Origin of the sequence: Rhodococcus sp. MSC1_016 (assembly GCF_023667485.2) — a bacterium.
Taxonomy (GTDB): Bacteria; Actinomycetota; Actinomycetes; order Mycobacteriales; family Mycobacteriaceae; genus Rhodococcus_F; species Rhodococcus_F oxybenzonivorans.
This window is the reverse complement of the sequence record NZ_JAMOZI020000001.1, coordinates 1,027,939-1,085,609: the sequence shown is the minus strand read 5'-3', so window position 1 is coordinate 1,085,609 and position 57,671 is coordinate 1,027,939. Positions and strand designations below refer to the sequence as shown.

The window sequence follows — 57,671 nt, the reverse complement described above, 5'->3', positions numbered from 1 at the left end:
GCGCGTAGATGGCCGAGCGTAATTGCTCGACCGCGCGACGAGTGAGATCCTTGGCCAGGTCGAGTCTTTCGCGACGTTCGTCGTCGGGCACTCCGCTCCTGCAGACCTCGATCTGCATTCCGGCCGACAGTACCGCCTGCGTGACACTGTCGTGGAGCTCACGGGCGATGCGGTGACGTTCCTCGTCGAGTACCTGATGCCGGTGCGCGGCCCCGAGCTGACGTTGGGTGGACTCGAGTTCGGCGTTGCGGACCGCAAGATCCGACGCGGTCCGCCGCGCCTCCGCGTATGCGTGCTCGGCGTGTTCGAGGAGCCGCTGCCCGCGCTGGTAGAGCGCCGAATTCTGCAGGGCAACCGCGGTCTGGCTCGCCAAGATACTCAGTACCGCACCATCGGTGGTGTCGAGTGTGCGTTGCGGCGCTGTCCACGCGGCAAAGGCTCCCACCACTCCGCCCTCGAGCACGATCGGCACGAAAGCATGGTGCGCGTCGATGACGGGCGCCCTGCCGGTGCGGGCGGACCTGATGTCGCCGAGACACGTGACCACCTCGTCCGGCAGCGGAGGTCCCTCGACGTTGTCGACCAGAAACGGGGTGGCGTCCGGTCCGAGAACCAGCCGGCGGGGACCGGCATCGGGCAGCATGCCGTCCGCCAGGGCGAATGCGACCCAGCGCGCGTCGAGGTGTGCACGCGCCGCCTCGGCCACAGCGCAGATCAACGTCTCGGGCCCCTCGACCGTTCGCACCAGCGCGCGGGAGATGAGCTCGAGCGCATGGACGACGCGCTCGAGACGTTCGGCGGCGCCGCGGTACTGCGGGTAGAACGTCGGTTTGCCCGACCGGAGTCCGGTGAGTGTCGAGAGGTCTGGGGCGTTCATCGGCTCACATCGCAGTCCGGAAAAGTGCCACCATCTGCTGGTGTGTGGCCGTCCGCGGATTGGTGGACATGCAGGCGTCCCGCAGGGCGAACTCCGCGAGCCGCGGAAGGTCGGTTTCACGCACACCCAACTGCCCCAGTCCTCGCGGCACACCGACCTCGCGAGCCAGACGCTCCACTCGGTCCGCGACCGCGAGGGCCGCTTCCTCGGGTGTTCCGCGATGTTCCTCCAGTCCGAGTGCCGCCGCGATCGCCACGAACGGGGCAGCGTCGCTGGCCGCATTGAACCGAATCACGTGTGGAAGCAGGACACCGTTGATCACGCCGTGCGGCAGGTCGAGCAGTCCACCGACCTGATGGCTCATCGCATGCGCCGCACCGAGAATGGCGTTGGTGAAGGCCAGGCCCGCTTCGAGGCTCGCCTGGGCCATGACGGCCCTCGGCTCCATCTCCAGAGGGTCTTCGATGGTGTGGACCAGGGTGTCGGTGACCAGCCCGATCGCGCGAAGCGCGTGATGGTCCGTGAGCGGGTTGTGCGCCAGCGAGACGAACGCCTCGATGCCGTGTGTGAGCGCGTCGAGCCCGGTGGCCGCATTGAGCCACTCCGGCATGGTCGTGAGCAGGCGGGGATCGATCACGGTGACGTCGGGAACCAGCGCGCGGCCGATGATCGTGATCTTGGTACCGCGGGCCGTGTCCGTCACGATGCAGAATTGCGACACGTCGGCACCGGTGCCGGACGTGGACGGGACCATGACCAGCGGAGGTATCGGACTGGTCGCCTGATCCACCCCCTCGTAGTCGAGAATGTTGCCCCCGTTCGCGGCGAGCACCGCGATTCCTTTGGTGGCATCGATCACCGAACCGCCTCCGAGTGCGATCAAGACATCGCATCCACCTTCCTGGTAGGCCTCGTGACCGGCCGCGACCTCGTGATCCTTCGGATTGGGCGTCAACGCACTCCACACGACGGGCGTCAGTCCCTGTTCCCGAAGCTGGTCCTGCAGTTCGGCCGCCCAGCCGGCGTCGATCAACCCGGGGTCGGTGACGAGCATCGGCCGCGAGCCGCCGAGGCGGAGGACGGCGTGCGCGGCCTCGACCATCGACCCGATACCGAAGACGATTTCGGGTGCATGGAATTTGACCAGCCGGTCGGTAGCGGTGGTGCGGGTGACCGGATACGACACAGACAAGACGACACTCCTCCCACGCCCCCGTGATGTGATCCAGGTTACAAGCGCTGAACCTCGACTCTACGGGCAGGGACGGACGCGCACACTGACCGAAGGGCAGGTCCGGCACCTACCCGATCGGGTAGGTGGGCAGCAGCCGTGATCAGGTCCGACCCTGCTCCACGACCCAGGCCGCGATCTGAGTCCGAGAGGCGAAGCCGAGCTTGGCGAGAAGGTGTTCGACGTGCCCCTGCGCGGTGCGAGGTGATATCACGAGCCGGGCAGCGATCTGCTTGTTGGTCAAGCCCTCGGCCACCAGGTCGGCAACCTCTCGCTCTCGTTTCGTCAGGTCGGCGCCGGCGCGCGAAGAGGAAGGACGCTTGGGAGACTGCTCGCCCAGAGCGAACGCCACAGCGTCGTCGACGGCCAGCGCCCTGCCCTCGTCCCGCGCCGACTCGTATTCCTTTCTTCCCAGGGCAGTGCGCGCATGCTGTTCGCACTCCTCGTGAAAGACGTGCAAATGGGGGAACAGCACCGTGGAACTTCTCGTAGATTTTGCGGCCGACTCCGCCGCTCCCATCAGAATCGCGGCGCGTCGTGGATCGCGGTCGCTCGCGAACCACGCCAACGTTTCCAGGCAGGTTGCCAGGGTGACCGCGCTGTCGACCCGCCTGGCCAATGCCAGCCCGTCCTCGACATATCGGGATGCCCGCCGGACATCACCCTGACGCCACACTGCGACGCCCATCGCCCACATCGTGTGCGATCGGTACATCGACTCGCCGGTCGATTCCGTGATCTCGAGGACCCGCTCGTAATATTCGATGGCCCGAGCGGAGTCTCCGAGCAGTGTCCTCACGGTGCCGAGCGAGTCCAGGACCTCGATGTGCAGGGCCGGCCGGCCACAGTCCCCGGACACTTCGAGGGCGGATTCCAAACACTCGAGCGCGCCGGGCAGATCACCCGTGAACAACTTCAGCACACCCTCGGCATGAGAGATGTGCGCGCGGATCACGACGTTGTCGGTCTGTGCCGCGAGCGCCTTCCCTTCCGCGACCAGCGACGCCCCGGCAGCAAGGTCGTTCTGGGTCTCGGCCAGCACACTGTTTCCGTACAGCGCCGCGACCCGTTCCTCGCTGACCTCGACCGGCGAGGTCTCCAGGAAACGGTCGAGCCAGTGGCGGCCCTCGCTGAACATGCCTCGGGAGAGCCAGAACAGAAACAAGGCGGTCGCGAATCGCAACCCGGACACCGAATTCGGCTCTGTCAGACAGAACTTCATCGCCTCCCGCAGGTTCGGCTGCTCGCGAGCCAGGCGGCGCATCCACGTCACCTGCTCGCGGCTGACCCACTCCGCCTTCGCAGTTTCGGCCAACTGCAGGTACCAGTCCCGGTGCCGCCGCCTCAGACGGTCGGCTTCGCCGGCTTCCGTCAACTTTTCGCTGCCGTAGTCACGCAGTGTCTCGAGCATGCGGAACCGAACCACCGAGGCCGATTCCTCGCGGATGAGGATCGACTTGTCCACCAGCGAGGTGACCGTGTCGAGCAAGTCTTCGGTATGGGGAGGGCCTGCGCACACGCCTTCGGCCGCGTCGAGTTCGAAGCTACCGGCGAACACCGACAGCTGCGCCCACAACTGCTGTTCCCGCTGGCTGCAGAGCTCATAACTCCAATCGATCGACAGACGCAGAGTCTGCTGCCGCGTGGGCGCGCCCCTGCTGCCGAGGGTCAGCAGAGCGTAACGGTCCGTCAGGCGACGCAGGATCTGCTCGGCCGACATGGCTCGCAGCCGCGCTGCCGCCAGTTCGATCGGGAGTGGCAAACCGTCCAGTCGCTGACAGATCAGCGCCACCGTGTCCGTGTTCTCCTCGGTGAGCTCGAAGCCCGGCACCGCGGCGGCGGCGCGGTCGGCGAACAACGTGACTGCGTCGTACCGGGGCATTGCCTGAAGGGACGGGGGGCGGGCCGAGTCGGGGACGGTCAGCGGGGGAACCCGAAGCACGACTTCTCCGCCGATCCCGAGGGGTTCCCTGCTCGTCGCCAGGATCCGCAGATCCGGACAGCTACGAAGCAAGGTCTCGGACAGTCTCGCGACCGCGCCGACCACCTGTTCACAGTTGTCGAATACGAGCAGGATCCGGCGCGCGGCCAGAAAGTCCACGAGGGTGTCTTTCAACAAACTCGCCGGCCCGTCCCGCAGGCCCAGTGCCGCCGCGACGACGTCGACCAGAAGGGATTCGTCGTGCAATTCACCGAGTTCCACCAACCACGCGCCGTCGGCGAATCCACGTCGGACGTCGGCGGCCACACGGAGCGCGAGACGCGTCTTCCCGACACCGCCGATGCCCGTCAGGGTCACCAGGCGCGCATCGGACAGCTTCGCCTTCGCTTCCGTCAGCTCGCGTCGCCGACCGATGAAGCTGGTCAGTTCGAGTGGCAGGTTACCGTCGGCACCGATCAGCGAATGTGCCGTGGGCTGCGCTGGTAGACGGGACCTCACTTGCGATCGGCCGGGCGCATCCTGCGGGGCGGCCATGTCATCGACGGGGAGTCCATTGTCTGCTTGCATCTGCCGCAGCGCGTCACCGAGTTCCGCAGCGGTCGCGGGTCGATCAGCGGGGTCGGCCGCCATCGCGCGCGCGACCACCGCGCTCACGTCCTCGGGAATGCCTTTCTCCCGCAGATCCGGGACGGGTTGCGAGGTGATCCGGAGGAACTGTGCGATGACCTGCTCCCCGCTCCGGCGTTCGAACGCCGCGTGACCGGTGACCGCACAGAACAGCGTGGCGCCGAGGCCATAGATGTCCGAGGCCGGGCTCGGCGGATCGCCCCGCAGAACTTCGGGTGCCGTGAACGCCGGCGATCCCGTCACCGTTCCGGTCGCCGTTTCGAATCCTCCGGAGATGTGCGCGATCCCGAAGTCGGTCAACGCGGGTTCGCCGTAGTCGGTGAGGAGGATGTTGGCGGGTTTGACGTCGCGATGGAGGATGCCGAGGCGGTGCCCCGTCTCCAGAGCCCCCGCGATCTTCACACCGAGCCGAAGGACCTCGCCCAGTGGAAGCGGACCGCTCTTCCGGATCCGGGCGTCGAGTGAATCCTGCGGGTGGTAGGGCATCACGATGTAGGGACGACCGCTTCCGGTGACACCGACCTGGAGGACATTGACGATGTTGGGGTGTCCGGTCAGCCTGCCCATGGCCCGCTGCTCACGGAAGAACCGCGCCGTGTTCTCCTCGTCGAGTTCGGCGGTGAGGACCTTGACCGCCACCGTGCGGTCGAGCTCCGGCTGAACACACCGGTAGACGACCCCGAAGCCGCCGTGCCCGATCTCGTGCGCCTCCTCGAATCCAGCCGCTGTCAACTCCGTCGCGACGTTCGACGCCACATCGCGCTGGGTCTCGAGGGGATCTTCAGCCGTCGGCACCATGCACTCACCTCTCGATGACGTGCCCTCAGGATATCCCCGGCCACGGTATCGGAGGCACACTCGGCGGGGGCCGTTCATCGCAACGCGTGACCCAGTTCGGCGGCGCGGGCCAACAGTTGGACCGCGTCTCGCGCAACTACCACTCGGTCGCAGACTTCGGCGTACCGAGGCATCGCGCACGACGCCTGATCCCAGTACCGCTCGGGCTCCGGCGTAATCCACGCGAGGCGGTGCACTTTTCTCCGCAGAGCGGCGAACTCGTCGAGGCCCGGTGGCAATCCGTTGCCCCTTCCGTCACCCACGACGAGCACCGAGGTGCGCGAGTGAACCTCGTTGCCGAACGCGGTGAGGACCTCGGAGAACACCCGGCCGTAGTCGCTGCTCGCCTCGAGATCGATGCGGGGATCGGCGAGCACGGCAGCGAGTGCGTCGTCGTCTCCACCCGCGAGGAGTGTGTCCGTGACATCGACGGGCCTGTCCACGAATGCCAGGACTCGGCATCGACTCGCGCGGCGGTGCATCGCCTGCGCCAACCTCAGGGTGAAGGCCGTGACCGGTCGAACGGACAGCGAGACGTCGGCGAGAACGAGCACACGTACGCGGTCAGGACGCGGCGCCTTCACCATCAAGCGGAAGGGCACGCCCTCGGTCCGCAGGCTCGCACGGACCGTGCGCCGCATGTCCAGCCGTCCCGCGGTCAGCTCCCTCGGACGGGGACGCGCGGGGCCACGCATCCGCCGAAGGATCTCGTGGCATGCCTGATTGACCTCGGCGCGTGAGACCGCCGAACCCTGGCCGTCCGCCGTCGGGACATCCGCAGCGGCCTGCCCGGCGGCGTCCCGGGCGTCGGCCAGCGCTCCGACGAACGCCTCGACTGCGTCTGCCAGACGATTCAACTGGGCAGCAGTCAGCGGCTCGTCGACACCGGAGTCCGAGTACACCGCGCTGGGGTCGTAGGCGTCGAGCCACGCCAGAATCGACGCCGGATCGTCCCAGGACAGCGACCCCACGACGGCGCCGCTCGTCGACGTCGCCAGGTCACCGACGGCAGTACTCGCCGCCCGCGAGACGTCGACGGTGTAGGTGACGCCGCGTCGGCCCGAATCGGCCTCGGAGTCGACGGACAGTTCGGCATCGCTCGACGTCATGCTGACGTCGTCGTCATCCTTGTGAGGATTGAAACCCCTCTCGGCCTCCGGGGTATCGAAGTGGTCGCCGACTTCCGCGGCCCGCTCGTTGTATTCGGCATAGCGGGCCGTGTCGACGTTGTCGGCAACCTCGAGGGCAGTGGGAAGCCCCTCCGCGAACTCGGTTCGGGACGGTGCGCGGAAATCGGGGGCGGCCGTGGGGACAGCACCGAAGAACACGTCGAAGGCCCGGTCGAATCCTGACTGCTCGTAGCGGTACTTGGCGCAGACCGCGCGCAGCGCGGCCCGCGTCGTGTCCGGCTGCCGTGCGCCGACGAGCCCCAGCACACGCCGGACGTCGATCACCTCCGCCGCAGACGCTGCCACACCGTACCGGCGCAGCAGTGCGCCGAACGACGCCGCCAGCACATCGAGGAGCTGCGACTCGGGCGCCGGCGCGCCTCGGACCGCGGACATCGTCATCGCCTCGCAGGACGGCCGTTGCCGACGCCGATGCCACCGCGGTCGCGGCCGCCGTGTCCGCGGAACACCGCTGTGGTCGTGTTGGCCGGACGCGATGCGACGGTGACGCGCTCTCTACCGTCAGCCTCCGGCGCCGGCGCCGGGGCCGGGTTCGCCACGCCGTCGAGTCGGCCGCGAGCAAGATCGACATCGCTGGTGTACTTGAGCAGCGCAGCGAGGAGGATGTCGCGGATCGCCGACTGCGATGTGATCGCCACACCGGTCGCCTTCAGCACCACCGCGGCGCGGGCGGCGTCGATGACCTCAGCGATGGACGGGCTCTTGCGTAACGGTAGTGCGCGCAGAGTCCGCGCAAGTTCGACGACATCCGCCGCGACGGCCGATTCCACCTCGGGCGCACGGGCGGTCACGATGTCCCGCTCACGTTCGGGGGTCGGGTAGTCGAGGTGGTAGTGGAGGCAGCGCCGTTTCAAGGCGGGCGAGAGCTCGCGAGTGTCGTTGGAGGTCAGGATGACCCACGGCGCAGAACGGGCGGTGAACGTGCCGATCTCGGGAATGGTGACCTGTCCCTCGGCGAGAACTTCGAGCAGCAGCGCTTCCATCGATTCCTCGGTGCGGTCCACCTCGTCGACGAGCAGCACCACAGGTTCCGGCGACAAGATCGCCTCGAGTAGCGGCCGTACCGACAGGAATGCTTCCGAGTACAGACCGAAATCCTGCGCCGCCAGAAACCTCGACGCGTCGGCGACGTCGTCGAACGCGGCTACCTGATCACTGAGCCGATCGCGCAGCATCTGCACGTGCAGCAGTTGTTTGGCGTAATCCCACTCGTACAGTGCACGGTTGTCGTCGAGACCTTCGTAGCACTGCAATCGGACGAGCCTGCGGCCCGCGGCCTCCGCCAGGGACTTCGCCAACTCCGTCTTCCCGACACCGGCGGGGCCCTCGAGGAGGAGCGGCCGGTCGAGCGCAGTCGCCAGGTGTACGACGACCGAGAACTCGTCGTCGGCAATGTAGTCGACTTCGCGCAGGGCTGCTTTCAGTTCGATTCCATCGGCGAAGCGGACATCCGCCAGGGATGGAGCGGTGTGCGGTGCGGTCATGGTGCGGCTTCCGTCCTTCGTCAGCAGTGTCGGTCGTGGGAACGCGTCCGGGGCGGGGCCAGGCCGAGACACGGGGCACAGGCTGGGACACGCCCGCCCCGGACGCGAGTTCGGTGGAGCTAGTACGAGCTGTTGATCGCGTGGTCGACGACGGGCAGCATCGACTCGACCGTCACCTCACGGGGATTTCCGGGCGTGCACCAGTCACCCTGGATGTGCTCGGAGATGGCGCGGATGGTCTTCTCGTCGCCCCGGATGGTGTCGCCGCGGCCCTCGTACTTCTTCGTGTTCATCTGGTTCTTCTCGTACGAGTCGGTGCGGACCTGCCCGAAGTTGTCGGGGATACCGACGTCCTTGGCCAGCCGGATCGCGGCCTCGACGGCGGCGTCCGCGGCCTGCACCGTGGTGAGGTTTCGGGTGTCGACACCCAACGCCCCTGCCAACTGCGCGTAGCGCTCGTACCGCGAGGGAAGGTTGTACTCCCACACGCGTGGAAGGGCGATCGCGTTGTTCAAACCGTGGTGGCTGTCGAAGAACGCACTGACCGCGTGCGAGATGGAGTGCACGATGCCGAGACCACCGGAGTTGAATGCCTGCCCGGCGATGTACTGCGCGTTCATCATTCCCTCACGGGCCTTCAGGTTGCGCGGCTCGAACACCGCCCCCCGCAGGTTCTTCGCCACCAGCTCGACGGAGTAGAGCGCGTTGCCCAGAGACGGTGCGAAATCGAGGCGGGACACGTAAGGCTCACTGCCGTGGGCGAGTACGTCGAATCCGCAGTAGGCCGTGAAGTGCTGAGGGCAGGTGTAGTACAGCAGCGGGTCGTCGATCGCCAGCGTCACGATGGTCGCCTCGTCGAAGCCGACCCACTTGTGCGGGTTGTTCATGTCGGACGTGTCGGTGATGACGTACGCCCACGAGGTTTCCGAACCGGTGCCGGCAGTGGTGGAGACGGCGATGTGCGGCGGGTTCTCCTTGTTGGTCGACTTCGCGAATCCCTCGAACTCGTTGATGTTGCGACCGTCGTGCGCGACCACCACGCGAGCACCCTTGGCCGCATCGTGGCTGGAGCCACCTCCGACCGAGATGATCGAGTCGCACTTCTCCTTCTGATAGAGGGCCGCGGCCTCCATCACGTTGTAGTCCTTGGGATTCGACTCCACCTTGTCGTACAGCACCACCTCGACGCCCTGGTACTCGATCTTGCCGACCAGTTCCTCGATGATTCCCGAACCGCGCAGACCGGTGGTCATGAGCAGCGTCCTCTTGAACCCGAGCTTCTTCGCCTCCACTCCGATGATGTCGTGCGCGCCCACTCCCATCAGTGCCCGCGGGAAGGGGTGGAACTCCTTGATGGGGAAGTCCCAGATCTGGTTGAGCTCGATGGCCATGGCCGTCTCCTCGAAGTTGTCGGTGTCGAAACTGAGCTGCCGGTGGAAGGAAAACCGTCTGCCGGTGTGATCGGCGTCTCAGCTGAGATTCACTGTGACTCACTTCGGGCACTCGTCACAGACCTGCGGGCCCGAACCGTCCGACTGCGGCGCACGAACTCTCCGATCGGCCAGGTGGGCACGGGCCGAACCGGTCAGGGCGGGGCTCGTTACGCTGGAGCGACCCGCTAGGCAAAAACTAGAACCTGTTCTATATTTGAGGCAGATGCAGGAGCGTTTCGACGCTGCGAATCATGGAGAGGACTACACACGCGATGACGACTGTCGAGGTGCCGCACAGCTCACGATCAGCGGTGCTCACGGTGTCCGAAGTGGTCGAGGAAACGTCCGACTCCCGGTCGCTGGTCTTCGACGTCCCCGCCGACCTCGCCGCGAAGTTCGCCTACAAACCCGGTCAGTTCCTCACCCTGCGCATACCCAGTGACCGCACCGGCTCGGTCGCGCGGTGCTACTCGCTGGCCAGCTCACCGTTCAGCGACGACGCACCCAAGGTGACGGTCAAGCGCACCTCCGACGGATACGGGTCCAACTGGCTCTGCGACCACGTCGCCGTCGGTGACACCCTCGAGGTGCTGCCGCCGTCGGGTGTGTTCACCCCGAAGTCCCTCGACCACGACTTCCTGCTGTTTGCCGCAGGCAGTGGCATCACGCCGGTGATCTCGATACTCAAGGCCGCCCTCACGGAAGGGTCCGGCAAAGTCGTACTCTTCTACGCCAACCGGGACGAGAAGTCGGTCATCTTCGCCGAAGAGTTGCGGGAACTCGCCGGCCGGTACCCGAGCCGCCTCGTGTCGATCCACTGGCTCGAGACCGTCCAAGGCCTCCCCTGCGTCGATCAGCTCGCCTCCGCTGTCGCACCCTACGTCGGGCACGAGGCGTTCATGTGCGGACCGACTCCGTTCATGGACACCATCCACAAGGCGCTCGCCGACGCCGGGATGCCGCGCACCCAGGTGCACGCCGAGGTGTTCAACTCACTCGCCGGTGACCCCTTCCGCGACGCCGATGTCGTCGAGGTCACCGACGACGAAGCGGCCGACGCCGCCACGGTGGAGGTCGAACTCGACGGGGAGGTCCACAATCTCAGCTGGCCCCGCAAGCAGACGCTGGTGGAGATCATGCTCGCCAAAGGTATCGACGTGCCCTATTCCTGCCAGGAGGGCGAGTGCGGATCGTGCGCCTGCACGGTACTCGAAGGTGAGGTCGAGATGGAGAACAGCGAGATCCTCGACCCGGAAGACATCGAGAGCGGCTACATCCTCGGCTGCCAGGCCCGGCCCGTCACGGACCATCTGAAGATCGAATTCTGAGACCCGTCGGCCGCGACCCTCACTCCAGCCGGCCGAATCCGACCACTGCGGAGTCGCTCGACCAGTCGACGGTGTGCACGCGCACCCGGCCGAACTCGTTGCCTCCCACCGTCGTTGCGGTGTCACCGTCCACCGCGACGACGAAGTTGGTGTGCTGACCGACCCAACTGGTGTTGTCGTAGAGCACCACGTCGCCGACCGAGGGCCGGTATCCGCTACCGACCTCCTCGAACCGGGACTGCGATTCGTAGTACTCCTGCAGCGTGTACACCCCAGGAATGCGCCAATGTCCCGAATTGGGGTTCGACAGGGGCCGACCGGACTCTCGCATGATCCAGCTGACGAAGTCGGCACACCAGGGTTCCTCCACTCCCTCGGAGTAGAAGGTGCCCGGTCGCTGCCGGCTGTGCGCGGTTTCGAGCAGGTCGATGATCGCCGTCTGCTGGGGCGACAACGCGGACCTGTCCACGGCAGGAAAGTCTGCGGTGTCCCAGGGCAGGTAGCGCGTCGGCGCCCACCACCACACCCCGACTGCCAGCACGGCGACGAGGGCAAGGACGCCGACGAGGACCGACCCCGTGCGGCGGCGGCGGCGAGGGGGATCGGCGAGGGTCATGCCACCGAATGTAGCGGTATCTCGTGCGGCACGGTCAGCGCTGCGCACGGTAGGCGGCTCGCTCCTCGGCCGTCAGGTGCTCACAGGCATAGCTGAGCGCGGTCCGGCCCATCACGGCGGCGTTGCGGTCGAGGAAATCGGTGAGCAGAGCGCGGTCGACCCGCTTCCCCACCTCCCGCAGCATCCACCCCGTCGCCTTCTGGGTCAGATCCCGTCGGTCACCGAGCACCCGCTGCGCCACCTCCAGCGTGGTCGACGCGTCCCCTCGCCGGATGAACGCAAACGTGCTGAGTAGAGCCACGCGTCGGCGCCACAGGTCGTCATCCGCGGCCAGTCGGAATATCAGGTCCCGTGGTTTCTCGACAAGCCAGGTGCCGAGGATGTGATCGGCGGAGGAATCGACGAGGTCCCAATTGTTGACGCGTCCGCGTAACACGAGGTCGAGGTAGAAGCGGGCCACCTTCTCGACCACGGCGTCCTCGCCGGCGCTGGCTGCAGCCGTGCACTGGGACACCAGAATCAGCAGGCCGGCCAGACGGTGCTCGTGCACGGGGCTGTCGAGCAGGGTCTCGACCTCGGGCGGTTCGAGATCGCGGTGCCGGCGCACCACCCCCCGGGTAGCCGGAACCCGCACACCGATGAATACGTCGCCCTCCCCGTATTCACCCGGTCCGGTCTTGAAAAAGCGCGCGGATCCCACAGCGACTTTCTCGTCTGCCAGTTCAGCGAGTGCCTGGATCACGTCGCGCGCAGTGGAGGTCACCAGCGCACTGTCCCACACGCCACCGACATCCTCGAGAATGGTTACGAAATGGCTTTGACCAGCGGCTGACGTTACTGGACTGCAACGACGCAAATATTGATCGGGCGGTCAATCAGGCGTGTACTCGAGGTGGACACAATCCGTTCCGAGGAGGCTGGACATGAAGTCGTGGAGTCGCATGCAAGATATAGCGGCCATCGTGATCGGAGTCTTCGCGGCGCTCTCGCCGCTGTGGCTCGACACGAATAATGCCGCCCGGTGGTCCCTGATCGTGCTGGGCGCTCTCATAGCGCTGTCCGGTCTGGTCCACATGTTCCGTCCGGATTTCACGATGGCCGAATACGCCATGGGCATCTTCGGTGTTCTGCTGTTCCTCTCCCCCTGGGTGATGAACTTCGACGGACTCCGGGGAGCGTCGTGGACCGCGTGGGTGGTCGGCGTGCTCGCGGTGGTCGTGGCCGTCACGGCAATGCCGGTGATGAGTTCCCGGATGCACGGACACGGAGGGCTTGCCACCCATCACTGATCCGTGCCGCATACCGAGAACACCGATTCGAGCGGGGCGAAGGAACGTGGATCCGGCGAAGTCATCGCCGCCCCGGCCTTCGCCCCGCCGTTCACGTCCGGAAAAGGCTCATGCACGCACCTCATCTCGGAATACCCGGCGTTCCCCCACCCCGCAAAGGACGGCGACGGCGTAGCGCGAAGATCGATGGCGATGCCCGGGAGCTGATCCTCGACGCCGCCGAATCCCTTATTGCGACACACGGATTCGACGCCACATCCACCGCCTCCATCGCCTCGGCCGCCCACGTCCCGAAAGGCTTGGTGTTCTACTATTTCCCCGCAAAGACCGACATCCTCCTGGCGTTGCTGTCCGAGCGGCTGCCCACCGAACCGTTTCGTGACGTCAGTCCCCTCGTGAGTCCAGGCGATCCGGCGGCGAGCCTGGTGAACCTCGATGCCGCGTTGAATCTGCGCGACCACCACTCGTCGGTGATGCGGTTGATCATCTGGCGCGAGGCCGAGACCCACCCGGATGTTCGCGCTCATCTGCGGCGGTTCCGCGATTACCTCAGAGATATCACCGAACGGCTCCTGCAGGCGAGTTCGCCGTATCCGGTGCAACCGGGCACGTTGCGCGCGTGCGCAACGGCCTGGGTGGCTGCCATGTTCTCGATGGCGGGCAATGACCGTCTCCACGACCTCGACGACCTGCCACGCAGGTACGGCGACGAATTGGACAATGTGGCGCGCGTGGTGGCCGCCGGGATGGTTCAGCTGGGTTGAGACGCGCCCGCTGTGAGCAGTCGGCCGACCGGAAACGCACGCGCGCTCTCGGGGAGGCTGCCGGGTCGACCACTCAGGTAGACCTCGACGGAGCCGGTACGAGCGTGGTGTGCCCCTTCACCGTCACCCGCCTCACCGAGTGCATCGATGCGGCGAATGGTCTGCGCCGCTACCGCTTCCGCGCTGTCGAACAGTTGCACTCCCGCGGGGAGACTTGCCGCGATCTCGTCCGCCACCAGTGGGTAGTGCGTGCATCCCAGCACCACTGCCCCCACATCGTCGGGGGTGCGTGCTGCGGCCGAAGCGATGGCTGCTGTGGCCGCCTCGCGCTCGCCCCGGTCGATGGCCTCGGCCAGCCCGTGACAGGCAATGCTCACCACGGAACTTCCGTTGCCGAAACGCTCGATCAGATCGGCCTGGTACCGGCTCGCCGTGGTGGCCGCTGTCGCCCAGATCGCAACCGAGTCACAGGCAGCGGCCGCGGGCTTGATCGCCGGCACCGTACCGATCACCGGGACACCCGGTCCGACCAACTCCCGCACGTGCTCGAGTGCGGTGACACTCGCCGTGTTGCACGGCAGCACGATCACCTGTGCACCGCGGTCGAGGCAGCGCTGCGCGGTCTCGAGGACTCGATCGATCACCCACTGTTCCGGTTTGGGGCCCCACGGCGCTCCATCCGGATCGAGGGCGAGCATCAGGTTCAGCTCCGGCCGCTTCGTGCGTAGCCACAACGCAGTGGGCAGCATCCCCAGGCCCGAGTCGATGAGCGCAACAATCACCGGTCGAATCTATCGCGTCCTCGCGAACCGCCCTACGCCGACGCGGCCTCGAGAACCTCACCGATCGGTGTGCCGGCGGCGATCTTGGCGCGCATTTTCATCACCGCTCCTGCCATCCCGGCGCCGACGACTCCCGACAGGATGCCGTCGCGCTCGTAATACGCGAGGAACTTACGTCCGTCGTCCTTGACCACGTGCACCACGTCGGTGCCCGCCACGGCGCCCAACGCCTGGATCTTGAGGTCGTACTGGTCGCTCCAGAAGTACGGCACGTGCGCCGCCGGACTTCCACTCCCCGTCCCGGTCAGCGCACCGGCGAGAAGCTTGGCCTGCTCGCCGGCGTTACTCCAGTGCTCGACGCGTTTGCGGCCGCCCACCTGCAGCTGCCACGCGGCCACATCGCCGACGGCCCACACGTGCGGAACCGCTGTCCGGCCGACATCGTCGCAGACCACGCCGTTGTCCAGTTCGACGCCCGACCCCTCGAGCCAACCGGTGACCGGCACCGAGCCGACCCCGATCGCGACGACGTCGGCGGTCACCTCGCTGCCGTCACCGAGCACAGCCCCGGTGACCCGATCTGTCCCGGTCAACGACTGCAGGCCGACCCCGGCCCGGAGATCGACGCCCTCGTCCACGTGCAGTCGCGCCACCAGGCCACCGATCTTCTCGCCCAGGATCGACGCGAGCGGTGTCGGTTGCGGCTCGACGAGCACCACATCCAGCCCGCCGGCCCGCATGCTGGCCGCGAGTTCGCAACCGATGAAACCGGCGCCCACGATCAGCGCACGCCGGGCATCGGCCATGTCCGATCGCAGCGCGAGGCACTCGTCGATGGAACGGAGAACGTGGATGCCGGCCAGTTCCGGTAGACCGGGGATGCGGCGTGGCACGAGGCCGGTGGCGATCACAAGTTCGTCGTAGGCCACCTCGGAGCCGTCCGCGAGTCTCAGGATGCGGGATTCCGGATCGAGAGAGGCCGCTTCGACACCGAGCCGCAGTTCGATGTTCTTCTCGTCGAAGAATTCCCGCGGCTTGAGGGTGGTGTCGCTCTTCTCGCCACGCACCACCTCCTTCGACAGCGGCGGCCGGTCGTAGGGCAGGTGTGGCTCACCGCCCAGAAGTACCAGGTCACCCGCGTACCCCGCCCGCCGGAGTTCCTCAGCTGTGCGCAGGCCTGCCAGACCCGCTCCTACGATGACGATCTTCTGCACTGTCCCGTACCCGCCCAATCTGCCGACGCGACCCACATGATCGCCATCACATTCCGTGCACCAGTCATATCAAATGCTCACGGGTCAGAGGTCGGCGATGGCCTCGAGCGGGCGAGTGCGTGCTGCCCGGCTCGCGGGCCACAACGCTGCCAGCACCCCGACCACGCCGGATCCGAGGAGCATGGCGGTGACCTGCCCCCACGGCACCGTCACCTGCTCGAGCCCCTGATCCTTCAACGTGCTCACGAAGCCCCACCCGAAAGCGATTCCGAGCAACACCCCGACCGCGGCACCGAACACCGCGATGAGCATCGACTCCAGGTAGATGGTGCGACGCATCTGCGCACGCTGCATTCCGACGGCCCGGAGCATGCCGATCTCGCGGCGTCGCTCCACCACGGACAGGGCGAGCGTGTTGATGATTCCCAGGATCGCGATCACGACGGCGAGGGCGAGCAGTCCGTAGAGAATGGCGAGGAGGGTGTCGATCTGAGCACCCTGTGTTCCCTTGAACTGCTCTCGGTCCTGCACCTGAACCACGACGAACTGTTTGGTCGCGGCCTCGAGGTCTGACCGTAGTTGCGTCAGGTCTGTTCCCGGCTTCGCGTCGATCAGCACGGTGAAGGCCGGCAGGGTTGCGGCGGGCATCACCTGGCGATACACGTCGTCGGACACCACCCACTCCCCGATCAGCTGGTTGTCCTCGAACACTCCCGCCACCTGCGCGTCGACGACCTTGCCGTCGGCGCTCTTCATCGGAACCGTCGAACCGAGGGTCCAGCCCTTGTCCGTGGCCGCTGTCTGCGAGACCAGCAGGTGATTGGCCGTGAGGTCGGCGGCGCCCTCGACGAGGGTGTAGTCGAGCACCCCGTCGATGGGACCTTCGAGTGAGGCGCCCTGCTCTGCTTCGTCGTCGACCGTGACGGACACGGGGTGCAGAGCGGTGGCACTCTGGACGCTGTCGAGGTTCCGGACGGCGCGCGCCGCGCCGGACGGGACACCGATCTGGTTGGGTCCGGTGAGGATGTAGTCGGCGGTCACTCCCACGTCGACGAGCTGATTGACGCCCGTTTTCGCCGAAGATCCGAACACGCCGATCACCGAAACGAGCATCAGTCCCAGTGTGAGGGCGAACGCGGTGGCGGCCGTGCGCCGAGGATTACGGACGGCGTTGGTGCGGGCGAGCCTGCCGACCGGCCCGAACGGTTTCGCGAGGACGGCGCCGAGTGCACCGACCACCGGCCGGGACAGTGCAGGCGCGGCGAACAGCACGGCCAGGATCAGGCCCAGGGCACCGATACCCACCACTGCGGCCGCACCGCCTCCCGTCCCTCGCGAACCGACGACGAGGCCCACCACACCGAGCGCGCCGAGCACCGCACCGACGATCGTCCGGATCCGCAGCGAATCCCCGGTGGACGCGAATTCCTCACGCATCGCTGCCACGGGCGGAACCTTGGCCGCTCGACGGGCCGGTGCGTACGCACTGACCGTCGTGACGACGACACCGATCACCAGGGCGACGAGGATGGTCCGTGGTCCGACCTGGAGCGGCCCCTCGGGCAGGCCGAGGTCGAACGCGTTGAGCACTGTGCGCAGACCGTAGGCCAGGCCGATCCCGGCGGCGATTCCGATCGCACTGCCGATCACTCCCACCACGAGCGCTTCGAAGACCACCGACCGGCCGACCTGCTGACGGCTGGCTCCGATTGCACGAAGCAGGGCCAGCTCGCGCAGTCGCTGAGCGACGATCATCGAAAACGTGTTGTAGATGATGAAGGTGCCCACCAGAAGGGCGATTGCACCGAATGCCAGCAGGAAATAGTTGACGAAACTCAGTGCCTCCGAGATTTCGGCCTTGGTCTCCTCGCGCACCTCGTCGCCCGTCTGCACCTGGGCATCGGGTAGGGCCGCGGCGATCCGGTCCCGCAGATCAGCCTGCGACAGACCGGTTCCGGCGACATCGAGGTACTCGACGTGCTCTCCGTCGGTGAACAGCTCACGCGCCTGGGAGTCCACGAACGTGGCGCTGAGGAAGCCACCGGTGTCGTTGCCCGTGGAATAGATGCCGGACACCGTCACGTCCACCATGCCGCGCGCAGGGACCAGGACCTTCGTGGTGTCGCCGACGGTGAGTCCGGCGCGTTCGGCGGCGCTCGCGTTGACCGCGATCTGGCCCACCTGGGCCGGCGGAGTGCCCTGGAGGTACTCGTCGGCCTCACCCAGCGCCTGGTCCGGCGGCAGGTAGGACTCCCCGACGCTCGGCGCTCCCCCGGTCTGCACGGCAGCGCCATCGGAGCCGATGAGCACGATTTGTCCGCTGACCGAGGGCGCCACCTTGCGGACTCCGTCGACCGCGACGACCGTGTCCACGTCCGCGAGTGGAATACCGCGCGAGTTCTCCTCGGCGCTCGACACCCGGACGTCGACGCCCTGGGCGGTGTTCTCGAAAATCGAATCGAAGGTCTTCTGAAGTGTGTCGGTGAAGACGAAGGACCCGGCGACGAAGGCGGTGCCGAGGACGACGGAGAGGACGGTCAGGGCGAGCCGCACCTTGTGGGCGGCGAGATTGCGCAGAGAAACCTTGCGCATGGGAGCGCGAGAGGTGGACGCCATACCGTCAGACCACCCCGTCCGTGGCGAGTGCATGGGCGCCGCCGGATACCGATGCCCGCTCGTCGAGCCGCTTCATCGTGTCGAGGACCGAATCGGCGGTCGGATCTCTCAACTCGTCGACGATCTTCCCGTCGGCGAGGAACACCACCCGGTCGGCGTACGCTGCCGCGCGCGGATCGTGCGTGACGATCACGACCGTCTGGTGGAACTCGTCGACGGCCGCACGGAGGATGGACAGCACCTCCCCCGAGGACTTCGAGTCGAGGTTTCCGGTGGGCTCGTCACCGAAGATGATCTCCGGCTGTCCGGCGAGCGCCCGGGCACACGCCACCCGTTGCTGCTGTCCACCGGACAACTCGCCGGGGCGATGCCCGAGGCGGTCCTGCAAACCCAGTTTGTCCAGCACGTTGTTCAACCACACCGCGTCGGGCGCCCGGCCCGCGATGTCGAGCGGAAGCGTGATGTTCTCGAGAGCGGTGAGGGTCGGCACCAGGTTGAACGCCTGAAAGACGAACCCGATACGGTCGCGGCGCAGCTGCGTCATCTGCTTGTCCGACAGCGTCGTCAGCTCGGTGTCGCCGATGAGCACCGAACCCGAACTGGCCGAGTCCAACCCGGCGAGGCAATGCATCAACGTCGACTTACCGGACCCTGAGGGGCCCATGATCGCAGTGAACTCACCACGGGCGAACTCCGCGGATACCGCGCTGAGCGCGTGGACCTGGGTGTCGCCGGTGCCGTAGGTCTTCGACAGCTCGACAGCACGGGCAGCGACAGCGGGGGCATGCGTGCTCATGATCGCCTTTCGTTTCTTCCGTGACGGCCCCACCCCGTGGTGACGGGTCGGGCCGGCGCGCGGGGCGCACTCCACCATCTTGTCGAGAGGTAGGTCGGGCCGCCATCGGGGACCACCCTGATCTTTCGCGGACGACGATCGTGGACCGGCACCGCGGAAACCTGAGCAGCGCGAGAGGCGGGCTGAGAGAATTCGGACACACCGGCGCGAAGGAGAAGCTCATGACCACCGAGTCCCCTAAGCCGAGAGCAGGCGCGCGATTCGTCGACGCCTTCCTCCAGTCGCCTTTCGCCGGACTGACTCCGTGGATCGTGATGTCGCTGCTCTCGGGTCCGGGACGGTTCGAGGAATCGGTCGCCGCCGCTCTCGCGTTGTCGATCCTGTTCCTGTTTCTCAGCCATCGCCGGGGTGGAGCCCTCAAACCCCTCGAAGTGTTCGACATCGTCTACTTCGGCTGCCTCGCCGCTATCGGACTGTTCGCCTCCGACACGGTGATCACGTGGCTGGAGACGTGGTCGGGTGAAATGTCGAGCCTTGCGCTGGTCGTTTTCGCGTTCGGCTCACTGCTGCTGCGCAACCCGTTCACCCTGCCGTACGCGAAAGAGACCACACCTGAGGAGTATTGGAGCTCACCGCTCTTCCTGGCGATCAACCAGCGCATCACACTGGTGTGGGCCCTGTCGTTCACGGTATCGGCGGCGGCCGGGCTGTTCGGCGACGCGGTGCTGGGGCAGCCGGACAACTTCTGGACGGGCTGGATCATTCCGATCGGGGCGTTGCTGTTCGCCCTGTCCTTCACCGAGTGGTATCCGGATGTGGCGACTGCGCGGGCGCCGCGGGAACCCGGAGAACCGGAAGAAGTGGCACCACCACTCCTGAAACTGTTCGAGTTCCTACCACCGTTCGTGATGGGCGTGGGCATCGCCATGCTCGTCACCGACAATGACCCGGACTGGCTGGCGATCGCGCTCATCGTGGTCGGAATAGTCGCCGGCGCCGCGTTTCGCCGCACCGGCGCACGCAGGCCGGCCGCTTCCGCCGGGTGAGGGCAAAACCGTCCTGAGCCGTCCCCCGGCCACTAACCTTGTGACTGATGTCACACAGGAGAGGTGGGCGCATGTCGGACGCCGCGAACGGAATCATCTTCGACCGGCTCGCGCACTGGGCGCAGTTCCGACCGAACACCATCGCCGTGCAGTTCCAGGATCGCGCGTACACGTGGTCCGAATGGCGCGACCGCATTCTGCAGATCGCCGGAGCTCTGGCGGAAGGGGGAATACGGCAGGGAGACACGGTCGCCTTTCTCGACAAGAATCACCTCTCCTGCTTGGAGGTGACCTACGCGGCGGGTGTGCTCGGAGCGGCCACCGCGGTTCCCAACTGGCGGCTCGCCGGCGAGGAACTCGACTACGTGATCAACGACTGCCGTGCCCGAATCCTCTTCGTCGGGAACGAGTTTCTGCAACAGGTCATGGCGCTGCGCGATCGGATGACCGGTATCGAGCAATTCATCACCGTCGGTGGTGAGCACGACGAATTCGAGCCGTGGTTGACGGAGGCGTCCCAGCTGTGGCGGCCGCCCGTCGTGGATCCCGAGTCGACGACGTTGATTCTCTACAGCTCCGGAACCACCGGTAAGCCGAAGGGGGTGCAGCTGACGCACCGCAACCTGAACGCCCACAACGTCGACGCACTCGCCGTGCTTCCCGCCCGGGAGGACGACTGCTTCCTCGTCGCGATGCCGCTCTTTCACGTCGGTGGTAGCTGTTACGCGATCATGGGAATCCACGCCGGCGCTCGATGCCATGTCGCGCGGGATGCCGATGCCCCGTCACTGTTCGCAGGTCTTGCCGCCGGAGCCACTATCGCGTTCCTCGTTCCGCCGGTGATCGCGGGCGTCCTGGCCGCAGGCGAACAGGCCGTCGCCGCATTCGGCGCGCTCCGCCGCATCACGTACGGAGCGGCGCCGATGCCACTGCCGCTACTCCGGAGCGCGTTGGCTGCTTGGCCCAGGACGGAATTCGTCCAGGTGTACGGGATGACCGAATGCGCCGGTGTCGTCACAGCCCTCCTCCCCGAGGTGCACCGCGACGAAACGCAGGTCGAACGCATGGCGTCGGCGGGACAGCCCATTCCCGGCGTCGAGATGCGCATCGTGGACCCGGTTTCCACCCGGGACGTCGCTCCCGGGGAAACCGGCGAATTATGGTGGCGCACGGAGCAGCGGACGCCGGGCTATCTCGGCAAACCCGAGGCGACGGCCGAGGCGATCACCGCCGACGGGTGGCTCCGCAGCGGCGACATGGGACGCGCGGACGCGGACGGATTCGTATACATCGAGGACCGTCTCAAGGACATGATCATCACCGGCGGTGAAAACGTCTACTCGCCCGAGATCGAGCGGGTGCTGGTCGAACACCCGGCGGTGGCGGAGGTGGCGGTGATCGGTGTGCCCGACGAGCATTGGGGCGAAACTGTGAAGGCGATCGTCGTCCCCGTCGAGGGAACCGTCGCCGACCCGGACGAGCTGATCCACTACACCCACCAGCGTCTCGCAAAGTTCAAATGCCCGACCAGCATCGACGTCGTCGAGATGCTGCCGCGCAATCCGACGGGGAAAATTCTCAAACGGGAACTACGCGCACCGTACTGGAAGGACCGCAGCCACAAGCTGGTGTGAGCACCGTCCATACTGGAGTCGTGACCGGTCGATGCCCCTGCCTTCTCGGTGAGCCGTACGACGACTGCTGCGGACGGTTCCACCGCGGCGAGGCCACCGCCCCGACCGCCGAGCGGCTCATGCGGTCCCGTTTCAGCGCCTTCGCCGTCCTCGACGCGGACTATCTCCTGGCAACCTGGCATCCGAGCACCCGGCCTGACGGCCTCGACCTCGATCCCGCGCAGCGGTGGACCCGGCTCGACATCCTCGGGTCGAGCGGCGGCGGACTCCTCGACACCGCCGGCACCGTCGAGTTCCGGGCCCATTTCGTGTTGGACGGCGAGCGCGGCTCGCTCCACGAGAACAGCCGTTTCGTCCGCGTGGACGGTCGCTGGCTGTATCTCGACGCACGTGCGGCCGGCCTCTCAGTATTTAAGCCGGGGCGGCGGCTCCCGCGTGTCTGATCGCGCCCGGCTTACGATCGAAACATGAACAACCACCGGATCGGCCCTGTCGCCGTCTTCGCCGCCTGCGCGCTGGCCCTGACACTCACCGGATGTTCGGAGTCGAACTCCGCCAGCAGTGTGGCGGCGACGTCACCCGCCGCCGCGGCGACCACGAGCACCGCACTCGAACCCGACGCATCGACGGTCCCGACCGACGCGTCGCCGAAGTCGTCCGAGGCGTCCGGTCCGGCGAAACTGACGGTGACCGACATCCGGATCGGTCGGCACGAGGGCTTCGATCGAGTGGTCTACGAACTCGGCGGAACGGGCACGCCGGGCTGGCGGGTCGAGTACGTCGACGAGGCCGTTCAGGACGGCAGCGGCAGGTCGATCCCGATGTCGGGCAACGGAATTCTCCAAGTGCTGATCGACGGCTCCGCATATCCCTTCGACAGCGGCGTGGAAGGGTATGCCGGTCCGAACCCATTGCCCGGGGAGCCCGGCGGGGTAGTGACCGAGGTCAACGGTGCCCTCGTCTTCGAAGGTGTCACCCAATCGTTCATCGGCGTGACGCGCCCCGACCTGCCGTTCACGGTGTCGAGTTTGTCGGGACCGACGAGGGTGGTCGTCGACATCGCGAGGTAGGGAGCACGCTCGGCATCCCAGCGCTTGACCTCGAGTTCGGTTCAGGTTCTACCGTCGTGTCATACCCACGCTCTACCGTGTGGGTAGCGACAGGAGGCCGCCGACATGAGCATGGAAGTTACAGCGTGGAACGCGATGTACAACGCGATGCACGCCCAAGAGGATCGTCGACCGTTCTCGCGCACCACCTTGCGGCGGATCGCCCGCTTCGCCGCGCCGCACCGACGGAGCCTGGCGTGGTACCTCCTGCTCAGCGTGATCACCGCGGCGCTGGCCGTGGCCACACCGGTGCTCGCCGGCCGAGTGGTGGAGGCGATCATCGACGGCGACGCCGTGTCCGCCGTGGTCCGTCTGGCCGGGCTCATCGCGCTCATCGCCGTCCTCGAGGCCGCGCTGGGCCTGTGGACGCGATGGTTGTCGGCCAGCATCGGCGAGAACCTGATCCTCGATCTGCGAACCGCGGTGTTCGACCACGTGCAGCGCATGCCCATCGCGTTCTTCACCCGCACCCGCACAGGTGCCCTCGTGAGCCGCCTCAACAACGACGTGATCGGAGCGCAGCGCGCGTTCAGTGACACGCTCTCCGGTGTCGCCGCCAACCTCGTGACGCTCGGTATCACCCTCATCGTCATGATCGGAATCTCCTGGCAGATCACCCTCCTCGCGCTGCTGCTGCTGCCGATTTTCGTGCTGCCCGCCCGCCGGATGGGTGCCAAGCTCGCGCAGCTCAACCGGGAGGCCGCCAACTACAACTCGGTCATGAGCACCCAGATGACCGAACGGTTCTCGGCACCGGGAGCCACCCTCGTGAAGCTGTTCGGCCGTCCGTCGGAGGAGTCCGCCGAATTCGCGGTGCGGGCACGGCGGGTCCGCAACATCGGGGTCCGCACGGCGATGTTGCAGTCGGTGTTCGTCACCGCACTCACCCTGGTGTCGGCGTTGGCGCTGGCCCTCGTCTACGGTCTCGGCGGGTTCTACGCATTGCGCGGTCAGCTCGACGCCGGCGCCGTCGTCGCCATGGCGATGCTCCTCACCCGGTTGTACTCACCGCTCACCGCGCTCGCCAGTGCCCGCGTCGACGTGATGAGCGCGCTCGTCAGTTTCGAGCGCGTCTTCGAGGTTCTGGATCTGCAGCCGCTGATCCAAGAAAAACCCGACGCCACGGTAGTGCCCGACGGCCCCGTATCGGTGGAATTCCGGAATGTGGAGTTCGCCTATCCGGCCGCCGACAAGGTGTCGCTGGCATCCCTCGAGGAGGTCGCGACCCTCGACACCCGGGAGGGCGTCGAGGTGCTGCACGGAGTGTCGTTCCGCGCCGAACCCGGCCAGATGGTCGCCTTGGTGGGATCTTCGGGAGCGGGAAAGTCCACCATTGCCCAGCTCGTCCCGCGGCTCTACGACGTGGATGCCGGCGTGGTCGAACTCGGCGGTGTCGATGTCCGGGATCTCACCGCCGACTCCGTCCGCGCCACCGTCGGCATGGTGACGCAGGACGGGCACCTCTTCCATGACACCGTCCGCGCCAACCTCCTGCTCGCCCGCCCGGGCGCCTCCGCCGCCGAACTGGACGAGGTGCTGGAACGGGCCAGGCTCACCGAACTGGTCGCAGCACTGCCCGACGGCCTCGACACGGTGGTCGGCGAACGTGGCTATCGGCTCTCCGGCGGTGAGCGACAACGACTGACCATCGCCCGACTGCTGCTCGCCCATCCGCGCGTCGTCATCCTCGACGAGGCCACCGCGCATCTCGATTCGACGTCGGAGGCGGCGGTGCAGGAGGCATTGGGCGAGGCACTGGCCGGACGAACCGCCGTGGTGATCGCACACCGGCTCTCCACCGTCCGCGCCGCCGACCTGATTCTCGTGATCGAGGCCGGACGAGTCGTCGAACGCGGCACCCACAGCGAACTCCTCGCCCTGGGTGGCCGCTACCAGGAGCTGTACCGCACCCAGTTCGACACGGGTACCCAGTCGTCGCCCACCCTGACGGAGGTCATCTCGGCTACGACGTAAGCCGGCGGATCGCGCCGAGGGGCAACGACATCCACCGCGGGCGGTTCCGGGCCTCGTACACCACTTCGTAGACGGCCTTGTCCAGTTCGTAGGCGCGAAGCAGGACTGATGAAGACCGAGGGTCGTCACCGGCGACCGAGGTATATCCCTCGCAGAAAGCCGTTCCGTTGCGGTGGGCCCACTCACGTGCGCGGAACTCGCGCTGCGACGCTGCCGCTTCCGTCACGGAGTCGGCGAGCAGGTGATGTGCGGCGTAATCGAAGGAACGCAGCATGCCCGCGACGTCGCGCAGGCGGCTGTCCGGTTCCCGCCGCTCGGTCAGCGTCTTGGCAGGTTCTCCCTCGAAGTCGATGAGCAACCACCGTTCGGGGGTTCGGAGCACCTGGCCGAGGTGGAGGTCGCCGTGGATCCGCTGCACCGTGATGCTCCCCAGCGACTCGGCCTCCGCATACCGTTCCCGAATGGCGGGTGCCACTTCCGCCAACTCGGGAACGACCTCGGTTGCCGCCTCCAGACGGCGCAGCATTGCCGCCACCGTCGTGGAGGTGACTGCCTTGTCCTCGGTGCCGAGCGCCCGCGCGAGGGTGGCGTGCACCTCGGCGACCGCAGCCCCCATGCGATACGACTCCCCCGCGAAGTCCGTCCCGACCTCGTCTGCGCGGAGGTCCGCCTCCATCAGAAGGTCGCGCACGCTCCCGAGTGCCATGGTCCACCCGTCCGCCGAATTGGCGGCGAAGTCCTGGACCATCGCCAGGGTCGTTTCGATGCCTTCCACGTCGGATTCGATCCACGCGCGCAAGGTGGCCACGTACTCGCTGCCTGCCTCGCCGAGTACCCGGTGCATCTCCACGTCCGGGTTCGTCCCCGGGGTCACGAGGCGGAAGATCTTCATCAGCAACTTGTCGCCGAGCACCACGGACGTATTCGATTGTTCAGCGCCGAGTGTCCGCCCCTTCAGGCCGGGTTCGATGACGCTCCCGGGAGCGGTCCGCAGCCGGATCGGCCCCGAGCCCTGCGGCGACGCGAGCCGTTCCGCGTAGAGATCGATCACTTCGGCGTCGTGCAGGCCGTCGTAGGCGAACCATTCCGAACCGACATCTCCGTCGGGCGCAGGTAGCGCCCAGGGCACCAGGTCTTCGGGAAGGTGACTGCGGAAACCGAGCGGCACCTGATAGACCTGCGGTGGCCCGGTCTCGAAGTCCACCGAGACCAGGAGGTGATCGACCGCGAACCCCGGCACACCGGCGAGAGGCTGGCGCAGCAGGATCCGGACACCGGAAATGGTGTTGCCCTTGGCAGCGAACCAGCGGCGCTCGGGTAGCCATCGAGCGAGCTGGGGCTCGAGGATGTGGTCGGGGATTGTCGTCGGTTGATTCACGGCTGTACCGCCTGTTCTGCCTCGCTGCTCACCGGGTGACCGTCTGTCACTCCGCCGTCCCGTGGATCCGGTTGCAGGGCAAACCAGAAGAAGCCGTGCCCCGGCAATGTGACCATGTATCCGTCGTCCGTGATCGGCGGGAACGGAACCGATCCGGTGAGTTCCACCGGGATGCGACCGGCGTATTGCGACAAGTCGAGGATCACCGCCTGCGGATACCTCGACAGGTTGTTGACACACAGGATGACATCCGCGGGTGCGCCTTCCGAGCTGGGCGGCGTTTCCCGCACATAGGACAGTACGGCCGGGTTGGCGCTGCCCAGTTCGGTGAACGAGGCGGTACCGAACGCCGGATGCTGTTTCCGCACCTGGATCATTCGCCGCGTCCAGTGGAGCAGGCTGTTGGTCGAGTTCATCTGCGCTTCGACGTTCACCGACTGATATCCGTACGTGGGGTCCATGATGACCGGCAGATACATCCGGGCCGGATCCGCGCGGGAGAACCCGGCGTTGCGGTCGGGCGTCCACTGCATGGGAGTACGGACGGAATCCCGATCACCCAGCCAGATGTTGTCGCCCATACCGATCTCGTCGCCGTAGTACAGGACGGGCGAGCCCGGCAGGCTGAGTAGCAGTGCCGTGAAAAGCTCGAGCTGGTTGCGATCGTTCTCGAGCAGCGGCGCGAGACGACGGCGAATACCGATGTTCGCCTTCATCCGCGGGTCCTGTGCGTATTCGGCATACATGTAGTCGCGCTCCTCGTCGGACACCATCTCGAGCGTCAACTCGTCATGATTTCGCAAGAAGATTCCCCACTGGCACGAACTGGGAATGGGTGGTGTCTGCGCGAGAATCTCCGAGATCGGGAAGCGGTTCTGTCGGCGCACGGCCATGAAGATTCGCGGCATCAGCGGGAAGTGGAACGCCATGTGGCATTCGTCGCCGACGTCCGGTTCGCCGAAGTACTCGACCACGTCGGAGGGCCACTGATTCGCCTCGGCGAGCAACGCGCGGCCCGGGTACTCGGCGTCCATCACGGCCCGGCACTTCTTCAGGAATGCGTGCGTCTCGGGCAGGTTCTCGCAGTTGGTGCCTTCACGCTCGAACAGGTACGGGACGGCATCCAACCGGAATCCGTCGATACCGAGGTCCAGCCAGAACCGGAGCACGTCGATCATGGCGTCCTGAACTTCGGGATTGTCATAGTTCAGGTCCGGCTGGTGGGAGAAGAAGCGATGCCAGTAGTACTGTTTGCGCACCGGATCCCACGTCCAGTTGGATGTCTCGGTGTCGACGAAAATGATTCGCGCGTCCGGATATCCTTCGTCGGTGTCGGACCACACGTAGAAGTCGCCGTACGGGCCGTCGGGGTCGCTGCGCGACTCCTGGAACCAGGCGTGCGTGTCGGACGTGTGGTTCATGACGAGATCGGTGATCACCCGGATCCCGCGCCGGTGCGCCTCGTCGAAGAGGTGAACGAAGTCCTCGACTGTACCGAATTCCGGTAATACAGCACGGAAGTCACGGATGTCGTAGCCGCCGTCACGCAATGGGGAGTCGTAGAAGGGCGGCAACCACAGGCAGTCGACACCGAGCCAGGACAGATAGTCGAGCTTGGCGGTCAACCCCTCGAGGTCGCCGGTGCCGTCTCCGGAAGAGTCGTAGAAGGCGCGGACCAGGACCTCGTAGAACACTGCGGTTTTGAACCACTCGTGGTCGACCGTCAGTTCCCGGGCATGGGAGAAATCTTCGGACCGTGCCTCGACGATGTGGCCCTCCAGGTCGTGTTCCGGCTCGGCGTTGACGGAGGACGACGGTTCTTCCAGGGGCATTAGCACCTCGGTATGCGACTCGATCACAGGAACCGCGAGGTTCCTCGGACACTTCCTCGATCGTAGGGCGGGTCAGCCTGAAGCGCTCGGAACGCGGGCAGCGGAGCGTCCCCGGAAGAGGCCGGCAACTTTCCTTGACTTCGACGGTAAACGCGGACAGAAGGTGTCCTCTATCGGCGCGAGACTGTGTTCATGAACGAGACGACGCACAACGACATTTCCGACGAACGCAGCCTGCTGCTGCTCCTACTCGAGCATCAGCGCACCGCGTTTCGCAACGCCATGTCGGGCCTGACAGAGGAGCAGGCGCGCAGCGTGCCCAGCGCGAGTGAGATGAGTCTGTCCTCACTCCTCAAACACGTGATCGACGGGGAGGAATCGATGACGGCCCGCGTTCTGGGAACACCGCGCGCCGAGGGGTCCGACCCGGTTGCCGCATGGACGGCTGCCTGGAATGTCGCCGAGGACGAAACCGTCGAAGTACTCCTCGCCCGGCTCGACCGAGCCGGGCGAACCACGGAGGCCGCGATCGCCGCGGAACCCGATCTCGGCAGGGACGTCCACCTGCCCGCCGACGTGGCGAAATGGATGACGCCGGGTGTTGTTTTCACTGTCCGCTTCATGCTCGTCCACCAGCTCGAGGAGATGGCCCGCCATGCCGGGCATGCCGACATCATCCGACAGTCCATCGACGGTGCACGGGCCGATACCCTGGCCGGCGGCACCGCCTGGTCCTGACGGGCGCGCAGTGCTCGGGTAGATTCACCGCTCGGACGGCGCTGCAGAGCCGCCCGAGGAGCGACGACGAGGAGTTCAGGTGGACGGTGTGAGCGGAACGCGGCGTGTGGTCGCCGCAGCAGCGGTCGGCATTGTGGCGACTTTCGGTCTGTCAGGAACGGCGTCGGCCCAGCCCTCGGCACCGAGTGTTCCCGGACTGGCGGAATTGCGCGCCCAGGCGGACAGGCCCGGTGAGCAGGTCGCGGTCGAGGCCCTGGCCTCGTCCACGGCGCTTCGGGACGTGGCCGGGACACACACCCCGTTCCTATACACGGCACCGACAGTGGGCTGCGGCACCGTCGCCCCGGTCACGCTCACCCTAGCCTCGGGAACCACCGACCCCGCCGCTGCGGCGATCAGCTTCCAGGCGCTCTCCGCCTACCCCGGCGTCGTCCAGTCGTCCGGGCTCACCGTCGCGTGGATCAACACCAATACCGGCGCCAGCGGCATCCTGCCGCTCGACGGCGTCACCGAGGGCGGCTACCCGTCGCTGTCGAAGGTTGTGGCCACCGGACCGGGCACCGTCGTTGCGTCGATCTTCGGCACCGTCGGCTACACCGGCGCCACCTGTTATGTACTGCCCACCGTGGGGACGTTCCTCGTTCCCACCGAGGGTCCTCTACCCGCCGACGCGGCCGGTCAGCCGGCGCCGGCTCCCGCTCCCCCGGCGTAATGACCGGGGGCTCGGCAGGGCCTCTTCTCGGCGAGCCGCGCGGGTACTACTCGCGCGGCTTTCTTCTGCTGTCGCGGTCACGCTGGAACTTGCCGGCGTCGCGGTCGCCCCGGGCAGGCCTTCCCGACGGTGGGCCGGAGTCGGGCTGAAGCTGGATCAGCACACCGGAGATGCGGGTGCGCCGCAGGGCCTCGAGCGTCTCCCGGGACAGGTCTGCGGGTAGTTCCACCAGGCTGTGATCGGGACGGATGCTGATGTGCCCGAAATCGCTGCGCCGCAGCCCACCCTCGTTGGCGATGGCACCCACGATGGCGCCGGGCACCACACGATGCCGCTTCCCCACCGCGATGCGATAGGTGGCGAGTTCCTGACCCTCCGGGCCCCGCGACCGGGTGGGCGGGCCGTCGTCGAATCGACGGGCCGGACGCTCCCGGGGTTCGCGCGGTTCACGCTCGCGACGCGGCGGAGGCGGCGGTTCGGGTGACATCAGGAATGCATCACCGTCGCGCGACTGCACCGCGAGCGCTGCTGCGATGTCGGCGAGCGGCACGTCGTGCTCCTGCTCGTAGTCCTCGATCATCTTGCGGAACAACGCAAGGTTGTCGGAGGTGAGGCTCTCGGTGATGGAGTCGCCGAACTTCGCGACGCGCTGCGCGTTGACGTCGTCGACGCTCGGAAGCTGCATCTCTGCCAGCGGCTGGCGTGTTGCCTTCTCGATCGCCTTGAGGAGGTGCCGTTCCCGGGGTGCGACGAACAGCAGAGCCTCGCCCGCGCGTCCTGCTCGACCGGTACGGCCGATGCGGTGCACGTAGGACTCCGTGTCGTGCGGGATGTCGTAGTTGACCACGTGGGAGATGCGGTCGACGTCGAGACCGCGTGCAGCGACGTCGGTGGCGACGAGGATGTCGAGAGCACCACTCTTGAGCTGGCCGATGGTTCGTTCACGCTGCGCCTGCACGATGTCGCCGTTGATCGCGGCAGCGGAGAACCCGCGGGCGCGCAGGCGTTCGGCGAGATCTTCCGTGGCCTGCTTGGTGCGCACGAAGATGATCATGGCCTCGAACGACTCCACCTCGAGAACACGAGTGAGGGCGTCGAGCTTGCGCTGATGCGCCACCTGCACGTACCGCTGCGAGATGTTGGACGCGGTGGACGTCTTCGACTTCACCGTGATCTCGATGGGATCGTGCAGATACTGCTTGGAAATTTTGCGGATCGCGCCCGGCATGGTGGCCGAGAACAACGCCACCTGTTTCTGTTCCGGCGTATCGGACAGGATGCGTTCGACGTCTTCCTGGAAGCCCATCTTCAGCATCTCGTCGGCCTCGTCGAGGACGAGGTACGACAGCTTGGACAGGTCGAGCGTGCCCTTTTCCAGGTGGTCGATGACCCGGCCGGGCGTGCCGACGACGACGTGGGCGCCGCGGCGCAGCCCGGACAACTGGACGCCGTAGCTCTGGCCGCCGTAGATCGGCAGCACATGAAGACCCGGAATATGGGTCGCGTACTTACCGAACGCCTCCGCGACCTGCAGAGCCAGCTCACGCGTCGGTGCGAGCACCAGGGCCTGCGGCGACTTCTGGGTGAGGTCGATCCGGGAGAGGATCGGAACCGCGAACGCGGCAGTTTTGCCGGTACCGGTCTGGGCCAGTCCGACGACGTCGTTACCTGCGAGCAGAGGCGGGATGGTGGCTGCCTGGATCGGCGAGGGCGACTCGTAGCCCACATCGGACAGTGCCTTCAAGACCCGATCATCGATGTCGAGGTCGGCAAAAGTGGGCGGTTCGGGTTCACGTTCGATATCACTCATTGACCAGCAGTTTAGTGCACGACTCGGCGCCGCAGCGCCATGCCGGGTAAATACGCGGCCACCGGCACGGGAGACACCTGTGCCGGGTCGTCGCCTAGCGTGGACGGCATGGTCGATGTCGCCGTCATTCAGTTCGCCCCCGGTCAGGACAAGCAGGAGAACGCGAGCACCCTTCGCAGGCTGGCCACCGAGGCGTCGGGTCGCGGCGCACAGGTGGTCGTGGCCCCCGAGTACGCGATGTTCACGGCTCCGCGGACGGACCACCGACTCGTGGAGTCGGCGGAGGGACTGGACGGCACGTTCGTGACAGCGCTGGCCGAGACCGCCGCCCAGCTGCAGATACACCTGGTGGCCGGAGTCAACGAGTTGCTGCCCGGCGACGACCACATCTCCAACACGTTGGTGGCTCTCGGCCCGACGGGAGACATCGTTGCCACGTACCGCAAGCTGCACCTCTACGACGCCTTCGGGTACAAGGAATCGGAGGTGATCCGCGCGGGCGAGATCGGGACCCCCGAGACGTTCGCCGTCGACGGTCTCACCTTCGGGATGCAGACCTGCTACGACCTTCGATTCCCGGAGGTCACCCGCCGCATCGTCGACGCAGGCACCGACGTCCTGCTCCTCCCTGCGCAGTGGGTGCCGGGACCGCTCAAGGAGGATCACTGGTCCACACTCGTGCGGGCACGAGCGATCGAGAACACCATCTACGTGGCCGCGGCCGACCAGAGCGCGCGCACGGGGGCCGGAGCCAGCATGATCGTCGATCCCATGGGTGTGACCGTCGCTGCGCTCGGCGAACGGGTGGGCGCCGCCATCGCCGCGGTGACCGCGGAACGCATCACCGAGGTGCGCGAGAAGAACCCCGTGCTCGCGCTGCGGAGATTCACCGTCACGGAGATCTGAGCTGTATTTCCGCGCCCGGAAGTGGAGTAGTTTCGAAGACGAACCGTTCTTCCCGATTCGGAGCGTTCGATGCAGTACACCAGTCGGGCGGACGCCGGTCGTCGGCTGGCCGCCTCACTCGAGCATCTACGCGGAAACGACCTAGTGGTTCTGGGCCTGCCGCGCGGCGGCGTCCCTGTCGCCTTCGAGGTCGCCGCGGCGCTCGCCGCCCCCCTCGATGTGGTTCTCGTACGCAAACTCGGTGTCCCCTGGCAGCCCGAACTCGCGATGGGCGCGATCGGCGAAGGAGACGCCCGGGTCGTCAACGACGACGTGCTTCGGATCGCCCGGGTCAGCAAGACAGCCCTCGCCATGGTCGAGGCCAAGGAGCGCCGGGAACTCGAGCGTCGAGCGCAGGTGTTGCGCGGCGGCAGGAACCGCGTGCCGATACGAGGACGCACCGCCGTCATAGTCGACGACGGCATGGCGACCGGTGCGACGGCGGCTGTGGCCTGCCAGTTCGTCAAGAAGTCGGGGGCGTCGCGCATCGTCGTCGCGGTTCCGGTGGCCGCGCCCGAGGCCGTCTCCCGTCTGCGCGTCACGGCCGACGAGGTGGTCTGCCCGTACACCCCATTCGACCTCGGTGGCGTTGGCAACGCCTACGACGACTTCCATCAACTTGCAGACAGCGAGGTCACAGACCTGCTCGCCACGATATGACAGTCGTTCTCGAGTAAATCTCAGCGAGAGTGCAACGTTCCTGGAGTGACGGTCGATACACCGGACAGAGCACAGAACAGACTGCCTTTGGAGGATCTCGTGACCGTCTCTGCCGATACCGTCGAAACCGTGGTGGCCGCATGTCGCGACCGGCTGGGTGATCCGTCCGGCTGGGTCACCTCGGATGTCTATCGGCACAGCCTCGCCCTGTGCATCATCGAGTCCGTGCAGTCGAGCGCGGGACACAGCGAGGTCGCCGTCGTCGACCGGTATCTGGCGTACCGCCGGGCGGACGCCGGACGGCCGCTCACCGACGGTGCCCGCGACCTGCTCCGCACGTTCGAGGAGGCAGGCAGTTCGGATCAGTGGGCCGGCAAGGTCGGCTCCTACAAGCGCCGCTACACCGCGACGGGTGTGCCGATCGAGGCACGCCACATCCAGCAGGCAGCCGAGCGACTACACCAGCTCCGCGTCAACAGCATCGACGACCTCCTCGAGGCCGCTCGGGACGAGGCGGCGCTGGAGCAGATCCATCAGGCCTGGGTCGACGTGTGCGGTGAGAACAGCGACGTCACGTGGGCGCACTTCCTGATGCTCGCGGGAATCCCCGGGGTGCGACCCAACCGGGTGGCGGAGGTCTTCGTCAACGGCGCCCTGGGCATCTCGGAGGCGACCGATGCCGGTGCCGCGGACGAAATCCTCGAGGCCACCGCGACCGAGCTCGGGGTCGACCCCGAGCAACTCGACTACGCGATCCGGCGGTGGCTTGCGGCCAATTCTCGCCGCCTCGACGACGTCGCGTAGATACCAGTTTACGTCTGGTTACACATATTCTCGCAGGTCAGAAGCAACTTACCCAAAACGGACATCGGCGCTAGTGCGAAACCCGGACAATTGTGATCGAATGCACATCCGTCATGTTGTTTCAGTGGAGGGGTCATAGTGCGAGAGTTTTCGGTACCGCAGTCGTTCTCAATTCCGGAGGACGCCTCTATGGCCGACTCGGTCTTCCGTCATGCCGAGGAGGATCCGACGTTCGTACCGTTCAAGCGTCCGAATAACGGCGGCTGGACGGACGTCACCGCCGCCGAGTTCGCGAAGCAGGTCTCGGCAGTCGCGAAGGGTCTGATCGCGTCCGGCATCGAACTCGGTGATCGTGTCGCAATCCTGTCCGCGACCCGGTACGAGTGGGTTGTCATCGACTACGCGATCTGGACAGCCGGCGGTTGCACCGTCGCCATCTACGAGACGTCCGCGCCCGATCAGGCCAAGTGGATCCTCGAGGATTCCGGCACATCACTGCTCGTCGTCGAGAACGCCAAGCACGCGCAGGCCCTGCGGGTCGTCACCGACGAAGCCGCGGATCTGCGGGAGGTGCTGCAGATCGATGCCGGGGCGAGCGAAGCGACGGGAGAATCCTCCGGGGCTATCGAGGAACTGACGAAGCGTGGGCAGAGCGTCACGGACGAGCAGTTGCACGAACGTCGTCACCAGGTGCGAGCATCGTCGCCCGCCACCCTCATCTACACCTCGGGCACCACAGGCCGGCCCAAGGGCGTGCAGTTGACGCACGCCAATTTCTACGCCGAGTCCGCTGCCGTGAAGCTGGCGCTCTCCGATGCGATGTACGCGGGCCGCCGCACTCTGATGTTCCTGCCGCTCGCGCACGTCTTCGCCCGCGCCATCTCGTTCGGCGCCTTCGACGCGAAGGTCACCGTTGCACACACCGCGGATCTGACGACGCTGCTCGACCAGTTCGCCGCGTTCAAGCCGCACTTCATCCTTTCGGTTCCCCGCGTGTTCGAGAAGGTCTACAACTCCGCGAAGCAGAAGGCGTACGACGGCGGTAAGGGCAGCATCTTCGAGAAGGCGTCCGCCACCGCCATCGCGTACAGCGAGGCTCAGGACAAGGGTGGCGCGGGCCTCGGGCTCAAGCTCAAGCACGCCCTGTTCGACAAGCTGGTGTACTCGAAGCTGCGCACCGCGCTCGGTGGCGAATGCGACCGCGCCGTCTCCGGTGGTGCGGCTCTCGGTGCCCGGCTCGGCCACTTCTTCCGTGGCGTCGGCATTCCCGTGTACGAGGGTTACGGCCTCACCGAGACCAGCGCCGCCATCTCCGTGAACACAACGTCCGCGCAGAAGGTCGGCACGGTCGGGAAGCCGATCGACGGCCATGCCGCGAAGATCGGGGAGGACGGTGAGCTGCTCGTCAAGGGACCCGTCGTCTTCAGTGGGTACTGGCACAACGACCAGGCCACCGCCGACTCGATCCGCGACGGCTGGTTCCACACAGGTGACCTCGGGTCGATCGACGAAGAGGGATTCATCTCGATCACCGGCCGCAAGAAGGAAATCATCGTCACCGCCGGCGGCAAGAATGTGGCGCCGGCGGTCCTCGAGGACGCCCTTCGCGCACATCCGCTGATCAGCCAGTGCCTCGTGGTCGGTGACGGTAAACCGTTCATCGGGGCGCTCATCACCCTCGACGCCGAGACCCTCCCCGGCTGGAAGGAACGTCACGGGCTGGCCGCCGACACCCCGGTGTCCGAACTGGTCAAGAACCCGGACCTGGTCGCCGAGATCGACGAGGCCGTGGCCGAGGGCAACAAGAAGGTGTCCAACCCGGAACGGATCAAGAAGTACCGGATCCTCGAGGTCGACTTCTCGCAGGAAACCGGCGAACTCACCCCCACGCTGAAGCTCAAGCGCAACGTCATCCACAAGGAACACGGCGCGGCCATCGAGGCCATCTACGCGTAAGCGGCTCCGCCGCCCGTGAGTGGCCGAGGAGTGCATCGACTCCTCGGCCACTCACGTGCGCGTAGCGCCCAAGATGAAGTCGCGTACCACCGCGGTGACAGCGGGGTGAACCTTCTCGTGCAGTAGGTCGTGGCCGGCGTCGTCGAACTCCCGGAACTCGAGGCCGGCGATTCCCGTCGCCCATGTCCGGATCGGGTCGATGGGTGCGATGCGGTCGTCCACGCCGTGCACCACGAGCAGCGGCATCTCGAGAACGCCCAACATATCCGCCGTCTGCGCCGCGGCGGCGGACTTCGGTGTCCCGCACAGAATCGCACACCGGAAGCCCGCGTTCCCACGCGCGAGGAGTTCCATCGAGACGGCGGCACCCAGCGAATGTCCCATCAACGCCGTCGGGACGTGCGGTGCGCCTTCTTCGGCGAGGGCGGTGAGGAGCGCGCCGTCCTCGGCCAGTTCCGCGACGGATCCCGGCTGGTCGCCTTCGGACAGGCCGTGTCCCGCCTGGTCGATGCCCCACACGCCGATACCTGCCGACGTCAGGGCGCGCGCGAAGCGATGGTAGTGACCCGTGTGCTGACCCATCCCGTGCAGGAACACGAGCTGGGCGACCGGATTGTCGGCCGGCCAATGCCGGTAGTGCACTCGCCCGGAGTGGCCGTCGAAGAAAGGCATGGCTGCCATTCTGGGGCTGTCACACCCCGATGGCACAATCGGGCGCGTGAACTCACCGGCAGAACTGGGGACATAGCTGTGTTCCTCCTCGACGACACGATCGTCTACAGCGCGAGTGATCTCGCCGCGGCTGCCACGTGCGAGTTCGCCTTGCTGCGTCGACTGGACGCCACCCTCGGGTTCGCGGCGGCCGGCGCGGCCTGCTCCCCTTCCGACGATCCCATGCTGCGGCGCACCTCCAGCCTCGGTGACGCACACGAACACCGCAGGCTCGAGCAGTTCCGCACTGCCTTCGGCGACGGAGTGGTCACGATCGATCGGCCCGACTACACCGCGCTCGGCTTGTTCGAGGCCAATTCCGCTACCGTCGAGGCGATCCGGGCCGGTGCCGACGTCGTGTACCAGGGAACGTTCTTCGACGGCCGCTTCCTGGGTTTCTGCGACTTTCTCATCCGGGACGGCGACACGTACGCCGTCTACGACACCAAGCTTTCCCGACACGCCAAGGTGTCAGCCCTCCTGCAACTCGCCGCGTACGCGGAAGCTCTGCAGCGCAACGGTATTCCCACCTCCCCGGAGGTGCACCTGCTGCTGGGCGACGACAGCGACTCGTCGCACTCCCTCGGTGACATCGCGCCGGTGTATTCCGCCCGCCGGTCCGCCCTCGAACGGGTACTCGACGAACACCGCGACGAGCAGTCGCTCACCGAGTGGGGCGATCCCCGGTACACGGCGTGCGGCCGGTGCGACACCTGCGGGCCGGAGGTAGAGGGGCACCGCGACCTCCTGCTCGTGGCCGGGATGCGTTCGACGCAGCGGAGTCGGCTGATCGCGGGCGGTATCGACACCATCGATGCGCTTGCAGCGCACACGGGTAACGTCGACGGTCTCGCCGAGCGCAGCCTCGACTCGCTCCGCGCCCAGGCCGCGCTGCAGCTACGGCAGGAGGCGTCGGGAACACCCGAATTCGAGGTGTACTCGCCCGGCGCACTCGGCGGGTTGCCCGCACCGGACGACGGGGACATCTTCTTCGACTTCGAGGGAGACCCGCTGTGGGCCGAGGACGGCTCGTCCGACTGGGGTCTCGAGTACCTTTTCGGTGTCGTCGAGGGGCCGCCGCCGGGCGAGAAGTCCGCCGCCCCGGTGTTCCGGCCCTTCTGGGCACACAGCCGCGCCGAGGAGCGTCAGGCCCTCGTCGACTTCCTCGACTACGTCATGGAACGCCGCGCCCGCTACCCCGACATGCACATCTACCACTACGCCGCGTACGAGAAGTCGGCGCTGCTACGGCTGGCGGGGCGCCACGGAGTCGGTGAGGAGTGCGTCGACAATCTGTTGCGCGACAACGTTCTCGTCGACCTGTATCCCGTGGTCCGCTCAGCCCTGCGCATCGGCGAACGTTCCTACAGCATCAAGAAACTCGAACCGCTGTACATGCCCGAGCAGCCGCGCGACGGAGACGTCACCAATGCCGCGGCGTCCGTGGTCGCCTACGCCGATTATTGCGATCACCGTGACAACGGCCGCCTCGACGAGGCCCGCGACCTGCTGCAAGGCATCGCCGACTACAACGAGTACGACTGCGATTCCACCCTGAGATTGCGGAACTGGTTGCTGACACAGGCCGAGAAGCATGGTGTCGCTCTCCGGCCGCCGGGCGCGGCATCCTCTCCCGCCGCAGACGAGTCGACGCCCACGGAATCGGCTCTACGACAGTTCGCCGGCTCCGGACCCGGCGACACCCGCGGGCACGATCAGCAGGCGGCCGCCCTCATGGCGGCCGCGGTCGGATATCACCGCCGGGAGCGGAAGCCCTTCTGGTGGGCGCACTTCGACCGTCTCGTCGTCCCTGCCGACGAGTTGTCGGACATCCGGGACGTTCTGGTGGTCGCCACGGCCGCCGTCGAGGAGACCTGGCACAAGAGCACACCGCGGCAACGCAAGCTTCGTCGGCGCCTGAGACTCACCGGACGCTTCGGAACGGGCAGCACCGTCGGCCCCAAGACCACGATGTACGCGCTGTACGACACTCCCGCACCCGAGGCGGTCGCGGGTGACAACCCTCAGCAGAGGGGGACGTCCACCGTCAACGTGCTCGAGGTCGCCAAGGACGAGCGTCGCCGCGACGTCGTGACGGTCGAGGAGCTTCTCGGCGGCGAGGAGTATGCCGAACTGCCGGTGGCCGTCACCCCAGGTCCGCCGATCACGACGGACCGCATCGAATCGGCTATCGCGTCCGCGGCCGACACGATGTGCGAGGCCCTGCCCCACCTTCCCCTGTGCGCGTCGGCAGACATCCTGCGGCGCTTCGACCCTCGGACCCGGAGCGGACGAGCGCTTCCACCGGTTCAGGGCACCGACTACGCGGCGGCCATCACCGCCGCCCTCCTCGACCTCGACAATTCCTACGTCGCCGTCCAGGGGCCGCCGGGCACCGGCAAGACCTACACCGGCGCCCGTGTGATCAAGACTCTCGTCGAGCAACACCACTGGCGGGTGGGAGTTGTGGCGCAGTCACATTCGGTCATCGAGAACATGCTCGGCGGTATCGTCAAAGCTGGCGTGCCCGCGGAGTTGGTGGCGAAAAAGGACGGACGGCACCGCGCTGCAACGTGGACGGACATCGGCTCGAATGACTATCCCGGATTCATCGCCGAGGCGGAGACCACCGGATGCGTGATCGGCGGTACGGCCTGGGATTTCGCGAATACCGATCGGGTGCCACCCGGAAGTCTCGATCTTCTGGTGATCGACGAGGCCGGACAGTTCGCGCTGGCCAACACCATCGCGGTCGGCGGTGCTGCCCGCAACCTCCTGCTTCTCGGTGACCCGCAGCAGCTTCCGCAGGTCAGTCAGGGCACTCATCCCGAACCCGTGGACACGTCCGCGCTGGGCTGGCTCGCCGAGGGGCACGGTGCGCTGCCCCCGAGCCGGGGCTACTTCCTCGAACGCACCTGGCGGATGCACCCGCAGCTGTGCGCACCGGTGTCGGTGCTGTCGTATGACGGGAAGCTTCGGTCTCAGGAAACGGCAAGCACGGCGCGAAGACTCGACGGTATGGAACCGGGAGTGCACACGGTCATCGTCGATCATCAGGGCAATGCCACCCAATCGCCCGAGGAATCGCGGGAAGTGGTCAATCGGATCACCAAGCTGCTCGGGGCCGGGTGGACCGATCCCAGCGAGTTCGACGGCACGCGCCCACTGGACGAATCCGACATTTTGGTGGTGGCGCCGTACAACGCCCAGGTAGCGCTCATCGAGCGAGATCTCGCAGCGGTCGGACTCGACAAGGTAGAGGTGGGAACGGTCGACAAGTTCCAGGGACGCGAGGCGGCCGTCGCCATCGTGTCGATGACGGCGTCCGCGATCGAGGATGTGCCCCGCGGTATGTCGTTCCTGCTGTCCCGTAACCGGATGAATGTGGCCGTCTCCCGCGGCAAGTGGGCTGCCGTCATCGTCCGATCGGAATCCCTGACGCGGTACATGCCGAGCACACCGGAAGGGTTGACCGAACTCGGCGCCTTCATGCGCCTGTGCACGGATCAACCGAAGCATTGACCTTCGCCGCGATAGGTCGGTACCACGGTGCGGGAGCCGTCCGACTCGACGAGATGCAGCTCGGTGAATCGTTCGCACAGCTCACCCGCCTTCGCGTGTCGAAACCACACGCGGTCGCCGACCGCGAGTGACCGTGCCGCCCTCCCGGTCACGGGTGTCTGTACCTCCCCGGCACCTTCGTTGCGCAGCAGAGTCAGGCCTGACGGCCACACGGGCCGGGGCACGCGTGCGGAGCCTGCAGGCCCGGAAGCGATGTAGCCGCCGCCGAGCAAGGTGGCGATCGCGGGCGCAGGTCGGCGGACCGCAGGCAGAGCGAAGTACAGGGCGGGATGCGGGCGGAAGGACCGGTACCGGTCGAACAAGGTGGGAACGTACAGACCCGATCCGGCGGTCACCTCGGTGACCACCGGGTCTGCCGAGCTCACCTCCAGGGAGCCGGTGCCTCCGCTGTTCACGATCGAGAGGGTCCCCACAGCCGTCTGCACCGCATCCACGACGGCGCTCCGACGGGTGGCGAGTTCCTTCGCCGACGCGCGTTTCATCCATCTCACCGGCAGGCTGGAGTCGGGCAACCCGGCGATCTGGGCCTCGTAGAACATCACCCCGACGACGGTGAATCCGCGCTTGTCTGCACGGGTGGCGAGATCGGCGACCTGCGACGGTAGGCGCAGCGGTGAACGGCGTACTCCCATATGCACGGGCCCGAGGCGCAGCGACGCGTCCACGTCGATGCACAGCCTGGCGGGGACGGATTCGGTGCCTGCAGCGGCGGTGATGACGTCGAGGTGCTCGTCGCTGTCGACCATCAGCGTGATCCGGTCGAGAAGGACGGGGTCGGACGCCAGTTCGGCGAGGACGCCGCGGTCCGCGGTGGGATATCCCATGAGGATGTCCTGGGCGCCGGAGCGGGCGAGCCACATGGCTTCGCGCAGCGAGTACGTCATGATGCCGCGAAATCCGTTGTCGGCCGTAAGACTTCGGCCGAGCGCGACCTCGAGGACCGCCCGGCAGCGTACCGACTTGCTGGCGACGCGGACCGGTGTCCCCCCGGCTCGTCGCACGAGATCCCGCGCGTTGGCGCGCAGGGTCGGTAGGTCGACCGCGGCCAACGGTGGATCGACCTCCGCCGTGGAGGCGATGAGCCGGTCGAGCGTCGAGGCGATGAGCCGGTCGAGCGTCGAGGCGATGAGGCGGTCGAGCGTGGGGGTCACGGTTCGTCCAATCGTTGCCGCGGGAGGCTGACTCGAACCGTCAGTGAACCACCGTGTTGGACGATTGTCCAGATCGTCTCGATCGGTCGAATCCCCAGGATCAGGAGTGCTCGACGGCCTTCGACGCGATGATGTGCACAAGGTCGTCGAGCGCCGCGATCATGGCCTCGCTGTCGCGGTCGACGAGCCACCGCAGCACCAACCCGTCCAGCATGGCCAGGCCGAAACGCGCGATGGACTCGACGGGAGTGCTCCAGCCGACGTTGGAAATCCGCGCACACTCCGCGAGGAACTCGATGGCCTCATGGTCCATGGTGCGGTATTGCCGCCCGGCGATGTCGCCCGCCCGTTCACTACCGGAGGCGCGATGCCGCAGCGCCTGGGCGGTGATCTCGTAGGTGAGTAGCTGCCGGTCCGGGGTGGCCTCGATAATCGGCCACATCCCGCTGATCCCGATGTGGAGAAGTTCACGCAATCCCGCGGCCCCCCGCAGGTCCGGCGCGTGCCGCACCTGACCGAAAGCCAGCCTCATCGACTCGCTGAGTTGCAATATCAGGCTCTCCCCCATCGCGGCGAGCAACTCTTCCTTGCTCTCGAAGCAGTAATGCACCACCCCGAGCGACACGCCGGCCTCCTCGGCTACGGCTCGAACCGTGACCGAAGCGACGCCACGTTGCTCCGCGATGGAGAGGGCCGATTCGACGAGTTGAGCGCGACGTTCGTCCGCGGGGAGCCTGTTCAGCATTCTCCGATCGTAGGACCTGAGCCGGTACCGGCACGGAACAACACGGGGTTGCGCGGAAGCCGTCATTTGCCTGGACGAGCGTCCAGGTTCATGATGAGCCCATGGGACAGGACACGTGGCACAACTGGGCGGGCACCGAAACGGCAAGCCCGTACCGTTACGCGACGCCCCGTTCCGTCGACGAGCTGAGCGCCCTGGTATCCGAGGCCGCGGAGCGAGGGCTGCGTGTGAAGGCGGTGGGAGCTGCGCATTCGTTCACCGGGGTCGCAGTCACGGACGGGATTCTCGTCAGCCTAGACAATCTGAGCGGAATCGATTCCGTGACGCTCGACGACCGTGCAGGCGCTCTCGTCACCGTATTCGCGGGCACCCGGTTGCACGAGCTGAACGAACAACTCTGGCACCGCGGATTGGCCATGATCAATCTCGGCGACATCGATGTGCAATCGGTGGCGGGCGCCCTTTCGACCGGCACCCACGGCACCGGAGCGCGTTTCGGTGGCCTCGCCACTCAGATCCGCGCATTGCAGGTGGTGCTGGCCGACGGTTCGATCGTCGAATGCTCGCCGGCCGAAAATCCCGACTTGTTCGAGGCTGCGCGTCTGGGCCTCGGCGCTGTGGGAATCATCTCCAAGGTCACGCTGCAGTGCGTCGCGCACTTCGTGATGCACGCCGTGGAGGCGCCCGGGTCATTGGACTCGACGCTCGATCGACTCGACCACGACCGCACCGGGGTGGACCATTTCGAGTTCTACTGGTTTCCCCACACTCGGCGGGTGCTCACCAAGCGCAATACCCGGCTGCCCGGCGACACCCCGATCTCGCCCCTTCACCCGCTCCGCGCCTACGTCGACGACGAGGTGCTCACCAATGTCGTCTTCGAGGGCCTCAATCGGGTGGCTACCCTTGCGCCGTCGGCGATCCCGAAGATCAACCAGCTCTCCTGCCGCGTTCTGGGCACACGCGAGTACACGGATCGGAGTTATCGCGTCTTCGCCTCGCAGCGGCGGGTGAAGTTCCGCGAGATGGAGTACGCGGTACCCGTCGAGGCACTCCCGGATGTCCTCGTCGCCATCGATTCGTGGGTCGAGAACTCCGGTTTCACGGTGGCGTTCCCCGTGGAGGTGCGGTTTGCCGCCGCGGACGATGTGTGGTTGTCGACGGCGAACGGCCGGAACACCGCATACATCGCGGTCCATCAGTACTACCGCCGCGACCACGAGCCCTACTTCGCGGCGGTCGAAGCCATTGCCCGCAATGTGGACGGCCGTCCGCATTGGGGAAAGATGCACGGCCGCACGGCCGACGACCTGCGCACCACCTACCCCGACTTCGACAGGTTCGTCTCCGCACGCGACAAGTACGATTCCGCGCGAATGTTCGGCAACGCGTACCTGCAGCAGGTCCTCGGTCGCTAACGTGGTCTAGGTGCCCCCCAGTCGATCTTTCGATCGTCGCGCATTTCTCCGTGTTGCCGGAATCTCCGGAGCGGCAGCGCTCGGCGTCACCGTGCTCGGCGCCTGCGGCGAACGACTTCACGACCCGGAAGTCCCCCCGTTGCCCGACGGCAGCCTGTTCGACCCGAACGCAGGCACCTCCGAGTTCGTGCCCACCGACAAGGCGACGTGGCGTCTGCAGGGCGCTCCGCTCGTCGCACCGACCGGTGACGGAGCGCTTGCCGGACTACGGGTTGCCGTCACCGATCTGTATGCCGTGGCCGGCAGGCAGATCGGGGCAGGCAGTGGGCGGTGGCTGGCCGGGGCGCCCGTCGAAACCACCACCGCCATAGCGGTGGCACGTCTTCTCGAGCACGGCGCCGAGGTCGTGGGTATTGCTCAGACCGACGATCTCGGTTACGGCCATTCGGGTGTCAATCAGCAGTTCGGGACACCGCCGAATCCACGGGCGGAGGACCGCCTACCGGGCGGAGCAACGTCGGGTGCGGCGAGCGCGGTCGCTCAGGGCGAGGCCGACATCGGACTCGGAATCGACACCACCGGGTCCGTCCGCATCCCCGCGTCGTATCAGGGCCTGTACGGGTTCTCGCCGTCGCGCAGTGCCGTGTCCAGTGAAGGCCTCGTTCCCCTCTGCCCGACCTTCGACACTCCGGCGTGGGTGTGCAGCGACATCGACACTCTCGCAGCCGTGTCGGGCGTGCTGCTTCCGCTCACAGCGGAGCGCCCCTTCGCCACAGCGCTGAGTTCGGACGGAATCAATGCCGTCGCCGACGCCGGGGTCCTCGCTGCGGTGCGGCGCGCACTCACCGCCTGGGAGAAGAGCAGCCTGCCGCGACTCGTGCGCACCGACACGGACATCGGCCGGCTACCCGACTGGTACGACGCCGTCAGCGACGTGCAGGGGTACGAGGCGTGGCGGCTGCACGGCGAGTGGATCGGGCAGGCGATCACCTCGCTCAGTGACGAACCGCGCCGCAATTTCGCCGCCGCAGGGCGGATCTGGGACTCGACGTACGCCCGTCAGATGAGAGTGCTGGCCGAGGCCTCCGACACGATCACCCGTTTCATCGGAAACAGCCTGCTGGTGCTGCCTGCGACCTCCTCGGCTGCGCCGCCGAGGCAGAACGACCCGAGCGGCGAACGCTTCCGCAACATCATGCGCACCACCGGAATGCTCACCTCGCTGGCGACCATCTCCGGCCTTCCCAGTGCAACGGTGCCCCTACGCACGGACGACGGAATCCCGGTCGGGCTCTGCGTGGTGGGCCCTTTCGGGCGCGATCGCGACGTGCTGGCGGCCGTCACCAGTGTCGGCGACGCCGGGCTGACCGACTGAACCTCAGCGCCGGAGAAGTTCCGCCTTGCGTGCCTCGGTCGCGAACGAGGCCTTGATGGAGTTGCGCGCCAACGTGTCTTGTTCGGCGTCCGTGAGTCCGAGCTGATCGCGCAGCTGGGCGAAATTGTCGTCGACGTATCCACCGAAATAGGCGGGATCGTCGGAGTTCACGGTGACCACCAGTCCGGCGTCGAGCATGGTCCGCAGGGGATGCTCGGCGAGCGAGTCGACAACGCACAAGCGCACGTTGGACAGCGGGCACACGGTGAGGGGAATCTCCTCGTCCACCAGTCGTTCGACGAGCGCCGGGTCCTCGAGGGCTCGCACGCCGTGGTCGATGCGCTCGGCACCGAGGAGGTCGAGCGCCTGCCAGATGTACTCCGGCGGACCCTCTTCGCCGGCGTGCGCCACCACGTGCAGTCCTTCCGCGCGGGCGCGGGCGAAGACGTCCTCGAACAGTGACGGCGGATTGCCCCTCTCCGCCGAATCGAGTCCCAGCCCGATGATCGGAGACTGCAACCGGAGAATCTCCGAGAACATCTCTTCTGCTTCGCTAACCGGACGGTCACGCAGAATTGCAGCGATAGCCGCACTACTGAGCCCGAACTCCCGCTCGCTGCCTGCGACAGCGTCCATGATTCCGTCGAGAACTTCGGTCAGCGGCACACCACGATTGATGTGCGCCTGCGGATTGAAGAAGAACTCGACGTGCGCCACACCGGCCGCCGATGCCCGGGCGAAGTAGGCGCGGGTCAGATCGGCGAAATCCTGGGCGGTCCGCAGAACCTGCATGTTGGCGAAGTAGAGATCGAGGAACGACTGCAGGTCGGTGAATTCGTACCGCGAACGCAGATCGTCCAGGTCTGCGTACGGCAGTGGCACCGCGTTGCGTTCGGCGAGCCCGAAGATCAGCTCGGGTTCGAGCGACCCCTCGATGTGCATGTGCAACTCGGCGACGGGGAGGTTCACGGGAATGGTGCCTGCTTTCTCGGCGCCTAGGCGGCGACGTCGCGTTCGACGATACGGACGAAGCCGTCGGAGTCGATACTCGCGGTGTCGCCGGTGTGAAACCAGCCACCCGTGAAGCTCCGTGCGGTGGCCTCCGGGCGGTTCCAGTAGCCACGTGTCACACCTGGTCCCCGACAGCACAATTCACCGAATCCGTGCTGCGCTTCCGGGCCGAACAGCGCCACCTCCATTCCACCGAACGCGATTCCCACACTTCCGGCGTGGGTCAATGCACATTCGTCGGGAAGGGCCAGTCCGGCGCCGCACGTTTCGGTCATCCCCCACCCCAGGAAGTGCTTGGCGGCCGGGAATGTTCTGCGCAGGAACTGGGCCTGCTCGACGGACAGGCCGGCGCCGCTGTAGTCGATCCACCGCACTGGCCGACGACCGAAGTTGGTCACCGGCGACTCCTCGACCGCACGCAGGAGGGTGGCCGGCGCCGCGGTCAGAACGTCGGCGCCCGTTCCACGCCACGACGCGGAATCCGTGCTCGTCGTCAACAGGGCGGTGCCGCCCACCACGAGTGTCGACAATAATTCGACGAGCGATCCGACGGTGTGCAGTTCGGGGTCGACCAGCAGGTTACGCAGTCCCTCCGAGCTGAACCGCCGCGCGTGGATCACCGATTCGAGGGTGGACAGGACGTTCTCGTTGCTCAGTTCGACACCCTTGGGCGAGCCGTCACCGGTGTACGACAGCAGCACCAGTTCCTCGGGACCGGCGCCGTCGTCGATGAACGAGATTCCGTCGGGAAGTTCCCCGTCGAGGACCATCACCGACTCGCTGTCGGCGAGGACCGTGTCGGTGGCGGACTGGTCCAGTTCCGGACCCACCCCGACCGGTACCCCGCCTGCGAGGAGGACCCCGAGGAAGGCTTCGACCCAGCGCACTCCCACCGGTTGCCGGACGGCCACCCGGTCGCCGATCTCGACTCCCCTCGTCTTCAGGCCGCCGGCCACCCGGGCAGCCGACGTCCACAACTGCGAGAAGGTGAGCGTCCGGCCACCGTCCTCCTCGACCGCCACCCTGCCCGCGTAACGGTGCACGGCGATGTCGAGCAGTTCGGTCAGTGACGGCGTGAGACCGCCGTACCGGAGGAGGCCGTCGCGTCCGCGGGCCATCCGGTCGTCGTGGAAGAAGGCGGAACTGCACGGGTACTCGACGAGGGACGACGGCATGTGGACCTCCGCTGACTGACCGGAACGCTGCCCCGACTATATGACGCCGGTCACAATCGTGTGCACAGTCGGGCGACTCTAGCGGCCTCGGTACGAGGCCTTGCCCGGCCCGTCGGTAAGAAAACTGCGGACCGCACCCGACAGGTCTTCGGTTTCGAAGAGCGCGCCGGACACTTCCGGTGTGATCGAGTCGGCGTGCGCCACTCCACCGGATCGCCACGCTGAGATGATCTGTTTCGTCGCATCGTGGGCGCGGGTCGGTCCGTCCGCGAGGCGCGTGGTCAGGGCCCGGGCCTCGGTGTCGACGTCGTCGTGGACCGCGTTCACCACACCCCAACCCTGCAGTGTCGCGGCGTCGTACAGATCTCCGGTCATCACCAGTTCGCGGGCACGGCCGGAACCGGCACGCTCGGCCAGTCGCTGAGGTCCCCCCATCGACGGAGTCAGACCCACCACGGTCTCGACCAGACCGAACTTCGCCTTCGGTGCGGCCAGGATGATGTCGCAGGCGAGGGCGATCTCGAATGCCGCGGTCAGGGTCAGTCCATGGGCGGCGTAGACCACCGGGCACGGCAGTGCCTCGATCGGATGGCAGATGTCCGCGAACAGCTGCTGCCACAAATCCGCAGCTTGCTCGGCGCTGAGCCCGTCGAAGAGATGGACGTCGACGCCCGCCGACACCACTTTGCCTTCCGCACGCAGCAGCACGGCACGCGGCGGGTCTTCGGTGAGAGTCGCGACATCGGCCTGGACGGCGTCGAACATGGTCTGGTCGAAGAGGTTCAGCGGGCCGTGGGCGAACGTGAGGGTCGCGAACTCGGCACCCGCATCGGTGCGGACGCGTTCGAGTCGGGTGGGGTGCGATGCGACAGCGGGATCGGTCATGCCGCCACACTGCCACACCGGCAACGTCAGTCCTGTAGCGACGATTCGCTGCTCGTCTCGACGTCGACAGTGTCGTCGGAATCCTTCTCCCGCAGCGGGCGGGCAAAGCAGACGGAGGCAACGAAGCCGACCAGCAGAATCGCGGCGGGTAGCCACACCGATTGGGACATGGCCGTGGCGAACGGGTCTTTCAGGGCCTCGGGCAGCTCGCCGACACCGGCGTCCTGGCTCCCGCCTGCCATCCCCTGCGCGGACAGCCGCGCAGTAATGAGCGCGCCGATGGCGGCGCTGCCGAGGACGGCCCCGACCTGGCGGGTGGTGTTGTACACGCCGGCCCCTGCGCCCGCCTGATGCGGCGGCAGGTTGTGGGTGGCGGTGGCAGCGAGCGGGGACCAGATACACGAATTGGCCACGCCGATCAGACCGATGGGGAGCAGCAGCTGCCAGATGGCGACACCGGGCGACATGACCATCGCCAGCCAGCCCAGCGCGATCGCGAACAGCAGGAAGCCCGTCCCGGCGATGTACCGCGGGTGCGTGCGGTCCACCAGCCTCCCGACGAACGGGGCGAACACACCGGTGAAGACGGCCATCGGCACCAACAACAAGGCCGACTCCGTAGGCGACAGGCCGCGCACGCCCTGCGTGTAGAACATCAGTGGCAGAACCATGGCCGTGACCGCGAACCCCATCGCGGTGATCCCGACGTTGGCGAGGGCGAAGTTGCGATCCCGGAACAAGCTCAACGGCAGCAACGGTTCGTTGCGATTCCACGACTGATACCAGACGAAGATCCCGATGAGGACCACCCCGGCGCCGATCGACAGCCACACGATTCTCGACCAGTCGTACGAACTGCCCTCCTGGATGCCGAACACAAGCAGGAACATGCCCGACGCACTGAGCACGACACCCGGGATGTCGAACTTGTGCGCGTGGGTTTCGAGCGCGGGAACGAGCCGCCATGCGAGCACGAACGCGATCACGCCGACCGGCACGTTGACGATGAAGATCCATTCCCAGCCCAGGTTGTCCACCAGCACACCGCCGGCGAGAGGACCGACCAACGTCGCGACGCCCGCCACCGCACCCCACAGGCCCATCGCCGTGCCGCGCCGGTCGGGCGGGAAGGTACGGGTGATGACGGCCATCGTCTGCGGTGTCATCAGCGCGGCACCGAGTCCCTGGAACACCCGGGCGACGATCAGCATCGTGACGGTTCCGGACAGGCCGCACCACAGCGATGCACCGGTGAACAGCACGAGCCCGATCAGGTAGACGTTCTTGGGTCCGAATCGGTCACCGAGCCGGCCGGTGACGAGGAGGGGAACCGCGTACGCCAGCAGGTAGGCGCTGGTGACCCACACCACGCTGGTGATGTCGGTACGCAGGTCTGTCAGGATCGCCGGGTTGGCCACCGCCACGATGGTGCTGTCGACGAGGATCATGAAGAACCCGATGACCAGCGCCCACAGGGCGGGCCAGGGGTTGCCCTGTTCGGGCGGGGCGGCGGCAAGTCGTGCGGTGCGCTCGGTATCCATCGTCAATCCTTTGCTGAACCGGAATGGTCCGGGCGTGCGAATGTCAGGCCTTCGAGGAATTCCAGCCAGGACAGCGTCCCGGAGTCGATATCGCTCACGAGCGCGCGGAGCCAGTCACGTTCCGCGCGGGCGACAGTGAGCAGATACTCGTTTCCCAGGCTGAAGATGCGCGGCGGTGCCTCGTTGCCGTCGGCGGAGGCCACGAGTTCGTCGATCTCCTGGTCGAGGCGGCCCAGACGCTCGCGCAGCAGGTTTACTACCGCACCCGACTCGAGGTTGTGCGCCTCCGCGAGCGCGAGCGGGAACTGCGGGTACTCCCGGGCGGGGGCGGCGAGCATGTCGCTCACCCGGTGGCCGAGGGCGTCCCGCCCGGACTCCGTGATCTCGTACATCGTGCGCTCGGGCCGGTTGCCCGCCCTATCGGTGCCCGTGGTGCGCACTAGGCGTTCGGCCTCGAGCCTGTTGACCGTGTGGTAGAGCGATCCCGGCCTGATCTTCACCAGGCGTCCGCGACGGGTGTCGGCGAGTTGGTACATCTCGTACGGGTGCATCGTTCGCTCGTTGAGTAAACCGAGAATGGTGACGGCGAGCGGCGTCAGCACCATCCGCATCGCCTTCCGCCGTCGAATACTCCACACGGAATATACCGGACCGGCCACACGGGATCAGCGGTTACCGTTGCTGCGTGGATCCGCATCATCTCGACATCGTTCGACTCGCCTGGTCGCGTGAACTCGGACTCCCCGACGACGCGCTCACGGACAGGCCCGGCCGGGCCACCCGTGCCGATCCCGAGGCGGACACCCTCCGTTTCCTCGACCTGCGGGGCACCTCGGCCATGGTGGGTCCCGACTGGATACTCCGGCGCGCGGAACGACTCTCGGACCGGGACCTGACCGAACCCGCAACTCTGCTCGGCCTCGTCGAGGATCGTTCGGTCCGCTGCTCCGGACCGCTCACGCTGTGGTTCACCAGCGACTATCAGGAACCGGCGACCGGGCGACCGCCTGTGGTGTCGGACGACCGCGAGCACGTGCGGGAACTGGAGACCGCCTGCCCACCGGACGACGTGACCGAAGCCCACCTGAGCACTCGAGACCGGTGGTTCACGATCCTGGACGACGCGCAGCAGCCGGTCAGTTCCGCCGGGTACAGCGAATTCCAGGGATTCGTCGCCGATGTCGCCGTCCTGACCGCTCCCCTCTTCCGGTGCCGGGGGCTCGGCACCCAGGCCGCCGGAATCGCCACCGACGATGCGCTCGACAGCGGACTGATCGCCCAGTTCCGTGCACCGCGCGATGCCCCGGCCTCCTGTCGGCTCGCTGCCCGCTCGGGTTACCGCGAACTCGGAACATACATCGAGGTCACCGTCTCCCGAAGTACGCTGTGAGACACCATCGACGGACGAGGACGGGTCGATCATGACTGAGCAGAAACAGGACGAATCGGGTTCGGCCGGCTATGTCGAACCCGGTTCCGAGTTCACTCGGGACACTCACTACATCGCCACGCGGATCACCGCTGACGGACGAGACGGGTACCCGGTCGAGCCGGGCCGCTATCGACTCGTGGCCGCGCGAGCGTGTCCGTGGGCGAATAGGGCGATCATCGTGCGGCGGCTGCTCGGACTCGAGGACGTGTTGTCGATGGGCCTGTGCGGCCCGACCCACGACGAGCGGAGCTGGACCTTCGACCTGGACCCGGGTGAGGTCGACCCCGTGCTGAAGATCCCGCGCCTGCAGGACGCCTACTTCGCGCGTTTCCCGGACTACGAGCGCGGAATCACCGTTCCCGCGATCGTCGACGTGCCCACCGGGCAGGTGGTCACCAACGACTATCCGCACATCACCCTCGATCTGTCCACCGAGTGGACGAAATACCACCGCGAGGGAGCGCCCGAGCTGTACCCGGAGGAGCTTCGCGACGAAATCGACGAGGTGGCCGAGTTCGTCTTCCGTGATGTCAACAACGGCGTGTACCGCTGTGGTTTCGCCGGCTCACAAAGCGCCTACGATTCCGCATACGACCGCCTGTTCGCGCGCCTCGACTGGCTCGAGGAGCGGCTGACCACCCGCCGGTACCTCGTCGGCGACACCATCACCGAGGCGGACGTGCGGTTGTTCACCACATTGGCCCGCTTCGATTCCGTTTACCACGGGCATTTCAAGTGCAATCGCAACAAGCTCAGTGAGATGCCTGCCTTGTGGGGCTACGCGCGTGACCTGTTCCAAACCCCGGGATTCGGAGACACCATCGACTTCGTTCAGATCAAGCAGCACTACTACATGGTGCACACCGACATCAACCCCACCGGAATCGTCCCGAAAGGCCCGGACCTGTCGGGCTGGTTGCAGCCGCACGGACGTGAGGAGCTCGGTGGCAGGCCGTTCGGGACCGGCACACCGCCGCCCCCGCCGCGGACCGGGGAGGAAGTGCCCGCGGGCCACGGCGCCTGAGCGGGTGGGGCCGTCTACGCGCCGGTGTAGGTGCCGAAGCTCCAGAACACGCCCTCGGGGTCACGGCAGGTGAATCCGCGCGATCCGTAGTCTTCGTCCCGCAGTCCGCGAACGATCGTGGCCCCGGCAGCGACCGCGCGCTGGTGGAGCGCGTCGGGGTCGTCTACGACGAGGTACACCGAGCCCGTCCCTGGCGGCAGGTCGCTGATGACCGAGTCCTCACTGGGCGAGCCGAGCATGATGCCGCCGCCCTTCGGCCAGCCGAGTTCGGCGTGCTCCACCCGGTCGCCCTCGCCGTACACCGCCTTCTCGACGAATCCGAAGGTGTCGACGAGGAAGCGGATCGCGGCGCGCGCGTCGCGGTAGACGAGGGTGGGCCATACACACGTAATTTGCGTCGAAGTAGTCATGTCGTCACTCTGCGCCGTCGTCGTGGTCGGAGTCTTGGACAAATGAGAACGGTTCGTTCTCGCGCCACCGCGACGGTGCGACACCCGCGAGGTCACGCCAGTCGCGGGCCATGTGAGCCTGGTCGTAATAGCCGCATCGTGCGGAGACCTCGGCGAGCGTGGCGCAGTGGGCCCGCTTCAGCATCCGGTGCGAGCGGTGAAAGCGCGACAACCGCGCCACATCTTTGGGCGTGACGCCGTACTCCGCAACGAATCGGTTCACCAGATGCCTTCTGCTCCAACCTATGTCGCGAGCGACCGCGTTCACTCGCACTGCCCCTTCACCGGCGAGCAACGTCCAGGCCTGCACGAGATGGGGGTCGATCTCCGCGTCGGCGATGCGCCGCCCGAGTACCTCGTCGAGAATGCGGAACCTCTCCTCCCACACCGATTCGAGGGACAGCCGTTCGACCAGTTCCGTCGCATCGGCACCGAGGAGGTCGTCGAGTCCGACCACCCAGGCACCGAGGGCCGACGCGGGCACGCCCAGCAGAGCCCGCGCACCGAGGGGACTCAACGCCAGCTGGATCCCGTGCTGATTGCCGTCGTGCCGAATCGTCACCGGGGCCGTCGCGATGCCACTGGCAAGCGTGTCGTAGAAGCCGGGCGCCTGCTCCGGCGCGGCCTGCTCGGCGATCTCGAGCGGCGCATCGAGCGAGACGACGACGGTGAGCGACGGCGAGGGCAGACCGAGGTGAAGTCCGGGCTCGAATCCCGTCAGGCGATAGCCTTCGTACCCCGACACCAGGGCGCGCAGCGGCGGGGCCGGTCGACGGCGTGCACCGTCGGACACGCCCCGAACCGGAGAAACGCTGCCCGCGACAGTCACGACAACAGCGTAAGCACCGCCACCGCCGTCGGCCACCGTCTTTTTCCCACCTACAGTCGTATCCGGCACACTCGAAGTACACGGCGAGACGGGAGCCCCGATGGCTGACAATGGTGGACGGATCGAGAAGGCCCTGGTCTCGGTTCTGGACAACGGGAGCAGACTGCAGGCACCCGCTGTGGCCAAGTACGTCGAGTGGGTCCGGCGTTCACATCCCGACGAATCGCCCGCCCAGATCGTCGAGCGCATGGAAAAGATGTTCCTGCTGGCAGTGACGGGTAGCGGCAGCGCAGTGGGCGCCGCGGCCGCGGTTCCCGGTGTCGGGACGGTGGCATCGATTGCGGCCGTCGGCGCCGAGTCCGCGTTCTTCCTCGAATCAGCGGCGTTGCTGACGCTCGCCGTGGCATCGGTGCACGGCATCTCCGCCACCGATCATCAACAGCGCCGGGCGCTCGTCCTGGCCGTCGCACTCGGTGAATCGGGCATGGAGATCGTCCAGAAGGCGACGGGCGTGACCGCGAAGAACTGGGGGACGGCCATCACCAGCCGCATCCCGGGCCCCACGATGAGAGGCATGAACAGCCGCCTGCTGCGCAAGTTCGTCACCAAGTACGCGGCCCGGCGCAGTGCGCTGATTCTCGGCAAACTCGTGCCTGCCGGGATCGGCGCAGCGATCGGCGGCGCCGGAAACCGGGCCATCGGCAAGGGCGTCGTGAAGAATGCGCGCGAAGCTTTCGGTCCCGCACCTGCCCGCTGGCCGGATCAGCTGAGAGTCATCGAGGCCTGACCGGTTTCGCGCAGATCAGTGCGCGAAGTGCTGCGCCGCCGAATGTCCGCCGCCCTTCTCGCGTAGTTCCGCGCAGACTTCCTCGATCGCCTCGGAGACCAGCGATCCCAGGTCTGCGCTGAACCCCTCGCGGACGACGATGCGCAGCACCGCCACCTCTTCTGCGTCTGCAGGCATCGTGTAGGCAGGCACTTGCCAACCCCGCGCCCGGAGTTCGTGCGACACGTCGAAGACCGTGAATCCGGGGTCCCCGACGAGCTCGAAGGCGATCACCGGGATGTCACTTCCGTCGCTGATCAACGTGAAGTGCTCGATTTCGGCGATGCGCTTACCCACACGGACAGCGGTGTCGCGCAACGTCTCCATGATCGCCCGGTACCCGGATCGGCCGAGGCGCAGGAAGTTGTAGTACTGCCCCACCACCTGATTGCCGGGACGCGAGAAGTTCAGCGTGAACGTCGGCATATCGCCGCCGAGGTAGTTGACCCGGAACACCAGCCCCTCGGGCAGATACTCACCGGCGCGCCACACGACGAACCCGATACCCGGATACGTCAGCCCGTACTTGTGGCCGCTGACATTGATCGAGACGACTCGTGGGACCCGGAAGTCCCACAACAGTTCCGGTTGGAGGAACGGGATCACGAAACCCCCGCTGGCCGCGTCGACATGAATCGGGACGTCGGGACCCCCCGACGCCGCCAGCTGCTCGAGTGTGTCGGCGATCTCGGCCACCGGTTCGAGCTCACCCGTGTAGGTAGTGCCGATGATCGCCACCACCCCGATGGTGTTCTCGTCGACCGCACCCCGTACCTGCTCCGGCGTGATGATGTACCGGCCCTTCTCCATCGGCAGGTAGACCGGCTCGACGTCGAAGTACCGGCAGAACTTCTCCCACACCACCTGAACATTGCTGCCCAGAACGAGATTCGGCCGGGTGGCGTCCTTGCCTGCCTCTTGACGCTGCGCGCGCCATCGCCACTTCAGTGCGAGACCGGCGAGCATCACCGCCTCGCTGGACCCGATCGTGGAGACACCCGTAGCGCTGGCCGGGTCGGTGGTGGAGAGATCCGGCGCGTGAAAGAGATCAGCAACCATCGACACGCACCGGGACTCGATCGCGGCCGTCGCCGGATACTCGTCCTTGTCGATCATGTTCTTGTCGAACGTCTCCGCCATCAGCTTGTCGGCCTCGGGATCCATCCACGTGGTCACGAACGTAGCGAGGTTCAGCCGCGAGCTACCGTCGAGCATCAGCTCGTCGTGAATGAAGCGGTAGGCCGCCTGCGGATCGGTTTCCTCGTCCGGCAACCGCAGCGCCGGGAACGGTTCCACCGACATTCGCCCCGTGTACGCCGGCGCCAGAACATCTCGGTGATGGTGGTGGTGCTTGCTCATGTATGCCCCCAATCGACTTCATACAGGATGCGCTGCGCCGAAGAGCCCTGTACGCCAGTTGGTGAATATCGGGACGGCTGCCCAGTAGGGTCGAGTCGATTCCACACGATCGTGTTCAGGGGAGGACGGCTTGACCACTGCAATGCCGGCAAGTGTCGCGGCGCCGATCGAGGTGTCCGGGCTGTCGAAGAGCTTCAAGAACGTCACCGCCGTCTCCGACCTCAGTTTCTCCGTTCCGCACGGTTCGATCACCGGTTTTCTCGGCCCCAACGGCTCGGGTAAGACGACGACGCTGCGGATGATCCTCGGACTCGTCCGGCCCAGCGCCGGAACCTCCGCAGTCGAGGGCGTCCCGATTCGGGCGCTGCGAGATCCTGCCCGCACGGTCGGCGCCGTGCTCGACTCACAGAGCCTGCACCCTGCGCGCACCGCGCTCGATCACTTGAAGGTGTACGCCTCGGCCATCGGGGTGCCGGACGCGCGGGCCCGACAGGTACTCGCGCTGGTCGGGCTCGAAGACGTGGCGGGGCGTAAGGCCGGCGGATTCTCCCTGGGCATGCGACAGCGCCTTTCGCTCGCGACCGCCCTGCTGGGCGATCCACGCATCCTGGTCCTCGACGAACCGGCCAACGGACTCGATCCCGAGGGGATCGCGTGGCTGCGGGAGTTCCTGAAAGGCTTCGCCGCCTCCGGGCGGACCGTCCTCGTCTCGAGCCACATCCTCCGGGAGGTCGAGCAGACGGTCGACACACTGGTCATCGTCAGTCGGGGTGCACTCGTCTATCAGGGAAGGATGGAGGACCTGCGGAAGTCGCAGCAGAGCCGCCTACTGGTCGCCTCCTCGAGTCCGGCTGCGCTGGCGACCGCTCTGGCCGCGCGAGGCATCGTCGATGCCCGGTCCCTGGCCGACGGCCGTCTCGCCGTGACGGGTGCGGCACTCGACGTCGTGCAGTCGGTGGCCGCCGGAGCCGGAGTGACGATCTTCGGCGCCGTGGCCGAGCACATCGACCTCGAGCAGCTCTTCCTGTCGATGACGACCGGCCAGTACGTTGCCGGTGCGAGCGCGGCTGCGCCCTCCGGATACGGCCCGCCCCCGGCCTACCCGCAGCAGCCCCACTACCCCGGCCACCCGGGTGCCGGCCCTCCTCCGGGGTACGGCCCGCCGGCTGGGTATCCGCCCGCGTATGCCCCGCACCCGCAGGGGCCGATGTCCGGAGGTCCGCGATGACCGCACTGCTCACCGCGGAATTCCGCAAGGTCACCACGTTGCGGTTCTGGTGGATGCTCGGGCTGACCCCGCTGGTCGTCGGGATGTTCTCGAGCGCCATCTCCCTGCCGGTGTTACGCGCCTTCACCGACGCGTTCGAAGCCGATCCGGCCGACGCCAACCTCGCTGCCACAGTGTTCGGGCTTGCCGTCGCCCTGTCGCTCGTCGTGCTCTTTGCCGCCCTCTTCGGAGCAGTGAATGCCGGTACCGAGTTCCGCTACAAGACACTGACCACCACTTTCCTCACCGCCCGTGGCCGAGACGGGGTGATCTGCGCGAAACTGGCCGTCACTGCCGCGTTCGGATTTTTCTACTGCCTCGTCGTCGAGATGGTCAGCGTCGCCCTGCTGCTGACGTTCGGCGGGGAGAACTTCGCACTGCGAGGTTCCCTCTTCGCGATGTTGGCCGCTGCCTTGGTTGCTGCCGCATGCTGGGCGCTGATCGGTGGCGGGATGTCGATGCTGACCGGCTCCTCCGTCGGCAGCTGCATCTCACTCGTCGTGTGGTACACCCTCGGCGAGATGATCCTGCGCTCGATTCTCAGCGGCTTCGGCATCGGCGCAGTGGGCGACGTCCTCCCCGTGTCGGCCACCCTGGGATCCGTCGCCAACGCGGCCGCGGGCAACGACATCGACTGGTTGCCGTTGTGGCCCGCCGCACCGATCGCGGTGATGGTGTGGACGGCACTCTTCACCCTCGCCGGATGGGCCCTGACCCGCAGTCGCGACATCACCTGAGGAACGCCGCGACTGCGGTGTCGGACCGCAGCGCTAACGTGGACACAGTGGCTAACGTGGACACAGCGGCAGGTGAGAGCACATCCGGCTCAGTGATCGAGCGGGAGCAGAGGCGCGTACGCGACACGGTACGGCCCGGCTGGATACGCCGGCTCAGCGCCGAGTGCTGGGCACATCGCCGCGCGACCGTCGGGGCACTGACCGTGACCGTCGTCGCGGCCGGCATCGACATCTCGTTCCCGCTGCTCACCAAGTACGCGCTCGACGCCGCCGGTACGGACCGCGCCACCGAGGTCATCGGCATCGCAGCGCTCCTGATCGCGCTCCTCGCCTGTGTGCGCTTCGCGTGCCAGTACGGCCGGCGGATGCTGGCGGGCAAGCTGTCGCTCGACGTCCAGCACGACCTCAGGCTGGGTCTGCTCGGTGCCCTGCAACGCCTCGACGGACGAGGTCAGGACCAGATTCGCACCGGCCAGGTGGTGTCGCGGTCCATCACCGATCTGCAACTGGTGCAGGGACTCCTCGCGATG

Annotated in this window: 49 protein-coding genes (2 of these 49 only partly in view); 23 read left to right on the top strand and 26 right to left on the bottom strand. The window is 66.7% G+C overall.

From position 1 onward, the window contains the following. The 6 genes from L1080_RS05045 to mdo form a co-directional block, all read right to left on the bottom strand. Positions 1-877 carry the 5' portion of a MadS family sensor histidine kinase gene (locus tag L1080_RS05045; RefSeq protein ID WP_159925537.1) on the bottom strand. The gene continues 485 nt to the left of window position 1, outside the view, so the window shows 877 of its 1,362 coding nt (coding positions 1-877); it begins with the start codon at positions 875-877; its stop codon lies beyond the left edge, outside the window. 4 nt (positions 878-881) lie between these two features. After that, positions 882-2,069, bottom strand: coding sequence for an iron-containing alcohol dehydrogenase (locus tag L1080_RS05040; RefSeq protein ID WP_250768783.1), 1,188 nt, complete (start codon positions 2,067-2,069; stop codon positions 882-884). A 142-nt stretch (positions 2,070-2,211) separates the two neighbouring features. Continuing rightward, complete coding sequence (locus L1080_RS05035) at positions 2,212-5,475, bottom strand: protein kinase domain-containing protein (protein WP_250768781.1); 3,264 nt, start codon at positions 5,473-5,475, stop codon at positions 2,212-2,214. 74 nt (positions 5,476-5,549) lie between these two features. Next, positions 5,550-7,079: a MadC family VWA domain-containing protein gene (gene madC, locus L1080_RS05030; protein WP_250768779.1), complete on the bottom strand. Its 1,530-nt coding sequence runs from the start codon at positions 7,077-7,079 to the stop codon at positions 5,550-5,552. 2 nt (positions 7,080-7,081) lie between these two features. Further along, positions 7,082-8,188: a MadB family AAA-type ATPase gene (locus tag L1080_RS05025; RefSeq protein WP_250768777.1), complete on the bottom strand. Its 1,107-nt coding sequence runs from the start codon at positions 8,186-8,188 to the stop codon at positions 7,082-7,084. 119 nt (positions 8,189-8,307) lie between these two features. Beyond that, on the bottom strand, positions 8,308-9,579 hold the full coding sequence (gene mdo / locus L1080_RS05020; protein ID WP_250768775.1) for an NDMA-dependent methanol dehydrogenase: 1,272 nt from the start codon (positions 9,577-9,579) through the stop codon (positions 8,308-8,310). Between the two features lie 314 nt (positions 9,580-9,893). Between mdo and L1080_RS05015 the strand changes: the two genes are divergently transcribed. Next, positions 9,894-10,949, top strand: a complete 1,056-nt coding sequence (locus L1080_RS05015; RefSeq protein WP_213577114.1) for a ferredoxin--NADP reductase — start codon at positions 9,894-9,896, stop codon at positions 10,947-10,949. A 19-nt stretch (positions 10,950-10,968) separates the two neighbouring features. Here L1080_RS05015 and L1080_RS05010 read toward each other — a convergent pair whose 3' ends face one another. Both L1080_RS05010 and L1080_RS05005 read right to left on the bottom strand, forming a co-directional pair. Next, positions 10,969-11,565, bottom strand: coding sequence for a CHAP domain-containing protein (locus L1080_RS05010; RefSeq protein WP_250768773.1), 597 nt, complete (start codon positions 11,563-11,565; stop codon positions 10,969-10,971). A gap of 34 nt (positions 11,566-11,599) precedes the next feature. Next, positions 11,600-12,331 carry a DNA alkylation repair protein gene (locus L1080_RS05005; RefSeq protein ID WP_201453653.1) on the bottom strand — a complete coding sequence of 244 codons (732 nt, stop codon included), beginning with the start codon at positions 12,329-12,331 and terminating at the stop codon, positions 11,600-11,602. A gap of 157 nt (positions 12,332-12,488) precedes the next feature. Here L1080_RS05005 and L1080_RS05000 point away from each other — a divergent pair, with 157 nt between their 5' ends. Together L1080_RS05000 and L1080_RS04995 are read left to right on the top strand one after the other, a co-directional pair. Beyond that, the gene (locus L1080_RS05000) at positions 12,489-12,854 is read left to right on the top strand and encodes an SPW repeat domain-containing protein (protein WP_201453447.1); all 366 of its coding nucleotides are present in this window, start codon (positions 12,489-12,491) and stop codon (positions 12,852-12,854) included. A 110-nt stretch (positions 12,855-12,964) separates the two neighbouring features. Next, positions 12,965-13,618 carry a TetR/AcrR family transcriptional regulator gene (locus L1080_RS04995; protein ID WP_250768771.1) on the top strand — a complete coding sequence of 218 codons (654 nt, stop codon included), beginning with the start codon at positions 12,965-12,967 and terminating at the stop codon, positions 13,616-13,618. Here the strand turns inward: L1080_RS04995 and L1080_RS04990 are convergent. The 4 genes from L1080_RS04990 to L1080_RS04975 all read right to left on the bottom strand — a co-directional run bounded on the left by L1080_RS04990 (position 13,606) and on the right by L1080_RS04975 (position 19,026). Beyond that, positions 13,606-14,400, bottom strand: coding sequence for a glutamate racemase (locus L1080_RS04990; protein ID WP_159925517.1), 795 nt, complete (start codon positions 14,398-14,400; stop codon positions 13,606-13,608). The genes L1080_RS04995 and L1080_RS04990 overlap by 13 nt on opposite strands. A gap of 32 nt (positions 14,401-14,432) precedes the next feature. After that, the gene (locus tag L1080_RS04985; protein ID WP_159925515.1) at positions 14,433-15,614 is read right to left on the bottom strand and encodes an NAD(P)/FAD-dependent oxidoreductase; all 1,182 of its coding nucleotides are present in this window, start codon (positions 15,612-15,614) and stop codon (positions 14,433-14,435) included. 84 nt (positions 15,615-15,698) lie between these two features. Then, positions 15,699-18,230, bottom strand: a complete 2,532-nt coding sequence (locus L1080_RS04980; protein ID WP_250768768.1) for an ABC transporter permease — start codon at positions 18,228-18,230, stop codon at positions 15,699-15,701. 4 nt (positions 18,231-18,234) lie between these two features. Further along, entirely contained in the window at positions 18,235-19,026 is a 792-nt protein-coding gene (locus L1080_RS04975; RefSeq protein WP_250768766.1) for an ABC transporter ATP-binding protein, read from the bottom strand. A gap of 221 nt (positions 19,027-19,247) precedes the next feature. Here L1080_RS04975 and L1080_RS04970 point away from each other — a divergent pair, with 221 nt between their 5' ends. From L1080_RS04970 to L1080_RS04950, 5 genes are all read left to right on the top strand, one after another. Further along, entirely contained in the window at positions 19,248-20,072 is an 825-nt protein-coding gene (locus L1080_RS04970) for a DUF3159 domain-containing protein (protein WP_250768763.1), read from the top strand. 71 nt (positions 20,073-20,143) lie between these two features. Then, positions 20,144-21,706, top strand: coding sequence for a long-chain-fatty-acid--CoA ligase (locus L1080_RS04965; RefSeq protein ID WP_250768760.1), 1,563 nt, complete (start codon positions 20,144-20,146; stop codon positions 21,704-21,706). After that, on the top strand, positions 21,703-22,149 hold the full coding sequence (locus L1080_RS04960) for a YchJ family protein (RefSeq protein WP_250768758.1): 447 nt from the start codon (positions 21,703-21,705) through the stop codon (positions 22,147-22,149). The genes L1080_RS04965 and L1080_RS04960 overlap by 4 nt, the downstream gene beginning before the upstream one ends. A 24-nt stretch (positions 22,150-22,173) precedes the next feature. Continuing rightward, positions 22,174-22,776, top strand: coding sequence for an AMIN-like domain-containing (lipo)protein (locus tag L1080_RS04955; protein ID WP_159925505.1), 603 nt, complete (start codon positions 22,174-22,176; stop codon positions 22,774-22,776). 105 nt (positions 22,777-22,881) lie between these two features. Beyond that, positions 22,882-24,789 carry an ABC transporter ATP-binding protein gene (locus tag L1080_RS04950; protein ID WP_250768755.1) on the top strand — a complete coding sequence of 636 codons (1,908 nt, stop codon included), beginning with the start codon at positions 22,882-22,884 and terminating at the stop codon, positions 24,787-24,789. Here the strand turns inward: L1080_RS04950 and L1080_RS04945 are convergent. Both L1080_RS04945 and treS read right to left on the bottom strand, forming a co-directional pair. Continuing rightward, a complete protein-coding gene (locus L1080_RS04945; protein WP_159925501.1) occupies positions 24,779-26,167 on the bottom strand; it encodes a maltokinase N-terminal cap-like domain-containing protein in 1,389 nt (462 codons plus the stop codon). The two genes, L1080_RS04950 and L1080_RS04945, sit on opposite strands and share 11 nt — an antisense overlap. Continuing rightward, a complete protein-coding gene (gene treS, locus L1080_RS04940; protein WP_250768752.1) occupies positions 26,164-27,999 on the bottom strand; it encodes a maltose alpha-D-glucosyltransferase in 1,836 nt (611 codons plus the stop codon). Before treS ends, L1080_RS04945 begins: the two co-directional genes overlap by 4 nt. A 192-nt stretch (positions 28,000-28,191) precedes the next feature. Here treS and L1080_RS04935 point away from each other — a divergent pair, with 192 nt between their 5' ends. After that, positions 28,192-28,737 (top strand): mycothiol transferase, encoded by a 546-nt coding sequence (locus tag L1080_RS04935; RefSeq protein WP_250768749.1) that lies wholly within the window; start codon positions 28,192-28,194, stop codon positions 28,735-28,737. Between the two features lie 79 nt (positions 28,738-28,816). Next, positions 28,817-29,449 (top strand): hypothetical protein, encoded by a 633-nt coding sequence (locus L1080_RS04930; RefSeq protein WP_201453446.1) that lies wholly within the window; start codon positions 28,817-28,819, stop codon positions 29,447-29,449. 46 nt (positions 29,450-29,495) lie between these two features. On the opposite strand, the gene L1080_RS04925 is transcribed toward L1080_RS04930, so the two are convergent. Further along, positions 29,496-31,259: a DEAD/DEAH box helicase gene (locus L1080_RS04925; protein WP_159925495.1), complete on the bottom strand. Its 1,764-nt coding sequence runs from the start codon at positions 31,257-31,259 to the stop codon at positions 29,496-29,498. Between the two features lie 108 nt (positions 31,260-31,367). On the opposite strand from L1080_RS04925, the gene L1080_RS04920 reads away from it, so the two are divergent. The 4 genes from L1080_RS04920 (at position 31,368) to L1080_RS04905 (ending at position 35,624) form a co-directional block, all read left to right on the top strand. Next, positions 31,368-32,165, top strand: a complete 798-nt coding sequence (locus tag L1080_RS04920) for a carbon-nitrogen hydrolase family protein (protein WP_250768746.1) — start codon at positions 31,368-31,370, stop codon at positions 32,163-32,165. Between the two features lie 69 nt (positions 32,166-32,234). Beyond that, positions 32,235-32,864, top strand: coding sequence for a phosphoribosyltransferase (locus tag L1080_RS04915; protein WP_159925491.1), 630 nt, complete (start codon positions 32,235-32,237; stop codon positions 32,862-32,864). A 99-nt stretch (positions 32,865-32,963) separates the two neighbouring features. Next, positions 32,964-33,668, top strand: a complete 705-nt coding sequence (locus tag L1080_RS04910; RefSeq protein ID WP_159925489.1) for a heme peroxidase — start codon at positions 32,964-32,966, stop codon at positions 33,666-33,668. Between the two features lie 138 nt (positions 33,669-33,806). Then, complete coding sequence (locus L1080_RS04905; RefSeq protein WP_250768743.1) at positions 33,807-35,624, top strand: AMP-dependent synthetase/ligase; 1,818 nt, start codon at positions 33,807-33,809, stop codon at positions 35,622-35,624. Between the two features lie 51 nt (positions 35,625-35,675). Here L1080_RS04905 and L1080_RS04900 read toward each other — a convergent pair whose 3' ends face one another. Then, positions 35,676-36,296: an alpha/beta hydrolase gene (locus L1080_RS04900; protein WP_159925485.1), complete on the bottom strand. Its 621-nt coding sequence runs from the start codon at positions 36,294-36,296 to the stop codon at positions 35,676-35,678. 78 nt (positions 36,297-36,374) lie between these two features. On the opposite strand from L1080_RS04900, the gene L1080_RS04895 reads away from it, so the two are divergent. Further along, positions 36,375-39,857, top strand: a complete 3,483-nt coding sequence (locus L1080_RS04895) for a TM0106 family RecB-like putative nuclease (protein WP_250768740.1) — start codon at positions 36,375-36,377, stop codon at positions 39,855-39,857. Here L1080_RS04895 and L1080_RS04890 read toward each other — a convergent pair. Beyond that, a complete protein-coding gene (locus L1080_RS04890) occupies positions 39,842-41,020 on the bottom strand; it encodes an amino acid deaminase/aldolase (protein WP_250769190.1) in 1,179 nt (392 codons plus the stop codon). The two genes, L1080_RS04895 and L1080_RS04890, sit on opposite strands and share 16 nt — an antisense overlap. Positions 41,021-41,168: 148 nt before the next feature. Beyond that, positions 41,169-41,813, bottom strand: coding sequence for a TetR/AcrR family transcriptional regulator (locus tag L1080_RS04885; protein ID WP_250768737.1), 645 nt, complete (start codon positions 41,811-41,813; stop codon positions 41,169-41,171). 101 nt (positions 41,814-41,914) lie between these two features. On the opposite strand from L1080_RS04885, the gene L1080_RS04880 reads away from it, so the two are divergent. Beyond that, positions 41,915-43,231: a D-arabinono-1,4-lactone oxidase gene (locus tag L1080_RS04880; RefSeq protein ID WP_250768734.1), complete on the top strand. Its 1,317-nt coding sequence runs from the start codon at positions 41,915-41,917 to the stop codon at positions 43,229-43,231. A gap of 10 nt (positions 43,232-43,241) precedes the next feature. Further along, on the top strand, positions 43,242-44,606 hold the full coding sequence (locus tag L1080_RS04875) for an amidase family protein (RefSeq protein ID WP_250768731.1): 1,365 nt from the start codon (positions 43,242-43,244) through the stop codon (positions 44,604-44,606). Positions 44,607-44,609: 3 nt separating this feature from the next. On the opposite strand, the gene L1080_RS04870 is transcribed toward L1080_RS04875, so the two are convergent. The 5 genes from L1080_RS04870 to L1080_RS04850 all read right to left on the bottom strand — a co-directional run bounded on the left by L1080_RS04870 (position 44,610) and on the right by L1080_RS04850 (position 49,823). Next, a complete protein-coding gene (locus L1080_RS04870) occupies positions 44,610-45,575 on the bottom strand; it encodes an adenosine deaminase (RefSeq protein ID WP_109331763.1) in 966 nt (321 codons plus the stop codon). Positions 45,576-45,601: 26 nt separating this feature from the next. Continuing rightward, positions 45,602-46,792: a class I adenylate-forming enzyme family protein gene (locus tag L1080_RS04865; protein ID WP_250768728.1), complete on the bottom strand. Its 1,191-nt coding sequence runs from the start codon at positions 46,790-46,792 to the stop codon at positions 45,602-45,604. A 78-nt stretch (positions 46,793-46,870) separates the two neighbouring features. After that, positions 46,871-47,677, bottom strand: a complete 807-nt coding sequence (locus tag L1080_RS04860; RefSeq protein WP_250768725.1) for an enoyl-CoA hydratase/isomerase family protein — start codon at positions 47,675-47,677, stop codon at positions 46,871-46,873. 26 nt (positions 47,678-47,703) lie between these two features. Further along, positions 47,704-49,218 (bottom strand): MFS transporter, encoded by a 1,515-nt coding sequence (locus L1080_RS04855; RefSeq protein ID WP_250768722.1) that lies wholly within the window; start codon positions 49,216-49,218, stop codon positions 47,704-47,706. Between the two features lie 2 nt (positions 49,219-49,220). Next, positions 49,221-49,823, bottom strand: coding sequence for a PadR family transcriptional regulator (locus L1080_RS04850; protein ID WP_250768718.1), 603 nt, complete (start codon positions 49,821-49,823; stop codon positions 49,221-49,223). Between the two features lie 80 nt (positions 49,824-49,903). Here L1080_RS04850 and L1080_RS04845 point away from each other — a divergent pair, with 80 nt between their 5' ends. After that, positions 49,904-50,608, top strand: coding sequence for a GNAT family N-acetyltransferase (locus L1080_RS04845; protein WP_250768714.1), 705 nt, complete (start codon positions 49,904-49,906; stop codon positions 50,606-50,608). Positions 50,609-50,639: 31 nt separating this feature from the next. Next, positions 50,640-51,674 (top strand): glutathione S-transferase family protein, encoded by a 1,035-nt coding sequence (locus L1080_RS04840; protein WP_250768709.1) that lies wholly within the window; start codon positions 50,640-50,642, stop codon positions 51,672-51,674. A gap of 14 nt (positions 51,675-51,688) precedes the next feature. Here the strand turns inward: L1080_RS04840 and L1080_RS04835 are convergent, their stop codons facing one another. Together L1080_RS04835 and L1080_RS04830 are read right to left on the bottom strand one after the other, a co-directional pair. Then, entirely contained in the window at positions 51,689-52,084 is a 396-nt protein-coding gene (locus L1080_RS04835; protein WP_159925474.1) for a VOC family protein, read from the bottom strand. A gap of 4 nt (positions 52,085-52,088) precedes the next feature. Next, positions 52,089-52,952 (bottom strand): AraC family transcriptional regulator, encoded by an 864-nt coding sequence (locus L1080_RS04830; RefSeq protein WP_159925473.1) that lies wholly within the window; start codon positions 52,950-52,952, stop codon positions 52,089-52,091. Between the two features lie 100 nt (positions 52,953-53,052). On the opposite strand from L1080_RS04830, the gene L1080_RS04825 reads away from it, so the two are divergent. Next, positions 53,053-53,739: a hypothetical protein gene (locus L1080_RS04825; protein WP_159925472.1), complete on the top strand. Its 687-nt coding sequence runs from the start codon at positions 53,053-53,055 to the stop codon at positions 53,737-53,739. A 15-nt stretch (positions 53,740-53,754) separates the two neighbouring features. Here the strand turns inward: L1080_RS04825 and L1080_RS04820 are convergent, their stop codons facing one another. Beyond that, complete coding sequence (locus L1080_RS04820) at positions 53,755-55,137, bottom strand: glutamate decarboxylase (protein WP_250768706.1); 1,383 nt, start codon at positions 55,135-55,137, stop codon at positions 53,755-53,757. A gap of 130 nt (positions 55,138-55,267) precedes the next feature. Here L1080_RS04820 and L1080_RS04815 point away from each other — a divergent pair, with 130 nt between their 5' ends. The 3 genes in view from L1080_RS04815 to L1080_RS04805 are tightly spaced (each overlapping or abutting the next) and all read left to right on the top strand, a layout consistent with a single transcriptional unit that may run on beyond the window. Next, complete coding sequence (locus tag L1080_RS04815; protein WP_159925471.1) at positions 55,268-56,365, top strand: ABC transporter ATP-binding protein; 1,098 nt, start codon at positions 55,268-55,270, stop codon at positions 56,363-56,365. Beyond that, entirely contained in the window at positions 56,362-57,141 is a 780-nt protein-coding gene (locus L1080_RS04810; protein WP_250768703.1) for an ABC transporter permease, read from the top strand. Before L1080_RS04815 ends, L1080_RS04810 begins: the two co-directional genes overlap by 4 nt. Continuing rightward, positions 57,108-57,671: the beginning of an ABC transporter ATP-binding protein gene (locus tag L1080_RS04805; RefSeq protein ID WP_374433234.1), read on the top strand. Its footprint extends 3,417 nt past the window's final position; 564 of the gene's 3,981 nt are visible here — the first part of the coding sequence; its start codon is at positions 57,108-57,110; the stop codon falls past the right edge of the window. The genes L1080_RS04810 and L1080_RS04805 overlap by 34 nt, the downstream gene beginning before the upstream one ends.

Excerpts from the sequence above, each read along its gene's own strand:
- L1080_RS04825 (WP_159925472.1), top strand. The coding sequence starts at position 53,053 with ATGGCTGACAATGGTGGACGGATCGAGAAGGCCCTGGTCTCGGTTCTG.
- L1080_RS05015 (WP_213577114.1), top strand. The coding sequence starts at position 9,894 with ATGACGACTGTCGAGGTGCCGCACAGCTCACGATCAGCGGTGCTCACG.
- L1080_RS04855 (WP_250768722.1), bottom strand. The coding sequence starts at position 49,218 with ATGGATACCGAGCGCACCGCACGACTTGCCGCCGCCCCGCCCGAACAG.
- mdo (WP_250768775.1), bottom strand. The coding sequence starts at position 9,579 with ATGGCCATCGAGCTCAACCAGATCTGGGACTTCCCCATCAAGGAGTTC.
- L1080_RS05025 (WP_250768777.1), bottom strand. The coding sequence starts at position 8,188 with ATGACCGCACCGCACACCGCTCCATCCCTGGCGGATGTCCGCTTCGCC.
- L1080_RS04970 (WP_250768763.1), top strand. The coding sequence starts at position 19,248 with ATGACCACCGAGTCCCCTAAGCCGAGAGCAGGCGCGCGATTCGTCGAC.
- L1080_RS04925 (WP_159925495.1), bottom strand. The coding sequence starts at position 31,259 with ATGAGTGATATCGAACGTGAACCCGAACCGCCCACTTTTGCCGACCTC.
- L1080_RS04810 (WP_250768703.1), top strand. The coding sequence starts at position 56,362 with ATGACCGCACTGCTCACCGCGGAATTCCGCAAGGTCACCACGTTGCGG.
- L1080_RS04955 (WP_159925505.1), top strand. The coding sequence starts at position 22,174 with ATGAACAACCACCGGATCGGCCCTGTCGCCGTCTTCGCCGCCTGCGCG.
- L1080_RS04840 (WP_250768709.1), top strand. The coding sequence starts at position 50,640 with ATGACTGAGCAGAAACAGGACGAATCGGGTTCGGCCGGCTATGTCGAA.
- L1080_RS05035 (WP_250768781.1), bottom strand. The coding sequence starts at position 5,475 with ATGGTGCCGACGGCTGAAGATCCCCTCGAGACCCAGCGCGATGTGGCG.
- L1080_RS04885 (WP_250768737.1), bottom strand. The coding sequence starts at position 41,813 with ATGCTGAACAGGCTCCCCGCGGACGAACGTCGCGCTCAACTCGTCGAA.
- L1080_RS04860 (WP_250768725.1), bottom strand. The coding sequence starts at position 47,677 with ATGACCGATCCCGCTGTCGCATCGCACCCCACCCGACTCGAACGCGTC.
- treS (WP_250768752.1), bottom strand. The coding sequence starts at position 27,999 with ATGCCCCTGGAAGAACCGTCGTCCTCCGTCAACGCCGAGCCGGAACAC.
- L1080_RS04900 (WP_159925485.1), bottom strand. The coding sequence starts at position 36,296 with ATGCCTTTCTTCGACGGCCACTCCGGGCGAGTGCACTACCGGCATTGG.
- L1080_RS04980 (WP_250768768.1), bottom strand. The coding sequence starts at position 18,230 with ATGGCGTCCACCTCTCGCGCTCCCATGCGCAAGGTTTCTCTGCGCAAT.
- L1080_RS04880 (WP_250768734.1), top strand. The coding sequence starts at position 41,915 with ATGGGACAGGACACGTGGCACAACTGGGCGGGCACCGAAACGGCAAGC.
- L1080_RS04820 (WP_250768706.1), bottom strand. The coding sequence starts at position 55,137 with ATGAGCAAGCACCACCACCATCACCGAGATGTTCTGGCGCCGGCGTAC.
- madC (WP_250768779.1), bottom strand. The coding sequence starts at position 7,079 with ATGTCCGCGGTCCGAGGCGCGCCGGCGCCCGAGTCGCAGCTCCTCGAT.
- L1080_RS04915 (WP_159925491.1), top strand. The coding sequence starts at position 32,235 with ATGCAGTACACCAGTCGGGCGGACGCCGGTCGTCGGCTGGCCGCCTCA.
- L1080_RS04975 (WP_250768766.1), bottom strand. The coding sequence starts at position 19,026 with ATGAGCACGCATGCCCCCGCTGTCGCTGCCCGTGCTGTCGAGCTGTCG.
- L1080_RS05010 (WP_250768773.1), bottom strand. The coding sequence starts at position 11,565 with ATGACCCTCGCCGATCCCCCTCGCCGCCGCCGCCGCACGGGGTCGGTC.
- L1080_RS04920 (WP_250768746.1), top strand. The coding sequence starts at position 31,368 with ATGGTCGATGTCGCCGTCATTCAGTTCGCCCCCGGTCAGGACAAGCAG.
- L1080_RS04850 (WP_250768718.1), bottom strand. The coding sequence starts at position 49,823 with ATGGTGCTGACGCCGCTCGCCGTCACCATTCTCGGTTTACTCAACGAG.
- L1080_RS04965 (WP_250768760.1), top strand. The coding sequence starts at position 20,144 with ATGTCGGACGCCGCGAACGGAATCATCTTCGACCGGCTCGCGCACTGG.
- L1080_RS04935 (WP_250768749.1), top strand. The coding sequence starts at position 28,192 with ATGAACGAGACGACGCACAACGACATTTCCGACGAACGCAGCCTGCTG.
- L1080_RS04995 (WP_250768771.1), top strand. The coding sequence starts at position 12,965 with ATGCACGCACCTCATCTCGGAATACCCGGCGTTCCCCCACCCCGCAAA.
- L1080_RS04865 (WP_250768728.1), bottom strand. The coding sequence starts at position 46,792 with ATGCCGTCGTCCCTCGTCGAGTACCCGTGCAGTTCCGCCTTCTTCCAC.
- L1080_RS04950 (WP_250768755.1), top strand. The coding sequence starts at position 22,882 with ATGAGCATGGAAGTTACAGCGTGGAACGCGATGTACAACGCGATGCAC.
- L1080_RS05000 (WP_201453447.1), top strand. The coding sequence starts at position 12,489 with ATGAAGTCGTGGAGTCGCATGCAAGATATAGCGGCCATCGTGATCGGA.
- L1080_RS04835 (WP_159925474.1), bottom strand. The coding sequence starts at position 52,084 with ATGACTACTTCGACGCAAATTACGTGTGTATGGCCCACCCTCGTCTAC.